36 protein-coding genes, 3 tRNA genes and 1 rRNA gene are annotated in these 41,746 nt (G+C 71.5%); 14 read left to right on the forward strand and 26 right to left on the reverse strand.

What is annotated here, in order from left to right; translation table 11 throughout:
• The 9 genes from Tsedi_RS11085 to trpE form a co-directional block, all read right to left on the reverse strand.
• Positions 1-125, reverse strand: a 125-nt coding sequence (locus Tsedi_RS11085) for a GTP-binding protein (protein WP_246099264.1), incomplete at its 3' end; no start/stop codon positions are given.
• A 70-nt stretch (positions 126-195) separates the two neighbouring features.
• Positions 196-270, reverse strand: a tRNA-Thr gene (locus tag Tsedi_RS11090).
• 63 nt (positions 271-333) lie between these two features.
• Positions 334-407: transfer RNA gene (locus Tsedi_RS11095), tRNA-Gly, on the reverse strand.
• Between the two features lie 69 nt (positions 408-476).
• Positions 477-562 (reverse strand) — tRNA-Tyr (locus tag Tsedi_RS11100).
• A 15-nt stretch (positions 563-577) separates the two neighbouring features.
• The gene (locus tag Tsedi_RS11105) at positions 578-1,156 is read right to left on the reverse strand and encodes a hypothetical protein (RefSeq protein WP_143896607.1); all 579 of its coding nucleotides are present in this window, start codon (positions 1,154-1,156) and stop codon (positions 578-580) included.
• Positions 1,153-1,953: an indole-3-glycerol phosphate synthase TrpC gene (gene trpC / locus Tsedi_RS11110; protein ID WP_143896609.1), complete on the reverse strand. Its 801-nt coding sequence runs from the start codon at positions 1,951-1,953 to the stop codon at positions 1,153-1,155. The genes Tsedi_RS11105 and trpC overlap by 4 nt, the downstream gene beginning before the upstream one ends.
• Positions 1,950-3,005: an anthranilate phosphoribosyltransferase gene (trpD, locus tag Tsedi_RS11115; protein ID WP_143896611.1), complete on the reverse strand. Its 1,056-nt coding sequence runs from the start codon at positions 3,003-3,005 to the stop codon at positions 1,950-1,952. The genes trpC and trpD overlap by 4 nt, the downstream gene beginning before the upstream one ends.
• A gap of 40 nt (positions 3,006-3,045) precedes the next feature.
• A complete protein-coding gene (locus tag Tsedi_RS11120) occupies positions 3,046-3,624 on the reverse strand; it encodes an anthranilate synthase component II (protein ID WP_143896613.1) in 579 nt (192 codons plus the stop codon).
• Positions 3,621-5,141 carry an anthranilate synthase component I gene (trpE, locus tag Tsedi_RS11125; protein ID WP_143896615.1) on the reverse strand — a complete coding sequence of 507 codons (1,521 nt, stop codon included), beginning with the start codon at positions 5,139-5,141 and terminating at the stop codon, positions 3,621-3,623. Before trpE ends, Tsedi_RS11120 begins: the two co-directional genes overlap by 4 nt.
• Before the next feature lie 329 nt (positions 5,142-5,470).
• On the opposite strand from trpE, the gene uvrA reads away from it, so the two are divergent.
• Positions 5,471-8,383 (forward strand): excinuclease ABC subunit UvrA, encoded by a 2,913-nt coding sequence (gene uvrA / locus Tsedi_RS11130; protein ID WP_143896617.1) that lies wholly within the window; start codon positions 5,471-5,473, stop codon positions 8,381-8,383.
• A 7-nt stretch (positions 8,384-8,390) separates the two neighbouring features.
• Here uvrA and Tsedi_RS11135 read toward each other — a convergent pair whose 3' ends face one another.
• Entirely contained in the window at positions 8,391-8,924 is a 534-nt protein-coding gene (locus tag Tsedi_RS11135) for an RcnB family protein (protein ID WP_185970659.1), read from the reverse strand.
• A gap of 101 nt (positions 8,925-9,025) precedes the next feature.
• Here Tsedi_RS11135 and gorA point away from each other — a divergent pair, with 101 nt between their 5' ends.
• Positions 9,026-10,432, forward strand: a complete 1,407-nt coding sequence (gene gorA, locus Tsedi_RS11140) for a glutathione-disulfide reductase (RefSeq protein ID WP_143896619.1) — start codon at positions 9,026-9,028, stop codon at positions 10,430-10,432.
• Positions 10,433-10,437: 5 nt separating this feature from the next.
• On the forward strand, positions 10,438-11,961 hold the full coding sequence (locus Tsedi_RS11145; RefSeq protein ID WP_143896621.1) for an AMP nucleosidase: 1,524 nt from the start codon (positions 10,438-10,440) through the stop codon (positions 11,959-11,961).
• An 18-nt stretch (positions 11,962-11,979) separates the two neighbouring features.
• On the opposite strand, the gene asd is transcribed toward Tsedi_RS11145, so the two are convergent.
• Complete coding sequence (gene asd, locus Tsedi_RS11150; protein ID WP_143896672.1) at positions 11,980-12,843, reverse strand: archaetidylserine decarboxylase; 864 nt, start codon at positions 12,841-12,843, stop codon at positions 11,980-11,982.
• A gap of 79 nt (positions 12,844-12,922) precedes the next feature.
• Between asd and Tsedi_RS11155 the strand changes: the two genes are divergently transcribed.
• Positions 12,923-13,858, forward strand: a complete 936-nt coding sequence (locus Tsedi_RS11155; protein ID WP_143896623.1) for an ATP-binding cassette domain-containing protein — start codon at positions 12,923-12,925, stop codon at positions 13,856-13,858.
• Positions 13,859-13,863: 5 nt separating this feature from the next.
• Positions 13,864-14,688, forward strand: coding sequence for an ABC transporter permease (locus tag Tsedi_RS11160; protein WP_143896625.1), 825 nt, complete (start codon positions 13,864-13,866; stop codon positions 14,686-14,688).
• Here Tsedi_RS11160 and Tsedi_RS11165 read toward each other — a convergent pair.
• From Tsedi_RS11165 to Tsedi_RS11190, 6 genes are all read right to left on the reverse strand, one after another.
• The gene (locus Tsedi_RS11165) at positions 14,628-16,274 is read right to left on the reverse strand and encodes an ATP-binding protein (protein ID WP_143896627.1); all 1,647 of its coding nucleotides are present in this window, start codon (positions 16,272-16,274) and stop codon (positions 14,628-14,630) included. The genes Tsedi_RS11160 and Tsedi_RS11165 overlap by 61 nt on opposite strands.
• Positions 16,267-17,394, reverse strand: a complete 1,128-nt coding sequence (locus Tsedi_RS11170) for an FIST signal transduction protein (protein ID WP_185970660.1) — start codon at positions 17,392-17,394, stop codon at positions 16,267-16,269. Before Tsedi_RS11170 ends, Tsedi_RS11165 begins: the two co-directional genes overlap by 8 nt.
• A 95-nt stretch (positions 17,395-17,489) precedes the next feature.
• Entirely contained in the window at positions 17,490-18,647 is a 1,158-nt protein-coding gene (locus tag Tsedi_RS11175) for an aminotransferase class V-fold PLP-dependent enzyme (RefSeq protein ID WP_143896631.1), read from the reverse strand.
• Positions 18,648-18,745: 98 nt separating this feature from the next.
• Positions 18,746-19,876, reverse strand: a complete 1,131-nt coding sequence (locus Tsedi_RS11180; protein ID WP_143896633.1) for a YbdK family carboxylate-amine ligase — start codon at positions 19,874-19,876, stop codon at positions 18,746-18,748.
• Positions 19,877-19,880: 4 nt separating this feature from the next.
• Positions 19,881-21,071: a cation:proton antiporter domain-containing protein gene (locus Tsedi_RS11185; protein ID WP_185970661.1), complete on the reverse strand. Its 1,191-nt coding sequence runs from the start codon at positions 21,069-21,071 to the stop codon at positions 19,881-19,883.
• 7 nt (positions 21,072-21,078) lie between these two features.
• Positions 21,079-21,957 carry a class I SAM-dependent methyltransferase gene (locus tag Tsedi_RS11190; RefSeq protein ID WP_143896637.1) on the reverse strand — a complete coding sequence of 293 codons (879 nt, stop codon included), beginning with the start codon at positions 21,955-21,957 and terminating at the stop codon, positions 21,079-21,081.
• A gap of 100 nt (positions 21,958-22,057) precedes the next feature.
• Here Tsedi_RS11190 and Tsedi_RS11195 point away from each other — a divergent pair, with 100 nt between their 5' ends.
• The gene (locus Tsedi_RS11195) at positions 22,058-22,642 is read left to right on the forward strand and encodes a hypothetical protein (protein WP_143896639.1); all 585 of its coding nucleotides are present in this window, start codon (positions 22,058-22,060) and stop codon (positions 22,640-22,642) included.
• Positions 22,643-22,717: 75 nt separating this feature from the next.
• Here Tsedi_RS11195 and htpG read toward each other — a convergent pair whose 3' ends face one another.
• The 3 genes from htpG to Tsedi_RS11210 all read right to left on the reverse strand — a co-directional run bounded on the left by htpG (position 22,718) and on the right by Tsedi_RS11210 (position 27,024).
• Complete coding sequence (gene htpG, locus Tsedi_RS11200) at positions 22,718-24,652, reverse strand: molecular chaperone HtpG (protein ID WP_143896641.1); 1,935 nt, start codon at positions 24,650-24,652, stop codon at positions 22,718-22,720.
• Between the two features lie 92 nt (positions 24,653-24,744).
• Complete coding sequence (locus tag Tsedi_RS11205) at positions 24,745-26,217, reverse strand: putative bifunctional diguanylate cyclase/phosphodiesterase (protein ID WP_185970662.1); 1,473 nt, start codon at positions 26,215-26,217, stop codon at positions 24,745-24,747.
• A gap of 78 nt (positions 26,218-26,295) precedes the next feature.
• Positions 26,296-27,024: a Crp/Fnr family transcriptional regulator gene (locus Tsedi_RS11210; RefSeq protein ID WP_246099263.1), complete on the reverse strand. Its 729-nt coding sequence runs from the start codon at positions 27,022-27,024 to the stop codon at positions 26,296-26,298.
• A 203-nt stretch (positions 27,025-27,227) separates the two neighbouring features.
• Between Tsedi_RS11210 and Tsedi_RS11215 the strand changes: the two genes are divergently transcribed.
• The 8 genes from Tsedi_RS11215 to Tsedi_RS11250 all read left to right on the forward strand — a co-directional run bounded on the left by Tsedi_RS11215 (position 27,228) and on the right by Tsedi_RS11250 (position 36,767).
• The gene (locus Tsedi_RS11215; protein WP_143896647.1) at positions 27,228-29,174 is read left to right on the forward strand and encodes an AMP-binding protein; all 1,947 of its coding nucleotides are present in this window, start codon (positions 27,228-27,230) and stop codon (positions 29,172-29,174) included.
• A 29-nt stretch (positions 29,175-29,203) separates the two neighbouring features.
• Entirely contained in the window at positions 29,204-29,989 is a 786-nt protein-coding gene (locus Tsedi_RS11220) for an ABC transporter ATP-binding protein (RefSeq protein ID WP_143896649.1), read from the forward strand.
• A 27-nt stretch (positions 29,990-30,016) separates the two neighbouring features.
• A complete protein-coding gene (locus tag Tsedi_RS11225; RefSeq protein ID WP_143896651.1) occupies positions 30,017-30,946 on the forward strand; it encodes a branched-chain amino acid ABC transporter permease in 930 nt (309 codons plus the stop codon).
• A gap of 15 nt (positions 30,947-30,961) precedes the next feature.
• The gene (locus Tsedi_RS11230) at positions 30,962-32,038 is read left to right on the forward strand and encodes a branched-chain amino acid ABC transporter permease (protein ID WP_143896653.1); all 1,077 of its coding nucleotides are present in this window, start codon (positions 30,962-30,964) and stop codon (positions 32,036-32,038) included.
• Positions 32,039-32,087: 49 nt separating this feature from the next.
• Positions 32,088-33,425 carry an ABC transporter substrate-binding protein gene (locus Tsedi_RS11235; protein WP_143896655.1) on the forward strand — a complete coding sequence of 446 codons (1,338 nt, stop codon included), beginning with the start codon at positions 32,088-32,090 and terminating at the stop codon, positions 33,423-33,425.
• A 140-nt stretch (positions 33,426-33,565) separates the two neighbouring features.
• Positions 33,566-34,375, forward strand: coding sequence for an ABC transporter ATP-binding protein (locus Tsedi_RS11240; RefSeq protein ID WP_143896657.1), 810 nt, complete (start codon positions 33,566-33,568; stop codon positions 34,373-34,375).
• Between the two features lie 50 nt (positions 34,376-34,425).
• Positions 34,426-35,694 (forward strand): phenylacetate--CoA ligase family protein, encoded by a 1,269-nt coding sequence (locus Tsedi_RS11245; protein ID WP_143896659.1) that lies wholly within the window; start codon positions 34,426-34,428, stop codon positions 35,692-35,694.
• 86 nt (positions 35,695-35,780) lie between these two features.
• The gene (locus Tsedi_RS11250) at positions 35,781-36,767 is read left to right on the forward strand and encodes a tripartite tricarboxylate transporter substrate-binding protein (RefSeq protein ID WP_143896661.1); all 987 of its coding nucleotides are present in this window, start codon (positions 35,781-35,783) and stop codon (positions 36,765-36,767) included.
• A 12-nt stretch (positions 36,768-36,779) separates the two neighbouring features.
• On the opposite strand, the gene Tsedi_RS11255 is transcribed toward Tsedi_RS11250, so the two are convergent.
• From Tsedi_RS11255 to rrf, 6 genes are all read right to left on the reverse strand, one after another.
• Complete coding sequence (locus Tsedi_RS11255; RefSeq protein ID WP_143896663.1) at positions 36,780-37,109, reverse strand: DUF1840 domain-containing protein; 330 nt, start codon at positions 37,107-37,109, stop codon at positions 36,780-36,782.
• Between the two features lie 76 nt (positions 37,110-37,185).
• Positions 37,186-38,781, reverse strand: a complete 1,596-nt coding sequence (locus Tsedi_RS11260) for an HDOD domain-containing protein (RefSeq protein ID WP_143896665.1) — start codon at positions 38,779-38,781, stop codon at positions 37,186-37,188.
• Positions 38,768-39,613, reverse strand: coding sequence for a MinD/ParA family protein (locus Tsedi_RS11265; RefSeq protein WP_143896667.1), 846 nt, complete (start codon positions 39,611-39,613; stop codon positions 38,768-38,770). Before Tsedi_RS11265 ends, Tsedi_RS11260 begins: the two co-directional genes overlap by 14 nt.
• Positions 39,610-40,347 (reverse strand): GGDEF domain-containing protein, encoded by a 738-nt coding sequence (locus tag Tsedi_RS11270; protein WP_143896669.1) that lies wholly within the window; start codon positions 40,345-40,347, stop codon positions 39,610-39,612. Before Tsedi_RS11270 ends, Tsedi_RS11265 begins: the two co-directional genes overlap by 4 nt.
• 113 nt (positions 40,348-40,460) lie before the next feature.
• Positions 40,461-41,522, reverse strand: a complete 1,062-nt coding sequence (locus Tsedi_RS11275; protein ID WP_143896670.1) for a homocysteine S-methyltransferase family protein — start codon at positions 41,520-41,522, stop codon at positions 40,461-40,463.
• Positions 41,523-41,630: 108 nt separating this feature from the next.
• A 5S ribosomal RNA gene (rrf, locus tag Tsedi_RS11280) occupies positions 41,631-41,744 on the reverse strand.
• Positions 41,745-41,746 lie beyond the last annotated feature (2 nt).

The raw sequence follows: 41,746 nt of genomic DNA on the forward strand, positions 1-41,746 counted from the left end.
CCACCGTACTTGGCCGCCAGCACCGTCGTGATGGCCGCCGTCAGCGTCGTCTTGCCATGGTCCACGTGACCAATCGTGCCCACGTTGACGTGCGGCTTGGTCCGCTCGAATTTTTCCTTTGCCATGCTTGCAGCTCCGAATGGATGTTTGCCGAACTCACTCACACGCCCCGACGTGGGGCCAGGACAACAGCATTGGTGCCCATGGGCAGGATCGAACTGCCGACCTCTCCCTTACCAAGGGAGTGCTCTACCACTGAGCCACATGGGCCTGCGGCCGCCTCGCGGCGACCACGGAAAACGGTCCGCACAACCAACCCCCGGCGCGCTGCACTGGAGCGGGAGACGGGAATCGAACCCGCGTCATCAGCTTGGAAGGCTGAGGTTCTACCATTGAACTACTCCCGCGTCGAACCCCGTCGACCGCGGACGCGGGCCGGCACAAGCCTTCTCTCTTGCCAACACAACCGGTTTCGCTGGTGGAGGGGGTTGGATTCGAACCAACGTAGGCGTAAGCCAACAGATTTACAGTCTGCCCCCTTTAGCCACTCGGGCACCCCTCCGGCGAGAGCCCCGCATTATGCCACGTTTTCGGCGCTTTTCGCGTCGGCCGCGTCGAGCTGTTGCAGAACCCCCTCACACCATCGCGCCAGCCGCCCGGTGGTGTCGGCACCGGTGCGGATGCCGTTGATGGATCGCTGGCTCAGGTGGCGCTCGCAGGCGATGGCGGCGGCCAGTCGCCCCGCGGCGCGCAGCGCGCGCACGGCGGCATGGGCCTGGGCCCCGCAGGCCACCACCCAGCGCAGGCCGGCCAGTTCGGCGGCCAGCCGCGCCAGGTTGTCCGGCGCCAGCACCTCCTCCACCGTCGGCACCGACCGTCCGGTCAGCGCCGGGTATTCCACGCGCGCCCAGGCGTTGGTGACGACGTAGTCGGCCCGGTGCGGCGAGGCAAAGCGCCGTGGGTCGCGGCGGTGCAGCTCCACGAGCACGCGCGCCAGGTTCGCCCCGGTGCCCGCAGCGCAGGGGTAGCCGCGCTGCGCCTCGAAGCGGCCCGGACAGATGAAGACGAAACCGGTGGCGGCGCCGGGGCAGGGCTGGTGGTGAGGGGCGAGGCCCGGCACGGTCATCCGCGCCGCCGCGGACACGCCCCCGCTCATGCGCCGAACAGCGCGGCCAGCGCCGCGCCTGGGTCGTCGGCGCGCATGAGGGCCTCGCCGACCAGGAAGGCCGGCACGCCCGCGTCGCGCAGCCGGCGCACGTCGTCGCGCGTGGCGATGCCGCTTTCGGTCACCAGCAGGCGCCCGGGCTCCAGCCGCGGCAGCAGGTCCAGCGTCGTCTGCAGCGAGACCTGGAAGGTGCGCAGGTCGCGGTTGTTGACGCCGATGAGCGGCGTGCGCAGGCGCTGCGCGCGCTCCAGCTCCGCGGCGTCGTGCACCTCCACCAGCACCGCCATGCCGAGTTCCTGCGCGATGGCCTCGAAGTCGGCCATCTGCGCGTCGTCGAGACACGCCGCGATCAGCAGGATCGCATCCGCCCCGAGCGCGCGCGCCTCCCAGACCTGGTACGGGTCGACGAGGAAGTCCTTGCGCAGCGCCGGCAGCGGCGCGGCCGCGCGCGCCTGCCGCAGGTAGTCCGGGTGCCCCTGGAAGTACGGCACGTCGGTCAGCACCGACAGGCAGGCCGCGCCGTGGCGCGCGTAGCTGGCGGCGATCGCCGCCGGGTCGAAGTCGGCGCGCAGCACGCCCTTGGAGGGGCTGGCTTTCTTGGCCTCGGCGATGACGGCGGCACGTCCGGCGGCCTGCGCGGCGCGCAGCGCACCGGCAAAGTCGCGCGGCGCGTCGTCGCGCAGGCTGGCTTCGGCCTGCGCGCGCACGGCCGCCAGCGGCGCGCGCGCGGACGCGGCGGCCACCTCCTCACGCTTGGTGGCGCAGATGCGCCGCAGGATGTCGCTCATGCGGCGGCCTCCGCGGCGAGCCGGTGCGTGACGGCGACGAACTGCTCCAGCTTGGCCTTGGCCGCGCCGCTGGCCAGCGCCGCGCGGGCGGCGGCGATGCCGGCCTCGATCGAGTCGACGACGTCGGCGGCGTAGAGCGCCACGCCGGCGTTGAAGACGACGATGTCAGCCGCCGGCCCCGGCTCGCCGTCCAGCACCGCCAGCAGCTTGGCGCGTGACGCCTCCGGCGTGGCCACCTGCAGGCTGCGCTGGCCCGCCATCGCCAGGCCGTAGTCCTCCGGATGGATGTCGTACTCGAGGATCTGGCCGTCCTTGAGCTCGCCGACCATCGTGGCCGCCCCGAGGCTGACCTCGTCCAGCCCGTCGCGCCCCCACACCACCAGCGCGTGGCGCGCCCCCAGGCGCTGCAGCACGCGCACCTGGATGCCGACCAGATCCGGGTGGAACACGCCCATCAGGATGTTGGAGGCGCCGGCCGGGTTGGTCAGCGGCCCCAGGATGTTGAAGATGGTCTTGACGCCCATCTCGCGCCGGATCGGGGCGACGTTCTTCATCGCCGGGTGGTGGTTGGGCGCGAACATGAAGCCGATGCCGACCTCGCGGATGCACCTTGCGATGGCCGCGGGCGGCAGGTTGATGTTGACGCCCAGGCTTTCCAGCACGTCGGCGCTGCCGGACTTGCTGCTGACGCTGCGTCCGCCGTGCTTGCTGACCTTGGCGCCCGCCGCGGCCGCGACGAACATCGCGCAGGTGGAGATGTTGAAGGTGTGCGCGCCGTCGCCACCGGTGCCGACGATGTCCACCAGGTGCGTCGGGTCGTCCACCGGCACCTTGGTGGCGAACTCGCGCATCACCTGCGCGGCGGCGGTGATCTCGCCGATGGTTTCCTTCTTGACGCGCAGGCCGGTGATGATGGCGGCGGTCATCAGCGGCGAGATCTGCCCGCCCATGATCAGCCGCATCAGGTGCAGCATCTCGTCGTGGAAGATCTCGCGGTGCTCGATGACGCGCTGCAGCGCCTCCTGCGGCGTGATGACGTGTCGGTGGGGCATGGTGGCTCTCCTCTGTACGGGTCCCCGGGGTGCGGTCGGCTCAAGGGGCTTGCAGGAAATTGCGCAGCAGCGCGTGGCCGTGCTCGGTCAGGATGCTCTCGGGGTGGAACTGCACGCCCTGCACCGGCAGCTCGCGGTGGCGCACGCCCATGATCTCGCCGTCGTCGCACCAGGCGGTGATGGCGAGCGCTTCCGGCAGCGTGGCGCGCTCGATGGCCAGCGAGTGGTAGCGGTTGACGGTGAACTGCCGCGGCAGGCCGGCGAACACCCCTTCCTGCGTGGTGGTGATGAGGCTGGTCTTGCCGTGCATCAGCTCGCGCGCGCGCACGATGCGCGCCCCGAACGCCGCGCCGATGCTCTGGTGCCCCAGGCACACGCCCAGGATCGGCACGCGGCCGGCGAAGTGGCGGATCGCCGCCACCGAGATGCCGGCCTCGGCCGGCGAGCACGGCCCGGGCGAGATGACCAGCCGGTCCGGCGCGCGCGCGGCGATGCCCTCCAGCGTGATCTCGTCGTTGCGGAACACCTCCACCTCGGCGCCCAGCTCGCCGAAGTACTGCACCAGGTTGTAGGTGAAGGAGTCGTAGTTGTCGATCATCAGCAGCCTGGGACGGCTCATTGCAGGCCCTCCTCCACCAGTTCGCTGGCGCGCAGCAGCGCGCGCGCCTTGTGCTCGGTTTCCTTCCACTCCAGCTCCGGCACGGAGTCGGCCACCACGCCGGCGGCGGCCTGTACATAGAGCGTGCCGTCGTGCACGACGCCCGTGCGGATGGCGATGGCCAGGTCCATGTCACCCGCCCAGCTCAGGTAGCCGACGGCGCCGCCGTAGATGCCGCGCTTGACCGGCTCCAGCCGGTCGATCAGCTCCATCGCGTGAACCTTGGGCGCGCCGGTGAGCGTGCCGGCCGGGAAGCTGGCGCGCAGCACGTCCATGCTGGTCAGGCCCGGACGCAGCAGCCCCTCGACATTGCTGACGATGTGCATGACGTGGCTGTAGCGCTCCACCGCGAAGGCCTCGGTCACCTTGACGCTGCCGATCTGCGCGATGCGGCCGATGTCGTTGCGCGCCAGGTCGATCAGCATCACGTGCTCGGCGCGCTCCTTCGGGTCGGCCAGCAGCTCGCGCTCGGCGGCCTTGTCCTGCTCGGGCGTGGCGCCGCGCGGCCGCGTGCCGGCCAGGGGCCGGATCGTGACCTTCACCCCTTCGTCGGTGCGCTCCTGGCGCACCAGGATCTCGGGCGAGGCGCCGACCACGTGCAGGTCGCTGCCACGCGCATCGGCCCCGGCCAGGTTGTAGTAGTACATGTAGGGGCTGGGGTTGAGCGAGCGCAGCGCGCGGTACAGCGCCAGCGGGCTGTGGGTGAAGCGCTTGTGCAGCCGCTGGCCGATGACGATCTGCATGAAGTCGCCCTGCTGGATGAGGCGCTTGGCCTCCTCCACCGCAGCCATGAAGTCGGCCGGCGTGCGCTCGTGCTCGACCGGGTGGGCCGCGCCGGGCTGCACGCTGGGCGCGCTGACGGAGTAGCGCAGCCGTTCGCGCAGCTCGCGCAGGCGGCGCCGCGCGCGGGCATAGGCCTCGGGTTGCGACGGATCGGCATAGACGATCAGGTACAGCTTGCCCGAGAGGTTGTCGATGACCGCGAGCTCCTCGGTCTGCAGCAGCAGGATGTCGGGCAGGCCGAGGTCGTCGGGCGGGCAGCTGGCCTGCAGCTTGCGCTCGATGTGGCGCACCGTGTCGTAACCGAAGTAGCCGGCCAGCCCGCCGCAGAAGCGCGGCAGCCCGGGCGGCAGCGCGACGCGGAAACGCGCCTGGTAGGCGGCGATGGCATCCAGCGGATTGCCGGCCAGGGTCTCGATCACGCGGCCGTCGCGCACCACCTCGGTGCGCGCCTGCTCGCCGAAGCCGCTGGCGCGCAGCCACGTGCGCGCGGGCAGACCGATGAAACTGTAGCGGCCGAAGCGCTCGCCGCCGAGCACCGACTCCAGCAGGAAGCTGTTGCGCCCGCCGCCGTCGGCGTGCGCCAGCTTCAGGTACAGCGACAGCGGCGTCTCCAGATCGGCGAAGGCCTCCTCGATCAGCGGGATGCGGTGATAGCCCTGGGAGGCAAGGTGCTGGAACTCGAGTTCGGTGATCACGGCGTGGGGGCTCCTGGCGTCGGGGTCCGCCGCGACGCGCTCCCCCGGGGAGCAAGGAGGCGGCGGACTGGCGTGGGGAGGAAAACGGGGTCGCCCGGGCGGGACCGGGCAGAGCTGCCGGCCGGCCATCACAGGCGCGACGGCATCACGCGGGGCAGGCGCGGCGACGCCAGGGCCAAGCCTCCCGGCGGCCGGTCTTCAGGGCGGCTGCCAGGCGCTCGTCGAAGGTGCGGCGACGCACGGTGATCATGCGCGCAGTGTAGCAAAGGCGCGGCCGCACCGGCGCGCCCTAAGATTGCGGGTTTGCCCTGCCTGCCGCCCCCAGCCCGATGGACGCTTCCGCCTCCGCCCGCCCCGATCACCCCGCGCCCGAGCGCCTGCTGCGCGTGCGCGGGGCGCGCACGCACAACCTGCGCAACCTCGACCTGGACATCCCGAAGGACGCGCTGGTGGTCATCACCGGGCCGTCCGGCTCGGGCAAGTCGAGCCTGGCGTTCGACACCCTGTACGCGGAAGGACAGCGGCGCTACGTGGAGAGCCTGTCGGCCTACGCGCGCCAGTTCCTGCAGCGGCTGGACAAGCCCGACGTCGACCTCATCGAGGGGCTCAGCCCCGCGATCGCCATCGAGCAGAAGGCCGCCAGCCACAACCCGCGCTCCACGGTCGGCACGGTCACCGAGGTGCACGACCACCTGCGCCTGCTGTGGGCGCGCGTGGGTGTGCCGTACTGCCCGCAGCACGACGTGCCGCTGCTGGCGCAGACGGTGCCGCAGATGGTCGACGCGCTGCTGGCCTGGCCGCAGGGTACGCGCCTGATGCTGCTGGCGCCGCTGGCCGGCGGCGCCGACCCCGCCGCGGCGCTGCGCGCGCTGCAGGGGCGCGGCTTCGTGCGCTTCCGCCTCGACGGCGAGGTGCTGGAGGCGGAGGCGGCGCTGGCGCGCGCCGGCGCCGCGCGGCGGCTGGAGGTGGTGGTCGACCGGCTCAAGGTGCGCGCCGACGTGCGCCAGCGGCTGCACGACAGCCTGGAGATGGCCCTGGGGTTGGGCGAAGGGCATGCGCTGGCGCTGGATCTGGACGCCGACCAGGCCCTGCCGCTGCACGCGCGCGCCACCTGCCCGCACTGCGGGTACACGGCACCGGAGCTGGAGCCACGCCTGTTCTCGTTCAACGCGCCGCAGGGCGCCTGCCCGGCCTGCAACGGCCTGGGTCACGTGGAGGTGTTCGACCCGGCGCGTGTCGTCGCCTTCCCGGAACTGAGCCTGGCCGGTGGGGCGATCAAGGGCTGGGACCGGCGCAACGCGCAGGCTTTCGCGCTGGTCAAGTGTCTGGCGGCGCACTACGGGTTCGACCCCGAGACGCCGTGGCAGGAGCTGCCCGCGCACGTACGTGACGTCCTGCTGCACGGCAGCGGCCAGGAGGCGATCGCCTTCGAGTACGTCGGCGACCGCGGGCGCCGCGTGGTGCAGCACCACCCGTTCGAGGGCATCCTGCCCAACCTGCAGCGGCGCTGGCAGCGCACCGACAGCCCGGCGGTGCGCGAGGAGCTGGCGCGCCTGCGCACGCGCCAGCCCTGCCCGGCCTGCGGTGGCGCGCGTCTGCGCCCCGAGGCACGCGCGGTCTTCGTCGGCACGGGCGCGCAGCGGCGCACGCTGCCGCAGGTGGAGGCGATGACGCTGGCGCAGGCGCTGGGCTGGTTCGACGCGCTGCGCCTGCAGGGGGCGCGCGCCGACATCGGCCAGCGGCTGCTGGCCGAGATCCGCGCGCGCCTGCGCTTCCTCAACGACGTCGGCCTGCCGTACCTGACGCTGGACCGCAGCGCCGAGACCCTCTCCGGCGGCGAAGCGCAGCGCATCCGCCTGGCCAGCCAGATCGGCGCGGGCTTGAGCGGCGTGCTGTACGTGCTGGATGAACCCAGCATCGGCCTGCACCCGCGCGACAACGACCGCCTGATCGCCACGCTCAAGCGCCTGCGCGATCTCGGCAACACCGTCGTCGTCGTCGAGCACGACGAGGACATGATGCGCGCGGCCGATCACCTGATCGACCTCGGCCCCGGCGCCGGCGAGCTGGGCGGGCGCATCATGGGGCAAGGCCACTGGACCGCGGTGGCGGCGCAGCCGGACTCGCCCACCGGCGCCTACCTGAGCGGGCGGCGCCGCATTGCGATACCGGCCCAGCGGCGGGCCTGGCCACGCACCCCGGCCGGCGGATCCGGCAAGAGCGCATCGGCGGCGCGCGGCGCCGCGCTGCGGCTGGTGGGCGCGCGCGGCCACAACCTGCGCGGCATCACGGTGGACATACCGGTGGGCCTGTTCACGTGCGTCACCGGGGTGAGCGGATCGGGCAAGTCGACACTGGTCAACGACACGCTGCTGCGCGCGGTGCAGCGCCATCTGCACGGCAGCGGCCCCGAGCCCGAGCCGCACGAGGCGCTGGAGGGGGCGGAGCACTTCGACAAGGTGATCGCGGTGGACCAGAGCCCGATCGGGCGCACGCCGCGCTCCAACCCGGCCACCTACAGCGGCGTCTTCACACTGATCCGCGAGCTGATGGCGCAGACCCCGGCGGCACGCGAGCGCGGCTGGGAGCCGGGGCGCTTTTCGTTCAACGTGCCGGGCGGACGCTGCGAGGCCTGCCAAGGCGATGGCGTGGTGCGCGTGGAGATGCACTTCCTGCCCGACGTCTACGTGCCGTGCGAGCTGTGCGGCGGCGCGCGCTACCACCGCGAGACGCTGGAGGTGCGCTACAAGGGGCTCAACATCGCCGAGATCCTGGACCTGACGGTGGCGCAGGCGCATGCCTTCTTCGCCAACGTGCCGGCGCTGCAGCGCCGGCTGCAGACGCTGCTGGACGTCGGGCTGGGCTACCTGCGCCTCGGTCAGAGCGCCACCACGCTGTCGGGCGGCGAGGCGCAGCGCCTCAAGCTCGCGCAGGAGCTGGCCAAGCGTGACACCGGCCGCACGCTGTACGTGCTGGACGAGCCGACCACCGGGCTGCACTTCGTCGACATCGAGCTGCTGCTGCAGGTACTGCTGCGCCTGCGAGACGCCGGCAACACCATCGTCGTCATCGAGCACAACCTCGACGTCATCAAGTGCGCCGACTGGGTCATCGACCTCGGCCCCGAGGGCGGCGCCGGCGGCGGCACGGTGGTGGCCTGCGGCACGCCGGAGGAGGTCGCCACCCACCCCGACAGCCTGACCGGACGCTACCTGGCGCGCGTGCTGCGCGCGGCGGGCTGAGCCGCACTCAGAGCAGACCGGCCAGATCCTCGATGGCGTCGACGACGATCGCCGTGCCGATCGCGATCAGCAGGATGTCGGCACCGATGCGCACGAAGCGGTAGCCCGGCGGCGGTTCGCCGAGGCGGCGCTTGAGCTCCGGCGGCAGCGCGTGGATCGTGACCCCGGCCGGCAGCGGCTGGCCGAGCTTCCACGGCTTGGTCAGCCCGGGCGGCCGGCAACCGTTGGCCTTCTTCGCCAGGCCCGGCGGGCAGCGACCGGCCTGCACCTGGGCGCCGAAGACGAGGCGCACCGCCTCGCGCTCGCGCTCACCGAAGTAGGCGCCGAGCGCCACCCCCGCTGCCGGCGGCGCCAGCCGCTCGTCGCGGCCGGGCTTGGCGGCGTCATGGCGGGCGTCCTCGCCCGGCTGGACCCAAGCCGGACGGCCGTGCCCGCCCCCCTTGTCGTCCGGCTTGCCGGCCGCCGCCAGCCCGGCCAGCGCCATGCCGGCGGCCAGCGCCAACGCCACCCGCCACGTCCTGCCCGCGTCGATGCTCGCCATGTCGCACTCCTTTGCTGGCATGATAGGCCGCCGGGCCGCGGGGGCCAAGCCCGCGGCGGCGTAACCGGTGCAACCGGATGCAACACGCGACAGGGCAAGGCATGAGCGGATTCGACTTCGACCTTCTCGTCATCGGCGGCGGCAGCGGCGGCGTGCGCGCCGCGCGCATGGCCGCGCAGCGCGGCGCGCGCGTGGCGCTCGTCGAGGCGCAGGGACGCAGCGGACTCGGCGGTACCTGCGTCAACGTCGGCTGCATCCCGAAGAAGCTCTACCACTACGCCGCGCACTACGCCGAGGCGGCGGAGGAAGCGCGCGGCTACGGGTGGCACGGCCCCGCGCCCGCGCTGGACTGGGGCGAGCTCAAGCGCCGCCGCGCCGCCGAGATCGCACGGCTCAACGGCGTCTACGAGACCCTGCTGCGCAACGCCGGCGTGACGCTGCTGGAGGGGTGGGCACGGCTGCTGGACGGTCACACCGTGCAGGTGGCCACGCTCAACGCCGACGGCAGCCCCGGGCACCAGACCTGGCGCGCCGAGCGCATCCTGATCGCCACCGGCGGCACGCCCTACGTGCCGCACTTTCAGGGGCGCGAGCACGTGATCACCTCCAACGAGGTGTTCGATCTGGAGCCGTTGCCCGCGCGCCTGGTGGTGGTCGGCGGCGGCTACATCGCCTGCGAGTTCGCCTCGATCTTCCTCGGCCTGGGCGTGCGCGTGACGCAGCTCTACCGCGGCGAGCAGATCCTGCGCGGCTTCGACGACGAGGTGCGCCACTTCCTGGCCGATGAGCTGCGCAAGAAGGGGCTGGACCTGCGGCTGCAGACCGGCGTGGTGGCGGTGCGGCGGCACGACGACGGCCTGCACGTGCAGCTGGAAGACGGCGCCACCGTGGTGGCCGACGCGGTGCTCTACGCCACCGGGCGCGTGCCCAACGTCGCCGGGCTGGGGCTGGAGCAGCTGGGCGTGGCGCAGGGCGCGCAGGGTGCCATCGTCGTCGACGAGCACTTCCGCACCAACGTGCCCAGCGTCTATGCGGTGGGCGACGTGGTGGCGCGCGCGCAGCTGACGCCCGTGGCGCTCGCGGAAGCGATGGCGGTGGTCGATCACCTGTTCGGGCCGCCCGCCGGCGCCGCACCGCGGCAGGCGCGCTACGACCTGATCCCGACCGCCGTCTTCACGCTGCCCAGCGTCGGCACCGTCGGGCTGACGGAAGCGCAGGCGCGCCAGCAGGGCCGGCGGCTGCGCATCTACCGCAGCGCCTTCCGTCCGCTGCGCCACACCCTGTCGGGCCGCGACGAGCGCGCGCTGGTCAAGCTGGTGGTCGATGACGCGAGCGACCAGGTGCTGGGCGCGCACATGGTCGGCCCGGAAGCCGGCGAGATCGTGCAGGGCTTCGCGGTGGCGCTGCGCTGCGGCGCCACCAAGGCGCAGTTCGACGCGACGCTGGGCATCCATCCGACGCTGGCGGAGGAGTTCGTCACGCTGCGCGAACCGGCCTTGGTGGGGTGAGGCGCATGACCACACCCGTGCACACGCCCGCATTCGTCGCGCCGCAGCGCTTCACCGACCCCGACGCGGCGGTGGCGCACGCCGCGCGCCTCTATGAGGCCGCGGTGCAGCACCTGCGCGCGGCGCTGCACGACTATCTGCGCCAGCCGCTGCAGGCCGATACGGCCCTCCCGCGCGTGCGCGCCTGCTACCCCGCGGTGCGGCTGCACGTGCCGCGGCCGCTGGATCCGCTGGCCGCCCGCGCGCGCCAGAGCCACGGCTTCGTCACCCGCACCGGCCGCTACGAGACCACGCTGACGCGCCCGGATCTGTTCGCCGACTACTGGCGCGAGCAGTTCGCGCTGCTGCTGCAGCACCACGGCGAGCCGCTGGAGATCGCCATCAGCCACGAGCCGATCCCGCTGCACTTCGCGCTCGGCGAGGACAGCGCCTTCGAAGGCGAGCTCAGCGCCGTGCAGCGTGCGCGGCTCGGCGAGGTGTTCGACCTGCCGGACCTGAGCGCCATGGACGACGCCATCGCCAACGGCCTGCACGTGGCGCGCGACGACGCACCGCAGCCGCTGGCGCTGTTTCGCGCCGCGCGCATCGACTATTCGCTCGCCCGCCTGCGCCACTACGGCGGCACCTCGCCGGCGTGGTTCCAGAACTTCGTGCTGTTCACCAACTACGCCTTCTACGTCGACGAGTTCGTGCGCCTGGGGCGGGCGCAGATGCAACGGCCCGACAGCGAGTACGTGGCGTTCGTCGAGCCGGGCAACGTCGTCACCTGGCGCGCAGGGCTGGGTGCCGGGGAACGCGCGCGGCTCGCGGGCCCCGAAGGCAGCGCGCCGCCGCGCATGCCGCAGATGCCGGCCTACCACCTGGTGCGCGCCGACCGCAGCGGCATCACGCTGGTCAACATCGGGGTGGGCCCGAGCAACGCCAAGACCGCCACCGACCACATCGCCGTGCTGCGCCCGCACGCCTGGCTGATGCTGGGGCACTGCGCCGGCCTGCGCCACAGCCAGCAGCTGGGCGACTACGTGCTGGCGCACGCCTACGTGCGCGAGGACCACGTGCTGGACGAGGAGCTGCCGCTGTGGGTGCCGATCCCGGCGCTGGCGGAGGTGCAGCAGGCCCTGGAAGGCGCGGTGGCCGACGTCACGGGCCTGCAGGGCGCGGCGCTCAAGCGCGTGCTGCGCACCGGCACGGTGGCCAGCACCGACAACCGCAACTGGGAACTGCTGCCCGGCGCGGTGGCACAGCGGCGCCTGTCGCTGTCGCGCGCCATCGCGCTGGACATGGAGTCGGCCACCATCGCCGCCAACGGCTTTCGCTTCCGCGTGCCGTACGGCACGCTGCTGTGCGTCAGCGACAAGCCGCTGCACGGCGCCATCAAACTGCCCGGCATGGCCGACCGCTTCTACCGCGAGCGCGTCGACCAGCACCTGCGCATCGGCCTGCGCGCCGTCGAGCGGCTGCGCGCCGCCGGCATCGACCAGCTGCACAGTCGCAAGCTGCGCAGCTTCGACGAAGTCGCGTTCCAGTGACCGCCCGCGGCCGGCGCGTCAGGGCTGCCAAGCCCCCATCGCCTCGCCCATGCGCACCGGGCGGCCCGGCGCCCAGTCCGGCTGCAGCCGCGCCACCCCGGCCGGCAGCAGCACGATGACCGTGGAGCCGAGCAGAAACCGCCCCATCTCCGCCCCCTGCGCCAGGGCGATCTCGCGGCCGTCGTAATCCCAGCGACGCACGATGCCGGGGCGCGGCGGATTGACCACGCCGTGCCACGCGGTGGCCATGCTGCCGACGATGGTGGCCCCCACCAGCACCAGCGCGAACGGAAAACGCCGGCCGTCGGGGCGCCGCCCCTCGAACAGGCAGACCACCCGCTCATTGCGCGCGAACAGCCCCGGCACCCCGCGCGCCGTCACCGGATTGACCGAATACAGCGAGCCCGGCACGTGCACCATGCGCTCGAGCTGCCCCGCGCACGGCATGTGGATGCGGTGGTAGTCGCGCGGGCTCAGGTAGAGCGTGGCGAATGTCCCGTCGGTGAACGCCGCCGCCAGCGCCGCATCGCCTCCCAGCAGCGCCGCCACCGTGTAGCCGTGCCCCTTGGCCTGCAGGATGCGGTCGCGCTCGATCGCGCCGCACTGGCTGATCGCGCCATCCACCGGGCACACCAGATCCGCAGCGGCCAGCGGCCGCGCGCCCGGGCGCAGCGCGCGCGTGAAGAAATCGTTGAACGTCGCGTAGGCGGCCGGGTCGGGCTGCGCCGCCTCGCTCATGTCCACGCCGTAACGCGCGATGAAGCGGCGGATCGCCGCCTGCGTCACCGGCCCGAGCGGCCGGCGCGCCAGCGCCCCGGCCAGCTCGGTCAGCGCGCGCTTGGGCAGCGCATGTTGCAGCCAGACGGCTGCGCGGTCCTGCAAGGTCATCCGGCGATTATCGGTTGGCGGGCACCCATCCCTGCGGCGGCCCCGGGCCGCGGCATCGCGGCACAATCCCCCCATGACCGAGGCTTTGCTGCAGATCGACGGGCTGACCAAGCGCTATGGCGGGCGCACCGTGGTGGACGGTCTGTCGTTTTCGATAGCGGCGGGCGAGTGCGTGGGACTGCTCGGGCCCAACGGGGCGGGCAAGACGACCACGCTGCGCATGGCGCTGGGGCAGGTGGCGCCGGATGCCGGGTCGGTGCGCGTCTTCGGCCTGCCGATGCCGCAGCAGGCGCGCGCGATCAAGGCGCGGCTGGGCGTGGTGGCGCAGTTCGACACGCTGGACCCGGACTTCACCTGCGCCGAAAACCTGCTGGTCTATGGGCGCTACTTCGGCCTGCCGGACGCGCCGCTGCGCGCGCGCATCGGGCCGCTGCTGGACTTTGCGGCGCTTTCGCACAAGGCCGATGCGCGCCCCGGGGAGCTGTCGGGCGGCATGCGGCGGCGCCTGAGCCTGGCGCGCGCGCTCGTCAACGACCCGGCGCTGCTGCTGCTGGACGAGCCGACCACCGGGCTGGACCCGCAGGCGCGCCACCTGATGTGGGAGCGGCTGCAGCGCCTGCTGCAGCAGGGCAAGAGCATCCTGCTGACGACGCACTTCATGGACGAGGCCGAGCGGCTGTGCCACCGGCTGGTGATCGTGGACCACGGCCGGCGCATCGCCGAAGGCGCCCCGCGCGCGCTGATCGCGCAGCACCTGGAGCCGGAGGTGATCGAGCTCTATGGCGAGCAGGGCCAGCCGGATGTGGCCGCGCTGCTGGACGAGGAGGCGCGCGCGCTGGCCGGCCGCATCGAGACGCACGGCGAGACGACCTTCCTCTACACGCGCGACGCGCGCCCGCTGCTGGCGCAGCTGGCGGGCCGGCCGCGGCTGCGCCTGCTGCACCGGCCGGCGAATCTGGAGGATCTGTTCCTGCGCCTGACCGGGCGGCAGATCCGCGCCGAAGGATGAACCGCATGCGTGACCTGCTCAACTCCGCCCATTGGGGGCCGCCGCGGCCCGGCGCGCGCTTCGTCGCCGTGTGGCGGCGCAACCTGCTGGTCTGGCGCAAGCTGGCGATTCCGAGCCTGGTCGGCAACATCGCCGAGCCGCTGATCTGGCTGGTGGCGTTCGGCTATGGGCTCGGCGCGCTGGTCGGCAGCGTGACGTTGCTGCTGCCCGGCGGCGATGCGCAGCCGGTGCCGTACCTGGTGTTCCTTGCGAGCGGCAGCGTCTGCATGAGCACGATGAACGCCGCCACCTTCGAGGCGCTGTATTCGGCGTTTTCGCGCATGCACGTGCAGCGCACCTGGGACGGCATCCTCAACGCCCCGGTGACGCTGGACGACATCGTGCTGGCCGAGATGCTGTGGGCGGCGTTCAAGGCGCTGTTTGCCGCCAGCGCGATCCTGCTGGTGATGCTGCTGCTGGGCATCGGCCACAGCCCCAAGCTCGTGCTGGCGTGGGCGGTGCTGGCACTGACCGGCGTGACGTTCGCGAGCCTGGCGCTGATCTTCAACGCGCTGGCCAAGGGCTACGACTTCTTCACCTACTACTTCACGCTGTTCTTGACGCCGATGACGTTCGTCTCGGGCGTGTTCTTCCCGCGCGAGCAGCTGCCCGGCTGGGTGCAGGCGGTCGGTGCGGCGCTGCCGCTGACGCACGCGGTACAGCTGGTGCGCCCGCTCTTTCTGGACCACTGGCCGGCCGAGGCGGCGCGGCACGTGGCGGTGCTGGCCGGCTATGCGCTCGCGGCGTTCTGGGTGGCGCTGGCACTGACGCGGCGGCGCTTCGCGCGCTGAGCGTCGGCCAGCACCTGCTGCAGCGCGGCGCGTTCGATCGGCTTGGCCAGAAAGCCGTCCATCCCGGCTGCAAGGCAGCGCTCGCGGTCCTCGCCGAAGGCGTTGGCGGTCAGCGCGACGATGCGCAGCGGGGCGCGCCCCGGCTGCGCAGCCTCCCAGCGGCGCAGCGCCTCGGTGGCCTGCAGGCCGTCCATCTCCGGCATCTGCATGTCCATCAGCACGAGGTCAAACGGCCGCCGCTGCGCCAGCGCCACCGCGGCGCGACCGTCGTCGGCGAAGGTGACGCGGTGGCCGGCGCGCGTCAGCAGCGCCTCGATCACGCGGCGGTTGACGGGGTGGTCCTCGGCCACCAGGATGTCCAGCGGCAGCGCGGCCTCGGCGTCTTCGTCGGCGGGCGCCGGCGCAACCGAGGGCGGATCGGTGGCGTCCGGCGCCGGCTCGGCCGGCGCCAGCGGCAGCGCCACGGTGAAGGTGCTGCCGTGCCCGGGGACGCTGTGCACGCTGAGCGTGCCGCCCATGCGCTGCACCAGCTCACGGCTGATCGCCAGCCCCAGCCCGGTGCCCCCATAGCGGCGGTTGGCCGCGCCTTCGCCCTGCACGAAGGGGTCGAAGATGCGCGCCAGCTGCTGCGGCGGGATGCCGATGCCGGTGTCGTGCACCGCCCACTCGGTGCGCCAGCGGCCGTCCGGCAGCGGCTCGGCGCGCACCGCCAGCGTCACGCTGCCGCGGTCGGTGAACTTGACGGCGTTGCCGACCAGGTTGAACAGCACCTGGCGCAGCCGCGTGGCGTCACCGCGCACGCGCGCGGGCAGCGCCTCGCCGCCCTGCACCGTCAGGGTCAGGCCCTTCAGGCGCGCCGAGGCCTGCATCGCGCCTTCGATGTCGCGCAGCAGCGCGCGCGGGTCGAACGGCTCGTCGCGCAGCTCCAGCCGGCCGGCCTCGATCTTGGACAGGTCCAGGATGTCGTTGACGATGTCGATCAGGTGCCGCGCCGCGCCCAGCGCGGTGGCCAGCGTCTCGCGCAGCGCCGGCTCGGCGCTCTGGTCCAGCGCCAGCTCCAGCAGGCCGACCACGCCGCTGAGTGGCGTGCGGATCTCGTGGCTCATGTTGGCGAGGAACTGCCCGCGCGCGACGTTGGCGGCCTCGGCGCGGGCGCGCAGCTCCTCGGTCTGCTCGTGCTGGCGGCAGGCGCGGCAGGCCAGCGCCAGCCGCTGCCAGATCGGCAGCAGCGCGCGCTCGACGTCGTCGTGCACCGGCTGCGAGCGCAGCCACGCGATCCAGCCGAAGCCCGGCAGCGCCGCGCGCTGCCACACGCCGCCGTCGTGCGCCGGCAGTGCCGCGCCCAGCGCCGGCGGCGGCCAGTCCTGCGGCGGCGGCAGGTGCTCGCGCACGCGCGCCGGATAGACCAGCACCGGCGCCGCATCGCCCTCCCACACCGCGCCGGCGCGCGCCCCCAGGAGCTTGAGCGCCGTCGGCACGAAGCGGCGCAGCATCGGCTCCAGGTGCAGGTCCTGCCCGATCGACAGCGCCAGCTCGTACTGCAGCGAGACGATCGCCAGGTTGCGGCGCAGCAGCTGCTCAGGCATCGGCGTCGGCGGCCAGCGCGGCCAGCACGATGGTCTTGTTGTAGAACTCCAGGCAGGCGTCGCCGCCGTTGGCCACCTCGCCCAGCGTCAGCACGCCGGCCAGCGCACGCGCGCCGATGACGGCGCGGATGGCCGCCAGCTCTTCGCCGAAGCGCTGCTCCAGGTACAGCACGCGGCTGATGCAGTCGGCCACCAGCACCGGCCCGCGCGTGCCGGCCAGCGCCTGCGCGCCGCGCGCCGCCGCCTGCACCAGCGCCTGCGGGTCGCCGCGCAGCAGGTGCACCAGGCTGTACGGCGGCACGTCGCCGACGCAGCGCAGGCCGCCGCCCTCGATGGTGATCGGGTCGCGCACGACCAGCCGGCCGTCGGGCTTGTCGAGCCCGAACGGGTAGCCCTTGGCGACGTCGAAGAAGCCCTCCGGAGCCGGGTCGCGCCCGGCATCGGCCTGCACCGCGGCGCGGTAGACCTCGTAGGCCGGGCGGTGGTCGAGCGACTCGATCACCGGGCCGTGGCCGCCGGTGACGACGAACGGGCCGGCCAGCGGCTGCCAGCCGTGGTCCACGCCCAGCGCCAGTCGCTCGCGCAGCAGCACCAGCTGCAGCGCGTCGGCGCGCAGCCCCTCGCGGCTGAACAGGCACGGGCGCGGCTGGAAGCTGAGGCTGCCGGCCCCGCCGCCGAAGTAGCAGACGTCGCTGCCGAACTGGTCGTACACCGCATCCAGCGCGGCAGCGATGCGCGGCGCCAGGCCGTCGACCCAGACCATCACGGCGGCCACGCCGTCCGGCGCCGGCAGCACCTGCGCCAGCGCCGCTGCGGCGTCGGTGTCGTCGCGCGACAGGCCGTCGACGTGCGCCACCTCGAAGGCGCTGGGCCAGCCGACGACGACCCAGCCGCGCTCGTGGTGCTCGCTGCCGTGGATCAGCTGCGGAAACACCCCACCGGCCACCGGCACCGGCAGGCCCGCCAGCCACCCGTCCACATCGGCCGGCGTGACGCCGTTGGCATCCGCCGCCCACAGGATCAGGCCGCGCGCGCCCTGTGCCAGCACTTCCGCGGCCAGCCGCTGCAGGGCGCCCGGCGCGGGGTCGGGGGTGAAAGCGACGAGGGGTTCGGTCAGCATGGCACGACGGGGCGATGGACGCAGAGTTTTTAGCGAATTCCAGGGCGAGTTTAGCATTTTGAGCGGGAGCGCGCCGGCCCCGGCGCGCCGCCCCGTCAGGCCACGGCCGCCGGCGCGCGCTGGTGCAGCCCGAGCGCGTCCAGCGCCTGCCGCAGGTGCCCGACGGTGCGCTCGACGTGCAGCAGCTTTTCCAGCCCGAACAGCCCGACGCGGAAGGTGCGGAAGTCCGCCGGTTCGTCGCACATCAGCGGCACGCCGGCGGCGGTCTGCAGCCCGACGGCGGCGAACTTGCGGCCGTTGGCGATCTCCGCGTCGTCGGTGTAGCTGACCACCACGCCCGGGGCCTGGAAGCCCGGCGCGGCCACGCTGCGCAGCCCGCGCGCCTCGAACAGCGCGCGCACGCGCCGGCCCAGCTCCGCCTGCGCCGCCTGCATCGCGGCAAAGCCCTGCTCGCGCGTCTCCTGCATCACGTCGCGCAGGCGCGCCAGCGCGTCGGTCGGCATCGTGGTGTGGTAGACGTGCCCGCCCTGCTCGTAGGTCTCCATCACCTGCAGCCACTTCTTCAGGTCGCAGGCAAAGCTCGAGCTGGTGGTGCCGTCGATGGCCTGGCGCGCGCGCTCTGACAGCATCACCATCGCGCAGCACGGCGAGCCGCTCCAGCCCTTCTGCGGCGCCGAGATCAGCACGTCCACGCCGCATGCGCGCATGTCCACCCACATCGCGCCGGAGGCGATGCAGTCCAGCACGAACAGCCCGCCCACCGCGTGCGCGGCCTCGGCCACCGCGCGCAGGTAGTCGTCCGGCAGCATCATGCCGGCGGCGGTCTCCACGTGCGGGGCGAACACCACCGCCGGGCGCAGCGCGTGGATCGTGCGCACCACCTCGTCCAGCGGCGCCGGCACCCACGGCGCCTGCGGCTCCTCGGCCACGCGGCGGGCCTTGAGCACGTGCGCCTCGGCCGGGATGCGCCCCATGTCGAAGATCTGCGTCCAGCGGTAGCTGAACCAGCCGTTGCGGATCACCAGCACGCGCCGGTCGGTGGCGAACTGGCGCGCCACCGCCTCCATGCCGAAGGTGCCGCTGCCCGGCACCAGCGCCACCGAGTGCGCGCCGTACACCTCCTTCAGGATGCCGCCGATGTCCGTCATGACGCGCTGGAAACGCCTGGACATGTGGTTGAGCGCGCGGTCGGTGTAGACGACCGAGAATTCGAGCAGACCGTCCGGGTCGATGTGGGGCAGCAGGCCGGGCATCGGTGTCGTCTCCTGGGTGGGGTGGATGCGGGGAAGCGGACGCCCCCTGCACCGGCGGGACCCGGGGGCACGGGGCGGCAGGCCGGGGCGCGTGCCGGTCAGCTTAGCACGCCGTCGCGCAGCGCGTCGACCGCGGCGCGCACCACCGCCTGGATGCTGCCGGTGCGCGCGTGCACCGCGCGCAGCTGGCGCGCGTGGTTGCCGGCCGCGCCGGCCACCGCTTCCAGCTCCGCCAGCGCCGCGGTGCTGTCCAGCGCCTGCGCGTGCGGCTCCAGCCGGCGCAGCGTGGCCAGGATGTCCTCGCGGATCGACAGCGGCTCGCGCGTGCGCGGGTGCACCATCGTGCCCTCCAGCCCGAAGCGGCACGCCTGGAAGCGGTTGTAGGTGTAGACGAGGTAGTCGTCCTCTTCCGGCGGCGGCTCGCCGCCCTCCAGCAGGTGGCGGCACAGCGCCTGCAGGTAGCACGCCAGCGCCGCGGCGCGCTCCACCGTCAGCGGCGTGTCGCAGACGCGCAGCTCGATCGTGCCGTACTCGGGCTTGGGGCGGATGTCCCAGTAGAAGTCCTTCATCGACTTGACGACGCCGGTGGACTCCATCTTGCGGAAGTACCCCTGCTCGAAGTCGTCCCAGCGCAGCACGAACGGCGCGCGGCCGCTGAGCGGAAACGCGAACACCGAGTTCAGCCGCGCCGAGTCGAACAGCGTGTCCACCCCCTGGAAGAACGGCGAGGAGGCCGACAGCGCGATGAAGTGCGGCACGTAGCGGTTCAGCGCGTGCAGCAGGAACAGCGCCTCGTCGGCCGAGCGGCAGCCGATGTGCACGTGCTGACCGAACACCGTGAACTGCTTGGCCAGATACCCGTACAGGCCCGACAGTTGCTGGAAGCGCGGCTTGTCGAAGATGCGCTGCTCGAACCAGCGCTGAAAGGGGTGCGTGCCGCCGCCGGCCAGCTCGACGTTGAGCCGCTCGGCCGCCTCGAGCAGGGTGTCGCGGATCGCGCGCAGCTGCGCCAGCAGCGCGTCGTGGCGCGTGTGCACGCCGGTGGCGATCTCGATCATGCTCTGCGTCATCTCGGGCGTGACGCTGCCCGGAAACGGCGCGCGCTTGAGCAGCGCGAGCAGGTCGTCGGCTCCGGGCGTGAGGTCGAGGTCGTAGGGATTGACGATCTGCAGCTCGAGCTCCACCCCCATCGTGAGGGCATCGGACTGCTTGAACGGCTCCAGCGGCATCGCCTCACCCCCCGCCATCCGGTCGCGGCGCCGGCGCGGCGGCGGCCTCGCGCGCCGCGCGCAGCGCCCACACGGTCACCAGCGGTCCGAGCAGCTCGGCCCACAGCAGCGCCGCGGTCAGCTGGTACAGCACCTGCGCCGCCGGGGCCACCCCCAGCGCCACGCTGCGCTCCAGCAGCAGCAGCGTCAGCGCCGACATCGGCAGCAGCGCCACACCGGTGAGCACGCCCTTGCGCGCGCTGGTACCCCCAGGCCAGGCCAGCGCCGCGTTGACGCCGACCGGCACGAGCAGCCGCGCCCCCAGCACCAGCGCCGCCACCGACCACACGCCCGGCTCGGCCAGCGCCGGCCACGTCATGCGCGAGCCGACGTAGACGAACAGGAACACGCCGAGCAGCCAGCCCAGCGCACCGAAGTCGCGCTGCACCGCCGCCACCATCGTCTGGCGTTGGCGCAGCACCACGCCGAAGCTCAGCGCCGCCAGCAGCGGCGACAGCTTCAGGGCGTCGGCCACCACCGTCAGCCACACCAGCGCCAGCGCGTAGCCCACCGTCGGCACCACCGGCGCCGCAAACGGCCCGCGCACCAGCAGCCCCAGCACCACTGCCAGCGCCATGCCCAGCCCCACCGAGGCCACCAGCGCGTAGCCGCCGGCCAGCAGCGCGGCCGTCCAGTCGCCGGCACGGCTGACGAACCAGTAGGCGCTGACCGCCTTGACCAGCAGCACCGCCAGCACCGACAGCAGCGCCGCCTGATGCAGCGCGCGCTCGGTCACCTGCCCGCCGGCGCGCAGGTCGTTGACCACGCGCAGCAGCGCCGCCGGCGAAGCCGCCACCGCCACCGCCGCCAGCAGCCAGCGCACCTCCGGCGCCAGCCCCAGCCAGCCGCCGCCCCAGGCCACGAGCGCGAACACGCCCAGTCCCTGCAGCACGGCCGCCAGCGCCACCCACGGGTTGTGGCGCAGCCACGGCAAGTGCAGGCGGTGTCCGAGCTCGAACAGCGCCAGCGCCAGCGCCAGCTGCGCCAGCAGCGCCAGCGCCGAGGCGTCCACCCACTGCGGCGCCGGCGCCACCACGCTGGCCAGCAGCCCCACCGCCACGTAGACGCTGACGCGCGGCAGGCTCCACGCCTGCGCGCGTTCACCCAGCCACCACGCCAGCCACAGCAGGGCCGGCCATGTCACGAGCACCTGCACGATGTGCTCACTCCTCGGGAGCCTCGGTTCCCATGCCCTGTGGGATGGCAAAGCGGGCCCCGAGTTCCGCCAGCCCCAGGTCATCGAGGATGCGCTGCAGCCGCAGCGCCGCGCTGCGCTTGCGCCGGCCGGTGCGTCGCGCCAGGATCAGCTCGTTCTTCAGCGAGTGCTCCCAGCCCACCAGCTCGGTGACGGTGACGTCGTAGCCGGCGGCCTCCAGCCGCAGGCAGCGCATCACGTTGGTGACCTGGCTGCCGAACTCGCGCGTGTGCAGCGGGTGACGCCACAGCTCCGCCAGCGGCGTGCGCGCCAGCTGCAGCGCCTTGTGGCGCCGCAGCGCCGCGGCCACCTCGGCCTGGCAGCACGGCACGACGACGATCGCGCCGGCCTGGCGCTGCAGCGCGAAGTCCAGCGCGTCGTCGGTGGCGGTGTCGCAGGCGTGCAGCGCGGTGACCACGTCCACCTGCGCCGGCAGCGCCGCCATCGCCTCGCGCACGGTGGCGGCGACGAAGTGCATGCGCGCAAAGCCCAGCCGCTGCGCCAGCGCCTGGGCGCGCGCCACCAGCTCCGGCCGCGCCTCCACGCTCCACACCGAGCCGGCCGCCCGCGCGGCCAGCACGCGGTCGTACAGCAGGAAGCCGAGGTACGACTTGCCGGCGCCATGGTCCACCACCGTGACGTCGCCACGCGCGGCCAGCGCCGTCTCCAGCAGCGGCTCGATGAAATGCAGCAGGTGGTTGACCTGCTTGAGCTTGCGGCGCGTGTCCTGGTTGAGCCGGCCGTCGCGCGTCAGGATGTGCAGCTCCTTGAGCAGCTCGATCGACTGGCCCGGCCGCAACTCGGCCTGCACGTCCGGCGGCAGCGCCGCCGCGGGGGATCGTTTCATGATGCCATCGTACCCCAGGCGCCGGCCGACCCCGCAGGCGCTTGCGGGGCCGCGCGGACCGGTGCATGATGCGGCCATCGTCGGCCACCGCCCGCCCGCCATGAGCACGCGCGTCATCTACGTCGATCCGAGCGAAACCCGCATGCGCCGCTACGCCACCAAGGTGATCAACATCCTGGGCGGGCCGGGCTGCGACAAGTCGCTCTACGCCTCGGCGATCGTGCTCAAGCTCCACCTGCTGGGCAAGACCGTGGAGTGGGTGCCCGAGGTCGCCAAGGCGCACGTGTGGGCCGGCGATACCGAGGGCCTGCGCAACCAGTGGGGGCTGGCGCAGCAGCAGTACCGGATGCTGGTCTGCCTGGACGGCCAGGTGCAATACCTGGTCACCGAGGGGGGGCTGCCCCAGCTGCTCTACTACAACGAAAAATACCCCGACAACATCTGCGACGTCGCCAAGACGAAGGCGCAGATCCACGCCTGGATCAAGCGCTTCGAGCACATCAACATCTTCGCCCAGCGCGACACCGACAAGCCCTACGTGCAGGCGGGGCGGCTGCAGGACGAGCAGCGTGCGCGCGAGATCGACCTCGAAATGCGCACCTTCTACAGCAGCGAGGGCATCAAGTACACGCTGCTGCCGCCGGACCATCGCGCGATCCTGGAGTGGGCCGGCACGCTGCCGTGAGCCGGCGGCGCGCCGGCCGCCCCGGGCGCCACGGGGGCTGCGCCCCCGTGGCGGCGCCGGCGGGGCGCGGGCGCCTCACGCCAGCAGGGCGCTGACGCGCTTGACGTAGCCGGCCGGATCTTCCGGCATGCCCCCCTCGGCCAACAGCGCCTGGTCGAACAGCACGTGCGCCAGGTCGTCGAAGTGCGGATGGCCGTCCAGCTTGCGCACCAGCGCGTGCTCGGGGTTGAGCTCCAGGATCGGCTTGACGTCAGGCACCTTCTGCCCGGCTGCCTTGAGCAGCCGCGCCAGCTGCATCGAATATTCGCCGTCCTCCACCACCAGGCATGCCGGCGAATCCACCAGCCGCGCCGAGACGCGCACATCCTTGGCCTTGTCCTTCAGCACGTCCTTGAGGCGCTGCAGCAGCGGCTTCAAGGTCTCGGCGGCCTGCTCGGTCTTCTTCTTCTCCTCCTCGTCCTGCAGCTTGCCGAGGTCGACCGCGCCCTTGGCGACGCTGCGCAGCGGCGTGCCGTCGAAGTCGTGCAGGTACTGCAGCATCCACTCGTCGACGCGGTCGGTCATGAACAGCACCTCGATGCCCTTCTTGCGGAACACCTCCAGCTGCGGGCTGTTCCTGGCCGCGGCCAGCGACTCGGCGGTCAGGTAGTAGATCGCCTCCTGGCCTTCCTTCATGCGCGCCTTGTAGTCCGCCAGGCTCACCGTTGCGGCCTCGCTGTGCGTGGAGGCGAAGCGCAGCAGGCGCGCCAGCCGCTCGCGGTTGGCGAAGTCCTCGCCCAGCCCCTCCTTGAGCACCATGCCGAACTCGGCCCAGAAGCGGCTGTACTTGCCGGCGTCGGCCTCGGCCTGCCGCTTCTCGTCGTCGCTCAGGCGCTCCCACGCCTCGCCCTCGGGCTTGCGGTCCCTGGCCGCGAGATCCTCCAGCAGCGACAGCACCCGACGCGTATTGCCCTCGCGGATCGCGCGCACGTCGCGGCTGTCCTGCAGCAGCTCACGGCTGACGTTGAGCGGCAGGTCGGCCGAATCGACCACGCCCTTGACCCAGCGCAGGTACACCGGCAGCAGCGCCTCGGCGTCGTCCATGATGAAGACGCGCTTGACGTAGAGCTTGACGCCGCCGCGCTTGTCGCGGTTCCAGATGTCGTACGGCGCCTTCGACGGGATGTAGAGCAGCTGCGTGTACTCGGTGGCGCCCTCCACGCGGTGGTGCGCCCAGGCCAGCGGCGGCTCGTCGTCGTAGGCGAGGTTCTTGTAGAACTCGACGTACTGCTCGTCGGTGATGTCCTTCTTCGCTCGCGTCCACAGCGCGCTGGCGGCGTTGACCTGCTCCCACTCCTGCAGCAGCACGTACTCGCCCTTGTCCTTGTCCCACTGCTCCTTGGGCATCAGGATCGGCAGGCTGATGTGGTCGGAATACTTGCCGATGATCGACTTGAGCTTCCAGCGGCTCAGGTATTCGCTGGCGTCGTCGCGCAGGTGCAGGATGACGCTGGTGCCGCGCGCGGCGCGCGTGATCGTCTCGGTGGTGAACTGGCCGCTGCCGTCGCTCGTCCAGCGCACGCCCTGCTCGGGCGGCAGTCCGGCGCGGCGGCTCTCGACCACGATGCGCTCGGCGACGATGAAGCCGGAGTAGAAGCCGACGCCGAACTGCCCGATCAGCTGCGCGTCCTTCTTCTGGTCGCCGCTCAAGCGCTGCAGGAACTCGCGCGTGCCGCTCTTGGCGATGGTGCCGAGGTGCTCGATCGCCTCGGCCTCGCTCATGCCGATGCCGTTGTCGGTGATGGTGATCGTCCTGGCCGCCTTGTCGAAGGTGACGCGGATCTCGAGGTTGGGCTGGTCCTCGTAAAGCGAGGCGTCGGCCAGCGCCTCGAAGCGCAGCTTGTCGCAGGCATCCGAGGCGTTGGAGACCAGCTCGCGCAGAAAGATGTCGCGGTTGGAGTACAGCGAATGCGTCACGAGGTGCAGCAGCTGCGCCACCTCGGCCTGAAAGGCATGCGTATGGGAACTCATGGTGCGGTGCGGGTCGCGTTGGAAAAACCGAAACCGGACGGGCCGGGCGTGCGCCTGGCCATCGCTGGCAGATGGGGGCGCGCCGGCGCCTTTCAAGCCCCGGCGCCGGCCTGGGCGCGCAGCCAGCGCGCGCACTCCGCCGCGGGCAACGGCCGCGCAAACGCGTAGCCCTGCGCCAGCCGGCAGCCGCGCGCCAGCAGCGCCTGCGCCTGCTGCGGCTGCTCGACCCCCTCGGCCAGCGTCTCCAACCCGAGGCGCTGCGCCAGCATCACGATCAGGTCGACGATCGCCTCGGCCTCCGCGTCGTGCGGCAGGTCGGCGACGAAGCTGCGGTCGATCTTGATGCGCTGCACCGCAAAGCGCCGCAGCTGCGCCAGCGAGGAATAACCGGTGCCGAAGTCGTCGATTGACAGGTGCACCCCCAGCGCCCGCAGGGCGCGCACCGTGGCCTGCGCCGCCTCGGCATCGTGCAGCAGCACCCCCTCGGTCAGCTCCAGCTCCAGTCCCTGCGGCGGCACGTCGGCAGCCTGCAGGGCCGCGCGCACGCGCGCCACCAGGTCGGGCTGGCGGAACTGCGCCATCGACAGGTTGACCGCCACGCGCGGGCACGGCACGCCCTCGTCGCGCCAGCGGCGCAGCTGGTGCAGCGCCGCCTGCAGCACCCACTCGCCGATCGAGACGATCAGCCCGCTGTCCTCGGCCACCGGAATGAATTCGGCTGGCGCCACCGCCCCGAGTTCCGGATGCTGCCAGCGCAGCAGCGCCTCCACGCCGACGATGCCGCCATGGTCCAGCCACACCTGCGGCTGGTAGTGCAGCGTCAGCTCGCCACGCTCCACCGCGCGGCTCAGCGCGCGGTGCAAGGCGTGGGCACGCTCGCTGCGCCGCCGCAGCCCCGGCGCGAACACGCGCCAGCAGCGCCGCCCCTGCGCCTTGGCCTCGTTGAGGGCCATGTCGGCGGCCGCCACCACTGCGTCGAACGTCTCGCCGTGCGCGCCCAGCCACGCCACCCCGGCCGACAGCGGCACCACCAGCTCGTGCCCGTGCACCAGCACCGGCCGCTGGGCGCGGCCGACCAGCTCGGCGGCCCAGCGCTGCGCCGCCTCGGCGTCGCAGCCGGGCAGCACGGCGGCGAAGCGGTCCCCGCTGATACGCGCGAACAGCCCCGGCGGGGCGATGCGCTGCTGCCCCATGCGCGCCACCACCCGCAGCACTTCGTCGCCGACCGCGTGGCCCAGCGCGTCGTTGACGTTGCGGAACAGGTCCAGATCGACGCACACCACCGCCAGCGGGGTGCCCTCGGCGCACGCGTCCTGCACCAGCCGTCGTCCCTGCGCCAGCGCGGCGGCCCAGTTCGGCCCGCCGGTCAGCGGGTCCTCATAGGCGATGCGGCGCAACTCGGCCTCGGCGCGTTCGCGCCGCCAGACCTCCTCGCGCAGCCGCTCGACGCTGCGCTGCAGGCGGCCGAGCTGCTCGCGCTGGCTGCGGCGCACCTCGTCGAACAGCGGCTGCAGCGCCTGCAGCAGCTGCGCCGACGGGCGCAGCGGAACAGGGGATTCGGCCATGGGGAAAGGCACGGATCGGAAGCGTTCCGATGGTAACGCGCGAGGGCGGCGCCGCCAACGGCACCACGATGCCATGCATCACGGCGGCGCCGCACCGTCGACGCCAGCGCGGCGCAGCGCCTGCAGATCCAGCACGCGCAGGCCGCCGTACTCGACGCGGATCGCCCCGGCGCGCTCCCAGCGCGCCAGCGCCAGGTTGACGCGCTGGCGCGACAGGCCCACGAGATAGGCCAGCTCCTGCTGGGTGATGCGCAGCACCTCGCCGACGCCCGGAAACAGCCCGGGGTGGAACAGGTTGGCCAGACTGCGCGCCACGCGCACGTCGGGATCGCTGATGCGGTCGATCTCGCGTGCGGCGATGAACTGGCCCAGCCGCTCGTTGAGCTGGTTCATCACGAAGCGGTTGAAGGCGATCGAATGATCCAGCAGCCAGTGGAACATGTCCACCGGCAGGCCGGCCACGCGGCTGCGCCGCAGCGCCTGGATGTTGTAGCGGTAGGCCTCGCGCTTGAGCGCCGTGCCCTCGCCGAACCAACCCCCCGGCGCCACGCCGGTGAAGGTCATGATCGGCCCGCGCGTGTCGTCGTTGCTCATCTTCAGCAGGCCGTCGATCAACCCCAGCCAGTACGTGACGGGACGGCCGACGCGGCAGATGTAGTCGCCCGGCTCGGCCTCGCTGACCATCAGCGCGTCGCGCGCGCGCTCGCGCACGCCGGGCTCCAGCCCGGCCAGCCACGGAATGCTGGCCAGTTCGGCCTCGGTCAGTGGGCGCGCGCGCTGGCGCAGGCGGTTGGCGGTGGGGCTCACGACAGGAATGGCGGCGGACCCGACACGGCCGGCAATGTTCCCTCGCGGCGGCGGCCGCTCCATGCGCCACCTAGGGAAAGTACCGATGAGGGTCAACCCTAGATTGTCCACGCACGGACAAAAAAACGTCAAACATCGGCGTACAGTGCAGGATCAACAGGCAGGCCGCCATGCGCCGCGGTCCGCCAGGCAGAGGAGATTCCATGCGCACGACCTTTCCGCGCCTGCTGATGCGCCACGCCGGCGAGCGCCCCGACGCGCCGGCGATGCGCGAAAAAGAGTTCGGCATCTGGCAGACCACCACTTGGCGCCAGATGCTGCAGCGCGTGCAGCACATCGCCGCCGGCCTGCACCAGCTCGGCCTGCGCCGCGGCGAGCACCTGGTGGTGATCGGCAACAACCGCCCGAGCCTGTACGCGGCGATGCTGGCCACGCAGGCCATCGGCGGCATCCCGGTGCCGCTGTACCAGGACGCGGTGGCCGCCGAGTGCGTCTTCCCGATCAACAACGCCGAGGTGCGCTTCGCGGTCGTGGAAGATCAGGAGCAGGTCGACAAGCTGCTGGAGATCCGGCCGCAGTGCCCGCAGCTGGAACACATCCTGTTCGACGACCCGCGCGGCCTGCGCCACTACGACCACCCCGGCCTGGCGGGGCTCAGGGAGGTCGAGGCCGCCGGCGCCGTGTTCTGCCAGGAGCACCCGGAGTGGTTCGCCGAGCAGGTCGAGCTCGGCCAGCCCGACGACGTCGCGGCGATGTTCTTCACCTCCGGCACGACCGGCAATCCCAAGGGCGTGGTGCACACGCACTTCACGCTGCTCAACCGCGCCGAGGTCGGCGCCAGGTTCGACAAGCTGACCGAGAAGGAGGAGGTGCTGGCCTACCTGCCGCCGGCCTGGATCGGGCAGAACATCTTCAGCTACGCGCAGTGGCTGGCGTGCGGCTACGTGGTCAACTGCCCGGAGTCCGCCAGCACGGTGATGATCGACCTGAAGGAAATCGGCCCGACCTACTATTTCGCGCCGCCGCGCATCTTCGAGGGCATGCTGACCAGCGTCATGATCCGCATGGAGGACGCCGGGCGGCTCAAGCGCTGGCTGTTCCAGCACTTCATCGAGGTGGCGCGCCGCATCGGCCCGCGCCTGATGGACGGCCAGCCGGTGGGGCTGCTGGATCGGCTGCACTACGCGCTGGGCGACGTGCTGATCTACGGCCCGCTGCGCAACAACCTGGGGTTCTCGCGCCTGCGCGTGGCCTACACCGCCGGTGAGGCGATCGGCCCGGACCTGTTCACCTTCTACCGCTCGATCGGCATCAACCTCAAGCAGCTGTACGGCTCCACCGAAACGGCGGTGTTCGTCTGCCTGCAGCCCGACCACGAAGTGCGCGCCGACACCGTCGGCGTGCCGTGCGAGGGCGTGGAGATCAAGCTGTCGGAGCAGGGCGAGATCCTGGTGCGCTCGCCCGGGCTGCTCAAGGAGTACTACAAGAACCCGAAGGCCACCGCCGAGGTGCTGGACGCCGACGGGTGGTACCACACCAGCGACGCCGGCTTCATCGACGCAAGCGGCCACCTCAAGATCATCGACCGCGTCAAGGACGTCGGGCGTCTGAAGGGCGGCCCCCATGACGGCGCCCTGTTCGCCCCGAAGTACATCGAGAACAAGCTCAAGTTCTTCTCCACCATCAAGGAGGCGGTGGCCTTCGGCGACGGGCGCGAGAAGGTCTGCGCGATGATCAACATCGACTTCGAGGCGGTGGGCAACTGGGCCGAGAAGCGTGGCCTGCCCTACACCGGTTACACCGACCTGGCCGGCAAGCCCGAGGTCTACGCGCTGATCCAAGAGTGCGTCGAGAAGGTCAACGCCGACCTGAGCCGCGACGCCATGCTGGCCGGCTGCCAGATCCACCGCTTCCTGATCCTGCACAAGGAGCTCGACGCCGACGACGGGGAGCTCACGCGCACCAACAAGGTGCGGCGCGGCTTCATCGCCGAGAAGTATGCGGCGCTGGTCGATGCGCTCTACGGCGGCAAGACCGAGCAGTACATCGAGACCCAGGTCAAGTTCGAGGACGGCCGCACCGGCACCATCAGCGCCACGCTGCGCATCGCCGACGCCCGCACGTTCGAGCCGCTCAAGGCCGCGGCCTGACCGCCCCAACGCCCTCCAGGATTCCGCCCATGGCCCAACGCAAGATCGGCGACGTCATCCTCGACGTACGCAACATCAGCCTGCGCTTCGGTGGCGTCAAGGCGCTCACCGACATCAGCTTCGACGTGCGCGAGCACGAGATCCGCGCCATCATCGGCCCCAACGGCGCCGGCAAGAGCTCGATGCTGAACTGCATCAACGGCGTCTACACCCCGCAGGAGGGCTCGATCACCTTCCGCGGCCGCACCTTCAGCCACATGAACAGCCGCCAGGTGGCCGAAATGGGCATCGCGCGCACGTTCCAGAACCTGGCGCTGTTCAAGGGCATGAGCGTGCTCGACAACATCATGACCGGGCGCAACCTGCGCATCAAGAGCAACCTGTTCCTGCAGGCGCTGCGCATCGGCCCGGCCGAGCGCGAGGAGATCGAACACCGCGAGGTGGTGGAGCGCATCATCGACTTCCTGGAAATCCAGGCCTACCGCAAGACACCGGTGGGCCAGCTGCCGTACGGGCTGCAGAAGCGCGTGGACCTGGGGCGCGCCCTGGCCATGGAGCCGCAGGTGCTGCTGCTGGACGAGCCGATGGCCGGCATGAACGTGGAGGAGAAGCAGGACATGTGCCGCTTCATCCTCGACGTCAACGACGAGTTCGGCACCACCATCGTGCTGATCGAGCACGACATGGGCGTGGTGATGGACATCAGCGACCGCGTGGTCGTACTGGACTACGGCAAGAAGATCGGCGACGGGCCACCCGAGGAGGTGCGCAACAACCCCGACGTCATCCGCGCCTACCTGGGCACGAGCCACTGACCCCGCGCGCACGAGGAGACGGCAGGCATGGCCTTCTTCATCGAAACGGTCTTCGGCGGCCTCATGGCCGGCATGCTCTACGCGCTGGTGGCGCTGGGCTTCGTGCTCATCTTCAAGGCCTCGGGCGTGTTCAATTTCGCCCAGGGGGCCATGGTGCTGTTCGCGGCGCTGGCGATGGCGCGCTTCGCGGAGTGGTATCCGCAGTGGCTCGGCTTCGACAACCTCCTGCTGGCCAACGCGCTGGCCTTCCTCACGGCGGCAGCGCTGATGTTCGTCGTCGCCTGGCTGATCGAGGCGCTGGTGCTGCGCCATCTGGTCAACCAGGAGGGCGCCACGCTGCTGATGGCGACGCTGGGCATCACCTACTTCCTCGACGGGCTGGGGCAGACGCTGTTCGGCAGCGACATCTACCAGATCAACATCGGCATGCCGAAGGATCCGGTGTTCATCCTCGAGGGCACCTTTGAGGGCGGCATCCTGATCAACAAGGAGGACCTGATCGCCGCCGGCATCGCCGCGGCGCTGGTGGCGGGCCTGAGCCTGTTTTTCCAGAAGACCGCCACCGGCCGCGCGCTGCGCGCCGTGGCCGACGATCACCAGGCCGCGCAGTCGATCGGCATTCCGCTCAACCGCATCTGGGTGATCGTGTGGTGCGTGGCAGGCATCGTCGCGCTGGTGGCCGGCATGATCTGGGGCTCCAAGCTCGGCGTGCAGTTCTCGCTGTCGACGGTGGCGCTGCGGGCGCTGCCGGTCATCATCCTCGGGGGACTCACCTCGGTGCCGGGCGCCATCGTCGGCGGGCTCATCATCGGCGTGGGCGAGAAGCTCTCCGAGGTCTACCTGGGGCCTCTGGTCGGCGGCGGCATCGAGATCTGGTTCGCCTACGTGCTGGCGCTGGTGTTCCTGCTGTTCCGTCCGCAGGGCCTGTTCGGCGAAAAGATCATCGACCGCGTCTGAGGGAGGCGACCAACCATGTTCTACCGCGAAAACGGCCAGTTCAAGACCAGCTACCGCGACGACCAGCAGATCTTCCCGATCGCGCAGGACCGCTGGGCCATCCTCGCGCTGGTGGCGTTCGCCTTCGTCGGCGTGCCGCTGCTGGCGGACGAGTACCTGTTCCGCGCCATCCTGATCCCGTTCCTGATCCTGTCGCTGGCAGCCATCGGGGTCAACATCCTGGTCGGTTACTGCGGCCAGATCTCGCTGGGCTCGGGCGCCTTCATGGCCGTGGGCGCCTACATGGCCTACAACGCCTTCGTGCGCATCGAGGGCATGCCGCTGATCGTCGCGCTGCTCATCGGCGGCCTGTGCGCCACGCTGGTGGGCATCGTCTTCGGCATCCCGAGCCTGCGCGTCAAGGGCCTGTACCTGGCGGTGGCGACGCTGGCGGCGCAGTTCTTCGCCGACTGGGCGTTCCTGCGCATCGGCTGGTTCACCAACCACAATCCGTCCGGCTCGGTGTCGGTGTCCAACCTCAGCGTGCTCGGCTGGCGCATCGACACGCCGGTGGAGAAGTACCTGTTCTGCCTCGGCGTGGTGGTGGTGTTCGCGCTGCTGGCCAAGAACCTGGTGCGCTCGGCGATCGGGCGCGAGTGGATGGCGATCCGCGACATGGACGTGGCCGCCGCGGTGATCGGCATCCGCCCGGTCTACGCCAAGCTGTCGGCGTTTGCGGTCAGCTCCTTCATCGTCGGCGTGGCCGGCGCGCTGTGGGGCTTCGTGCACCTCGGCTCGTGGGAGCCGGCGGCGTTCTCGATCGACCGCTCGTTCCAGCTGCTGTTCATGGTCATCATCGGGGGGCTCGGCTCCATCATGGGCAGCTTCTTCGGCGCGGCCTTCATCGTCGTGCTGCCGATCTTCCTCAACCAGTTCCTGCCGTGGCTCGGCGGTCTGTTCGGCCTGAGCGTCTCCACCGCCGCCGTCAGCCACACCGAGTACATGATCTTCGGCGCGCTCATCGTCTGGTTCCTGATCGTCGAGCCCCACGGTCTGGCCAAGCTGTGGAGCATCGGCAAGCAGAAGCTGCGCATCTGGCCGTTCCCGCACTGACGCCCCCCGTCGCTTTCCCACCCGTGCTTCAACCCGAAGGAGACACACCATGAAGCCTCGCTCGACCCTGCTGGCCACCGCCGTGGCCGCCGCCACCCTGGCCTCCGTGCTGACAGGCACCGCGGCCCACGCCCAGGCCAAGGAACAGTTCTTCCCCGTGCTGGTGTACCGCACCGGCGCCTACGCGCCCAACGGCACGCCGTGGGCCAACGGCTTCATCGACTACCTCAAGCTCACCAACGCGCGCGGCGGCATCAACGGCGTCAAGGTCATCTGGGAGGAATGCGAATTCGGCTACGCCACCGACCGCGGCGTGGAGTGCTACGAACGTCTCAAGGGCAAGAACGGCGGCGCCTCGATGTTCCAGCCGCTGTCCACCGGCGTGACCTTCGCGCTGACCGAGAAAGCCCCGGTGGACAAGATCCCGCTCATCACCGCCGGCTACGGCCGCAGCGAATCGCAGGACGGCGGCGTCTTCAAGTGGAACTTCCCGCTCGCCGGCACCTACTGGGTCGCCGCCGACGTGCTGATCCAGCACATCGCCAAGCAGGAGGGCGGCTTCGACAAGCTCAAGGGCAAGAAGATCGCGCTGGTCTACCACGACAGCCCGTTCGGCAAGGAGCCGATCCCGCTGCTGCAGGAGCGCGCCACCATGCACGGCTTCCAGCTCAGCCTGCTGCCGGTGGCGCACCCTGGCGTGGAACAGAAGTCCACCTGGCTGCAGATCCGCCAACAGCGCCCCGACTACGTGCTGCTGTGGGGCTGGGGCGTGATGAACTCCACCGCCATCAAGGAGGCGCAGGCGGTGGGCTACCCGCGTGAGAAGATGTACGGCGTCTGGTGGGCCGGCGCGGAGCCGGACGTCAAGGACGTCGGTGCGGGCGCCAAGGGCTACAACGCCGTCACGATGCAGCACGGCGCCGAGCCCAACGCCGCGTTCATCAAGGAGATCCTCGACAAGGTGCACGCCAAGGGACAAGGCACCGGCCCGAAGGAGGAGGTCGGCCAGGTGCTGTACGTGCGCGGCGCCATCAGCGCCATGCTGGCGGTGGAGGGCGTGCGTCGCGCCCAAGAGCGCTTCGGCAAGGGCAAGGTCATGACCGGCGAGCAGGTGCGCTGGGGTCTGGAAAACCTCGAGCTGACCCAGGCCAAGCTCGACGCGCTCGGCTTCAAGGGCGTCATGCGGCCCATCTCCACCACCTGCCAGGATCACATGGGCGCCGCCTGGGCGCGCATCCACACCTGGGACGGCAGCAAGTGGCAGTTCACCAGCGACTGGTACCAGGCCGACGAGCAGATCATCAAGCCGATGGTGCGTGCCGCGGCCGACAAGTACGCGGCCGAGAAAAAGATCCAGCGCCGCACCCCGCAGGACTGCCAATCCTGACCGCCTGAGTCGGGCGCGCGCAGCCGGCGGACACACCGCCGCTGCCGCCGGCGCGGGCCCAGCCCGCGCCGCCAGCCGCCAGCGCCCCCGCCGGGGCCCTGACGGGTGGCGGCCGCCACCCCATCGTTCGAGGTTTACCCATGACGACACCCGCCCCCGTCCTCACCGTCAACGGCATCGAGGTCATCTACAACCACGTCATCCTCGTGCTCAAGGGCGTCTCGCTGCAGCTGGCCGAGGGCCAGATCGCCGCCATCCTGGGCGGCAACGGCGCCGGCAAGACCACCACCCTGCGCGCCATCTCCAACCTGCTCAAGGGCGAGCGCGGCGAGGTCACCAAGGGCTCGATCGAGCTGCGCGGCGAGCGCATCGAAAACCTCACGCCCGCCGACCTCGTCAAGCGCGGCGTGGTGCAGGTGATGGAGGGGCGGCACTGCTTCGCCCACCTGACGATCGAGGAAAACCTGCTGACCGGCGCCTACACGCGCAAGGACAAGGGCGAGATCGCCGCCAACCTGGAGAAGGTCTACACCTACTTCCCGCGCCTGAAGACGCGCCGCACCAGCCAGGCCGCCTACACCTCCGGCGGCGAGCAGCAGATGTGCGCGATCGGCCGCGCGCTGATGGCCAACCCCAGCGTCGTGCTGCTGGACGAGCCCTCCATGGGCCTGGCGCCGCAGATCGTCGAGGAGGTGTTCGAGATCGTCAAGGACCTGAACCAGAAGGAAAAGGTCAGCTTCCTGATCGCCGAGCAGAACACCAACATGGCGCTGCGCTACGCCAACTACGGCTACATCATGGAGTCCGGCCGCATCGTGATGGACGGCGCCGCCGAGGACCTGCGCAACAACGAGGACGTCAAGGAGTTCTACCTCGGCATGGGCGGTGGACAGCGCAAGAGCTTTCGTGACGTCAAGAGCTACAAGCGCCGCAAGCGCTGGCTGGCCTGAGCGTCGCCGTCCGCCCCCTCCGTCCGCCGTCACCGCCATCCCGAACGCCCATGCCCACCCATCTCGACGCCCTGGAAACCCGCGCCCCCGCGGAGCGCGAAGCCGCCCTGCTGGCCGCCCTGCCTGACCTGATCACCCACGCCAAGCAAGCCGGCGGCTTCTGGGCCGGGCAGCTCGCCGACGTGGACCCGTCCACGGTCACGACGCGCGCGGCGCTGGCCCGTCTGCCGGTGCTGCGCAAGCACGAGCTGATGGAGCGCCAGCAGGCCAGCCGCGCAGCCGGTGGCGACCCTTTCGCCGGCTTGGCCACGGTTGGCTGGCGCGGCCTGCTGCACGCACGCGGGGCGCGCCGCGTCTACCAGTCACCCGGGCCGATCTACGAGCCCGAGGGTGACGCCCCCGACTACTGGCGCACCGCGCGCGCGCTGGTGGCGGCGGGTTTCGAGCCCGGCGACCTGATCCACAACGCCTTCAGCTACCACCTGACCCCTGGCGCCTGGATGATGGAGGCCGGGGCGCAGACGCTGGGCTGCACGGTGTTTCCGGGGGGCGTCGGCAACACCGAGCAGCAGCTCGCCGCCATCATGGACCTCAAACCGGTGGGCTACTGCGGCACCCCCAGCTTCCTGCGCATCCTCGTCGAGAAGGCCGAGGCTGCCGGCATGCGGCTGCCGATCCGCAAGGCGCTCGTCTCCGGCGAAGCCTTCCCACCCAGCCTGCGCGACTGGCTGCGCGAGCGCGGCATCGAGGGCTTCCAGGCCTACGCCACCGCCGACGCCGGCCTGATCGCCTACGAGACCCCGGCGCGCGAGGGCCTGGTGCTGGATGAGGGCGTGCTGCTGGAGATCGTGCGGCCCGGCACCGGCGACCCCGTGCCCGACGGCGAGGTCGGCGAGGTCGTCGTCACCGTCTTCAACCGCGCCTACCCGCTGATCCGCTTCGGCACCGGTGACCTCTCGGCGGTGCTGCCCGGCACGTGTCCCACCGGACGCACCAACGTTCGCATCCGTGGCTGGCTGGGACGCGCCGACCAGACCACCAAGGTCAAGGGGATGTTCGTGCACCCCTCGCAGGTGGCCGAGGTGGTGCGCCGCCACCCGCCGGTGCTGCGCGCGCGCCTGGTGGTCAGCGGCCGCATGGCCGACGACCGCATGACGCTGCGCGCCGAGACCGCCTCCCCCGACGACGCGGCGCTGCGCGCGGCGCTGGCGGAGACGCTGCGCGACGTCACCAAGCTGCGCGGCGAGGTCGAACTGGTGCCGGCCGGCACGCTGCCCAACGACGGCAAGGTCATCGAGGACGCGCGCGCCTACGATTGAGGACCACGGGTTTGTGCGGGGGGCCGCCGCGGCGCGCTGCGCTACCATCGTGGCCACCGTCAAACTGGATTCATCGGAGTCACGTCATGTCCAAGAAGCTCTGGTCGCTGGCGCTGGCGCTCACCGTCAGCGGCGCCGCGCTGGCCTTCCCCACCAAGCCCATCACCATCGTCGTGCCGTTCGCCGCCGGCGGCCCCACCGACACGGTGGCGCGCCAGCTGGCCGAGGCGATGCGCAAGCACCTCGACAACGCCACCATCGTCATCGACAACGCCGCCGGTGCCGGCGGCACGATCGGGGCCAACAAGGTCGCGCGCGCCCCCGCCGACGGCCACACCCTGCTGGTCTGGCACATCGGGATGGCGGCCTCGCCGGCGCTGTACCGCAAGCTGCCGTTCAAGCCGCTGGAGGATTTCGAGTATCTCGGCATCATCAATGACGTGCCGATGACCCTGGTGGGCAAACCGCAGCTGCCGGCCAACACCTACCGCGACTTCGAGAACTACATTCGCGCCAACCAGGGCAAGCTCAACCTCGGCCACGCCGGGCTGGGCTCGGCCTCGCACATCTGCGGCCTGATGTGGCAATACGCCGTCAAGCTCGACAAGTCGATGGCCACCATTGCCTACCGCGGCACCGCCCCAGCGATGAACGACCTCATCGCCGGCACCATCGACGTCATGTGTGACCAGACCACCAACACCACGCAGCAGATCGAGGCCGGCCGCATCAAGGCGTTTGCCGTCACCACCGCCAAGCCCCTGTCCGATCACCCGCTGCTGAAGCACTACCCGACGCTGCAGGAGATGGGCCTGAAGGACTTCAACCTGACCATCTGGCACGGCCTGTACGCGCCCAAGGGCACACCCGCGCCGGTGCTGCAGAAGCTCAACCAGGCCCTGCGCGCGGCGCTCAAGGATCCGGCCTTCATCAAGAAGCAGGCGGAGCTCGGCGCCCTCGTGGCCAGCGAGCGCGACAAACGCGTCACGCCGGAAGGCCACAAGGCCTTCGTCGCCGCCGAGATCGCCAAGCTCAAAGCGGTCATCGACGCCGCGGGTCAGTACGCCGACTGACCCAGCGCGCCGTCAGACGCCCCAGACAATCTCGCAGCCCTCGTGCTGGCAGCGCTGCAGCATGTCGATGAACGGGGCGACGCGCACACGCAGTGGCACGCGCTCTTGCGGCGGCTCGAGCGGTTCCTCGCCGCGGGCGCGCGCCTCCTCGCGCTGGTGCGCCTCCTCGGCCTCCTCGGCCGCCACGGCGGCGCGCAACGCCTCGATCGCCGCCGGGATCTGCTCCGGCAACACGATCCCCGGCGCCTGCGGGTCCTTGCCCAGGATCTCCAGCACGCGCCGGCCATTCGGCTCCAGCATCACGACGTCGGCCGTGGCCTTGGACTTGAAACGGTACAGCATCGCGCAATCCTCCTGAGGCAGTCGGCCATGCGGCCATCTTAGGCGCAAGGCGCGCCGGACACAAGGGCGCCGGCGGTCACGCCGGCCGCTCGGCCAGCGCCGCCGCCGCCAGGTTGCGCAGCGCCCGCAGCAGGTGCCGCTCCACCCCACCCAGCGCCGGCAGGACGATGCCCGGGCCATCCAGGTGCAGCCAACCCAGCCACTGCTCGCCACGCCAAAGCGGCAGCATGATCATCGACGTGCGCGCCGCGCACGCCGCCTGGTACCAGGCCGGCAGCCGCGCCTGAATCTTGGCCGCGCCGACATCCTCCAGCCAGCTGTCGCGCCGCAAGCGTCCCAGCGCCGGCAGCAGCTCCCCCGACTCCAACGTCTGGCCGTTGAGCGCAACGCGGTACTGGGACGCCACCGCCGCCGCACCGGGCCCGAGCCACAGCCGTGCCACCGCCTGCGCCCCGGCCCCGGGCGTGACCAGCCAGACGCGCTGCGCCCGAAGCGCACGCAGCAGCGTCTCCAAGACCAGCTCGAGACGCTCCGGCCCGGACAGGTCATCGAGCAGCGCCGCCGTCGCGTCGTACAGCCCCTGGGCAAGCAGCAACGCCGCCGGCTCCTCGTCGGCCACCGCCTCGCGCGGCCCGTGCGCAGCGCTGGCGGCCTCGGCCGACGCACCGTCCGGGGCACGCGCCGGGCCAGGCACCGGACGGCGCGGATCGTCCTGCCCCTCGGTCAGCCAAGCCCGCCACAGCGGCCCGTTGAGCCGACCGCGCAGGCCGACCGCCTCGAGCAACATGGCGAAGCGACCGCGCGCTTCCCGCGCCGCCTCGGCCACCTCCTCCGGCGTCTTCTCCACGAGGTGGGCATAGCGCCGCGCGCAGCGCTCGAACGCCTCCCCATGACCGCTGACCACCCCCTGCAGCCAGGCGTCGGCCAGGTCCGTGCCCGCCGCCGCCACCCAGCGCACCCACTCCAGGCGATCCGGCGGTGTGCGCGCCGGCACCGGCCCGCCGGGCCGCTCCATGGTGCGCTGCAGCTCCTGGGGAAACCCCCACTGGCGCGCCACCGCCAGCGCCAGCTCGTCGTAGCGCACGCCGAGGTGGCGCAGCACCGCAGCCTGCTCGCGCGCCGGATCCCCCTGCGCCTCGGCCTGCACCCGCTCGGCCACCTCCGGGAAGAAGCGCACCATCAGCATGCGCCCGAACCCTTGGAACAGCGCCGCCAGAAAGATGCGCTCGCGCTCGGCACCCTGGCCATGCAGCTCGGCCGCCAGATGCGCGGCCAGCAGCGCGTGGGCAAACGCCTCGCGCAGTCGGTCGGCCTGGGCCGCGTTGTCCCAATGCTCCAGCAGCATCAGGCTCGCCGCGATCCCTTTGACGGTCGACAGCCCCAGCAGGCTGATGGCACGCGACACGGTCGCCACACCACCGCGATGTGCCACGTGGGGCGCCGCGTTGACCCAGCGCAGCAGCTTCTGCGTCAGGCCGACGTCCTGCAGGATTTCGTCGGCCAGGTGGTGCAGATTCTCGAGCTCGCTGTCGGCCAGCAGCTGCACGCGCCGCACCTGCGCCGACAGCGCCGGGAAGTCGGCGTCGGCGCCGATGCGGGCCAGCAGCGCCGCCAACCGCTCCCCCGCCCCGTGGCCCGCCGGTATCGCGACCATCGGGTCAGGACGCGGCATGGGCGCGCAGCACCGTGTCCACCAACCGGCCGGCGATCTGTCCAACCGCCAACGCCGCCGGACACCCCGGCGTGTGCACCAGCAGCAGCTGGCGCCGCATCACGGCCTCCTTGACCGCGGGGTCGACCGGGATGTCCCCCATGTGCACCAGCCGCACCCCGCCGCCCGGCCCCGCCCCGACGAAGCGGTTCAGCACCGTCTGCAGCTGCTGCGTGATCGCGCGCCCGTCGCCCGGACGGGCCGCCTGGTTGACGACCAGGCGGATCAACTGGCGCTGCTGCTGGGTGGCCAGCACCTTGATCGTCGCGTACGCGTCGGTCAGCGAGGTCGGCTCCGGCGTGGCCACCAGCAGCACCTCGCTGGCCAAGGACAGCGCAAACAGCACCACGTCCGAAATGCCGGCGCCGGTGTCGAGCAGCACCACGTCGTAGCGCGGCACCACCTCGCCGATCAGGCGCAGAAAATCCTCCCGCACCTCCGGCGTCAGGCGCGAATACTCCACCATGCCCGAGCCGGCCAGCAGCACGCTGAAGCCGCCCGGCGCGGCCACGATGGCCTCCTCCAGCGTGCACTTGCCCGTGAAGACGTCGTGCAGCGTCAACTTGGGATAGAGGTTGAGCACGACGTCGAGGTTGGCCAGCCCGAGGTCGGCATCCAGCACCAGCACGCGCAGACCGCGCCGCGTCAAGGCCGCGGCAAGGTTGGCGGACAGGAACGTCTTGCCCACGCCACCCTTGCCGCTCGTGATGGCGATCACCTTGCCCTTGGCGGGGTGCAGCACCACCCCGCCTGGAGGCGTGGCTGGACGGGATGCGGAATCGGTAGCGGTCATGTCACGTCAGGTTCAGCCTCGGCCGCGTCCGCGATCATACGTCCATCGCCGTCCATCCAGCCGAGCAGCCAGTTCTTTTCTTCGGCCGACACCTCGGTGTGCGCGACACCTTCCAGACTGACGCGGTTGCGCCCCCCCGCCTTGGCCGCGTACAGCTGCCGGTCGGCCCGCTCCAGCCAGTGCTCCAGGTTCGTGCGCACCCACGGCGGTGCCAGCGCCCCCCCGACGCTGGCCGTAACCGGCAGCAGCCGCCCATCCGGCAGCGTCACCGGCTCGGCAGCCACCGCTGCGCGCACGCGCTCGGCCAGGGCCGCCGCGCGGGGCGGCGACACGTGCGGCAGCAGCACGGCAAACTCCTCCCCGCCCAACCGCGCCACCGTGTCCATCGGCCGTACCGAGCGCTGCAGCGCCTGCGCCACGGTCCGCAGGACCGCATCGCCGGCGGCATGCCCATGGCGGTCGTTGACCATCTTGAAATGATCCAGATCCACCAGCAGCAAAAGCGGCGTCTCTCCCGCGCGGCTGGCGCGATCCAGCTCCTGCCGCGCGCGCGCCTCGAAGGCGCGCCGATTCGGCAACCCGGTGAGCGCGTCGCGCTGGCTCAGCAGGCACAACCCGTCGATGATCGCCTGCACCTCCTGCGCAGTGGGCGGATCGTGCGCGGCCGGCAGCGCCACGCCCGCCTGCCGCAGCAGGCTGCGCGCCTGATCGAGCTGCAAAGCGGACGAATCCATGGACGGCCCGGCGCGCCGCGCACCCCACCCGACCGGGCGCGACGCGGCGGTTGAGGTCCATTGTAGCGGTCCCCGTTCGGCCCCATGCGGCTACGCCGCGGCCTCTGGCCCTTTCAGCCCATCGAGACCAGCCGACTCAAGCGTGGCCTGGGTCGGCAGCCGGCCGCCGCCTGACCGATCGCCGCGATGTGCTCCGGCGTCGTGCCGCAGCAGCCGCCGATGATGTTGACCAGCCCCTCGGCGGCAAACCCGTGCAGCAGCCGCGCCGTGTCCTCCGGACGCTCGTCGAAGCCCGTCTCGCTCATGGGGTTGGGCAGCCCGGCGTTCGGGTAACAGCTGATGTAGACGTCGCTGGCCACGCGGGCGAGCTCCTGGATGTACGGCTTCATCAGCGCCGCACCGAGCGCACAGTTCAGCCCGACCGCCAGCGGCCGCGCGTGACGCACGCTGGCCCAGAACGCCGTCACCGTCTGGCCACTCAGCAGCCGCCCGGACGCATCGGTCACCGTGCCGCTGACCATCACCGGCAAGCGCTCGCCGGTCTCGTCGAACACCTGCTCGATCGCGAACAGCGCCGCCTTCGCGTTGAGCGTGTCGAACACCGTCTCCACCAGCAGGAGGTCCACCCCTCCCTCCAGCAGCGCGCGCGCCTGCTCGAGATAGGCCTGCGCGAGCTCGTCGAACGTCACGTTGCGCGCACCGGGATCGTTGACGTCCGGGCTGATGCTGGCCGTGCGCGGCGTCGGCCCCAGCGCCCCTGCCACGAACCGCGGCCGCTCGAGCGTGCCGAAGCGATCCGCAGCCGCCCGCGCGAGCCGCGCCGACGCCACGTTCATCTCACGCGCCCACGCTTCCAGCCCGTAGTCGGCCTGCGCGATCGTCGTGGCCCCGAACGTGTTGGTCTCGATGATGTCGGCACCAGCCGCCAGATACCCCTCGTGAATCTGGCTGATCACGTCCGGCCGCGTCAGTGACAGCAGCTCGTTGTTGCCCTTGAGCTCGACCGGATGGTCGGCGAAGCGCCGATCCGGTGCCTCCTGCTCGCCACGGGCCCCGCGGTACTGCGCCTCAGTCAGGCGGAAGCGCTGAATCATCGTCCCCATCGCGCCGTCGATCAGCACGATGCGTTGCTCCAGCAGGCGCACCAGCGCCTGTCCACGGGTATATGCGCTCATGTCCTCGCTCTGTCACGGGGGCCCGACGCAACGTGATCAGACCGCGCCGGTGCCATAAAGACGAAACCCCGGAATTCTCGTCGAATTCCGGGGTCCGCTGGCATAACGGCCTGACGATGACCTACTTTCACGCGGGAGCTCCGCACTATCATCGGCGCGAAGGCGTTTCACGGTCCTGTTCGGGATGGGAAGGGGTGGGGCCGCCTTGCTATGGTCGTCAGGCT

The organism is Tepidimonas sediminis (assembly GCF_007556605.1).
GTDB lineage: Bacteria > Pseudomonadota > Gammaproteobacteria > Burkholderiales > Burkholderiaceae_C > Tepidimonas > Tepidimonas sediminis.

What these genes read in the sequence shown, in the direction of transcription:
- Tsedi_RS11105 (WP_143896607.1), bottom strand. Translation starts at nt 1,156, where the DNA reads ATGAGCGGGGGCGTGTCCGCGGCGGCGCGGATGACCGTGCCGGGCCTC.
- trpC (WP_143896609.1), bottom strand. Translation starts at nt 1,953, where the DNA reads ATGAGCGACATCCTGCGGCGCATCTGCGCCACCAAGCGTGAGGAGGTG.
- trpD (WP_143896611.1), bottom strand. Translation starts at nt 3,005, where the DNA reads ATGCCCCACCGACACGTCATCACGCCGCAGGAGGCGCTGCAGCGCGTC.
- Tsedi_RS11120 (WP_143896613.1), bottom strand. Translation starts at nt 3,624, where the DNA reads ATGAGCCGTCCCAGGCTGCTGATGATCGACAACTACGACTCCTTCACC.
- uvrA (WP_143896617.1), top strand. Translation starts at nt 5,471, where the DNA reads ATGGACGCTTCCGCCTCCGCCCGCCCCGATCACCCCGCGCCCGAGCGC.
- Tsedi_RS11135 (WP_185970659.1), bottom strand. Translation starts at nt 8,924, where the DNA reads ATGGCGAGCATCGACGCGGGCAGGACGTGGCGGGTGGCGTTGGCGCTG.
- gorA (WP_143896619.1), top strand. Translation starts at nt 9,026, where the DNA reads ATGAGCGGATTCGACTTCGACCTTCTCGTCATCGGCGGCGGCAGCGGC.
- Tsedi_RS11145 (WP_143896621.1), top strand. Translation starts at nt 10,438, where the DNA reads ATGACCACACCCGTGCACACGCCCGCATTCGTCGCGCCGCAGCGCTTC.
- Tsedi_RS11155 (WP_143896623.1), top strand. Translation starts at nt 12,923, where the DNA reads ATGACCGAGGCTTTGCTGCAGATCGACGGGCTGACCAAGCGCTATGGC.
- Tsedi_RS11160 (WP_143896625.1), top strand. Translation starts at nt 13,864, where the DNA reads ATGCGTGACCTGCTCAACTCCGCCCATTGGGGGCCGCCGCGGCCCGGC.
- Tsedi_RS11165 (WP_143896627.1), bottom strand. Translation starts at nt 16,274, where the DNA reads ATGCCTGAGCAGCTGCTGCGCCGCAACCTGGCGATCGTCTCGCTGCAG.
- Tsedi_RS11170 (WP_185970660.1), bottom strand. Translation starts at nt 17,394, where the DNA reads ATGCTGACCGAACCCCTCGTCGCTTTCACCCCCGACCCCGCGCCGGGC.
- Tsedi_RS11175 (WP_143896631.1), bottom strand. Translation starts at nt 18,647, where the DNA reads ATGCCCGGCCTGCTGCCCCACATCGACCCGGACGGTCTGCTCGAATTC.
- Tsedi_RS11180 (WP_143896633.1), bottom strand. Translation starts at nt 19,876, where the DNA reads ATGCCGCTGGAGCCGTTCAAGCAGTCCGATGCCCTCACGATGGGGGTG.
- Tsedi_RS11190 (WP_143896637.1), bottom strand. Translation starts at nt 21,957, where the DNA reads ATGAAACGATCCCCCGCGGCGGCGCTGCCGCCGGACGTGCAGGCCGAG.
- Tsedi_RS11195 (WP_143896639.1), top strand. Translation starts at nt 22,058, where the DNA reads ATGAGCACGCGCGTCATCTACGTCGATCCGAGCGAAACCCGCATGCGC.
- htpG (WP_143896641.1), bottom strand. Translation starts at nt 24,652, where the DNA reads ATGAGTTCCCATACGCATGCCTTTCAGGCCGAGGTGGCGCAGCTGCTG.
- Tsedi_RS11205 (WP_185970662.1), bottom strand. Translation starts at nt 26,217, where the DNA reads ATGGCCGAATCCCCTGTTCCGCTGCGCCCGTCGGCGCAGCTGCTGCAG.
- Tsedi_RS11215 (WP_143896647.1), top strand. Translation starts at nt 27,228, where the DNA reads ATGCGCACGACCTTTCCGCGCCTGCTGATGCGCCACGCCGGCGAGCGC.
- Tsedi_RS11220 (WP_143896649.1), top strand. Translation starts at nt 29,204, where the DNA reads ATGGCCCAACGCAAGATCGGCGACGTCATCCTCGACGTACGCAACATC.
- Tsedi_RS11225 (WP_143896651.1), top strand. Translation starts at nt 30,017, where the DNA reads ATGGCCTTCTTCATCGAAACGGTCTTCGGCGGCCTCATGGCCGGCATG.
- Tsedi_RS11230 (WP_143896653.1), top strand. Translation starts at nt 30,962, where the DNA reads ATGTTCTACCGCGAAAACGGCCAGTTCAAGACCAGCTACCGCGACGAC.
- Tsedi_RS11235 (WP_143896655.1), top strand. Translation starts at nt 32,088, where the DNA reads ATGAAGCCTCGCTCGACCCTGCTGGCCACCGCCGTGGCCGCCGCCACC.
- Tsedi_RS11240 (WP_143896657.1), top strand. Translation starts at nt 33,566, where the DNA reads ATGACGACACCCGCCCCCGTCCTCACCGTCAACGGCATCGAGGTCATC.
- Tsedi_RS11245 (WP_143896659.1), top strand. Translation starts at nt 34,426, where the DNA reads ATGCCCACCCATCTCGACGCCCTGGAAACCCGCGCCCCCGCGGAGCGC.
- Tsedi_RS11250 (WP_143896661.1), top strand. Translation starts at nt 35,781, where the DNA reads ATGTCCAAGAAGCTCTGGTCGCTGGCGCTGGCGCTCACCGTCAGCGGC.
- Tsedi_RS11255 (WP_143896663.1), bottom strand. Translation starts at nt 37,109, where the DNA reads ATGCTGTACCGTTTCAAGTCCAAGGCCACGGCCGACGTCGTGATGCTG.
- Tsedi_RS11260 (WP_143896665.1), bottom strand. Translation starts at nt 38,781, where the DNA reads ATGCCGCGTCCTGACCCGATGGTCGCGATACCGGCGGGCCACGGGGCG.
- Tsedi_RS11265 (WP_143896667.1), bottom strand. Translation starts at nt 39,613, where the DNA reads ATGACCGCTACCGATTCCGCATCCCGTCCAGCCACGCCTCCAGGCGGG.
- Tsedi_RS11270 (WP_143896669.1), bottom strand. Translation starts at nt 40,347, where the DNA reads ATGGATTCGTCCGCTTTGCAGCTCGATCAGGCGCGCAGCCTGCTGCGG.
- Tsedi_RS11275 (WP_143896670.1), bottom strand. Translation starts at nt 41,522, where the DNA reads ATGAGCGCATATACCCGTGGACAGGCGCTGGTGCGCCTGCTGGAGCAA.